This window comes from Salinisphaera sp. C84B14 (assembly GCF_040361435.1).
GTDB lineage: Bacteria > Pseudomonadota > Gammaproteobacteria > Nevskiales > Salinisphaeraceae > Salinisphaera.
The window spans coordinates 1-57,671 of the sequence record NZ_APNL01000007.1; the positions used below are offsets into that span (position 1 = coordinate 1).

Genomic DNA, 57,671 nt, shown 5'->3' on the forward strand with positions numbered 1-57,671 from the left:
GGGGGGTGCTGGGCGGAAACGCATCGCCGGCCAGGAAATCGATACGGTCCTTGCTCTTGGCCGCCCAGACCGCGTCTTCGTAGCCACAGCCGAAGTGGTTCAAATAGCCGCGTACGTAGCCGGGGTCGATACCGTCGTTGAGGGCGGCAAAGGACAGGTCCTCGTAGGCTGCTTCATAGCTTTCGCCCTGCTGGATCTGGGCCATGGCGAGCGCGGCCGCGAGCCCCGGGTTGTCGCTTACCGCATCGGGGTCGTCGCGATAGGCGCGCAGAATGGCTTTCTGCGCGGCCGGGGTCTGGTGCAGTGCCAGGGCCGGCGCCATGCGCGCGGGCCCACTGTACAGCAACGCCACATAGCGTTCGGTCTGTTCGTCGTCCAACGTCGCAAAGCTGGCACAGCCGGTACGCTCTTGATCGGGGCGGGTGTCGTTTGCGTCGCCGCCGGCGCGTACATCGTCCAGCCAGCGACGTATTTCGGCGTCGGAACCATCCGCCTGCAGGGCACGCACCCGGGCGATCAACGCATCGCCGGCCGGGCAACGTGCCTGCTCGGCAGCCGCCACCGTGGATTGCGCTTTGCTTTCGGCGTCGACTTGTGCCGCGCTTTCATCGTCGGCACCGCAGGCGGCCAGGCCCACCAGGCAGGCCAGCACGAGCCAGGCACGGCCAGCGGTTGAATACAGTCTGGAGCGCGGCTTGAAATCCGGCATGGCAGTAGGCTCGAGCGGGTGATGCAACGAATGGACGTTTATCATCGCATGCCTGCCCAGCCCGTCACGCCGTCGTTGGCGGCGCGGTGTGCCAGCGTAAGGCGTTTCATGCGCTTACGTCACGAGCCCGGCGACCGAACCGGCCGGAACTGCCGGATTCGCGCAGCACGGGGCGACATCGGCGTTGCGTCAGCCGGCCGCCTGCCATGCGCTGATCGCCTCGATGGGGGCCACCAACTGAATGATATTGAGGCTGAGATTGTCGCGGATCGCGACTAACAGAACGCACTCGATAAGCAGCGCTAGCGCGATGGAAACCCGCACCGGCGCCCAACGCGCAATGGCCAGGCCGAGGGCCATGGAAAGCGTATCGCCCAGCGAATTCACGACGCTGTCGCCGAAGTACCCGGCCGCAAGCGCGGTCTGGCGATAACGGTCCATGATCAACGGCGTGTTTTCGAGCACTTCCCAGACCGCCTCGATACCGAAGGCCACCAGCACCACCGTACGAAACGGCGCGCCGGCCAGCAGCCACGTGATCAACGCATAGAACAGCAGCCCGTGTTCGACATGGGTAAAGCTGTACACGTCGGTCAGATGCTGCGATGTCTGCGGCCCCGACGCCGCCCCGTGCCACAGTGCGACATGCCCGCATGCACAGATCAGCGGGTGGCCCATGGCCAGCAGCACGAGGGCCTGGGTAACAATCATGGCCAGTACCGCAGCCATGCAAAGCCGTGTGCCGGGCGCTGGCATACGCCGTCCGTCGAAAATCATGGGTCGCGTCGTGCCCCTTGTCGCAAGTCGCACCATTATGCGCGCGGACGCGCCGTTTCGGCCGGACACTGTTTACGATGCGTCATGGTGCGGGCTGTCGTTGCTGGCCCGGAGAGCGCACTGCGCAGAACTACGGACTGACCGGGGCGGCTAAGTCTGTTTCGCTAGCGTCAACTTCATTAACGCGAGCTTGTATGAGCAACGATCCGATCAATCTGGCCACCTATCTTGAGGGCGCCGATTTCCCGGCCACCGGCGGCGAACTGGCCGGCGTGGCCGCCAGCAACGGCGCGCCCGACGACCTGCTCAAGCAGCTGCGCAGCTTCGAAGGCGATCATTTCGACAACGCCAACGCCGTGGTCGAAGCGCTGGGCGACAAGCGTTCCTGAGCGCCATGGCCCGCGGGCGACCGGGGCGTGCCAGCCTGAACGATAGGCGCCTACGTTACTGGAACAGCTTGCCCATGCCGCTTTCGTGGAACAGGTGAGAAACGATCATCTCGCGAGCGATGGAATCGTCGGTCAAGGCCCAACCCTCTTCGCGGCGCACCAGAGGCAGCTGGCCTTTGAAGCGCGTATCCGGCAGCCCCGTGGCATCGCTGAGCGGGTCGCGATTCATGCGCATGGTGATCGACACCGGGCAATCGTAGATCGCACCCGGGGGCGGCGCATCACCCGGTTCCGCCGGTTCGCTTCGCGGCCGACATTGTTCGTCGTCGATGAAGCGGACCCGATGCAGGCGATCGGCAAAATCGCTTCGGGTCATCCGCGCGAGCTGCGGCGCCATTCGGCTTTGCACCGGTTCGTCGAAACGCTGTAGCGATGCTTTCACGGCGGCCTGCACCTCGTCCTCGCTCGGTCCGTGATAAGACGCCCCGCAGGCGCTCAGGCCCACCGTCGCCAGTACGGCCACCCATGCCCAGGCACGGGCCGGCATCGAGGCACGGGGGTCAGGCCATCGCCGGGTCTGTCGCATGTTTCGACTCACGGTTCCAAGGTGTTGCGAGGCGCACTTTAAACGGTTCCCGCGCGCTGTCACCGGTATGCAACCCACAATGAAATCGCGTGCCGGTTTCTGGCGCGCCGCCTGCTCGGACCAGGACAGGCGTCGCGACCAGACCATCATTCATCACACTCGGTACTCGCCATGACGCTTCATCTCTACGCACACCGTCTGTCGCAGCCCAGCCGGGCCGCCGAAATCCTGCTGCGCGAGCTGGATATGCCCTATCGCTGGCACGAAGTGGATTTCGCCAACGGCGAAACCCGCGAGTCGTGGTTTGCGCGCGACATCAACGCACTGCAGACGATCCCGGCCCTCGTGGTCGAAAACGAATCGACCGGCAGAACCGATACCTCGATCGGTGAAAGCCATGCCGTCATGCGGTATCTGTGCCGCGTGGCGCGCAATCGCGAACTCGCCTCGCGCTGGTATCCGGCCGAGCCGCTAGCGGCCGCACCGGTGGATACCTGGATGGCCTGGCACCACAACAACGTACGCGCCTACGACATGTACCACGACATCATGAACCTGCATCTGACTCTGCCCATGCTCAAGTACGAGCTGCAGGCGACCGCGCTCAAACCCTTGCAGGACGGCCTGCATGGCAGTCTGGCCACGCTCGATCATAAGCTCGCACAGCAGGCGGCCAGCCAGCCGACCCTGTGCGGGGGCGCACACCCGACCCTGGCCGATCTCACCCTGGCCTGTGAGCTGTATCAGATCGTGGCCGTGGGCTATCGCTTCTCGGGCTGTCCACACGTCGCAGGCTGGCTCGAGGGCATGGCACAGCGCCCGCATTTCACCGATGTCTCGCAAGAAATTGTTGAACAGGGACGGGAAATTCGCGAACAAAGCGGCGCGTATCTCGATCTCGAACAGGCATTCGCATAACCGTACGCATCCGCGTCGAGCAACGCCCCGGCTATCGACCGATCAGTCGATAGCGCACGCACCCGCTGTAAGCCAGGTATGGTTGCGTGAGCGATTCCTGACCCAAGCAGGCGCCTCACGCGTACTCGCGCGACCAAAGCCCGGGCGCGGCATCAAGAGCTATCGCAGGCGAAAGGAAATAGGCACGGTCAACACGATCCCGTCGCCGGTGCCCGGCGGCTCAAGAGAGCCGGTATCGCGCACCGCGCTAAGCGCCGCTTGGTCGAGCACCGAGTGTCCACTGCTCTCGATCACCAATGCGTCGGTGATTGCGCCGCTGCGCTCGACGGTGAACTGGATACGCGCCGTGCCCTGCAAGCGATCGCGTAGCGCTTCGGGCGGGTATGTCTGCCGAGCGGACAATACTGCATGCGCACGCCGCTTGTACGCCGCAAAGCGTGCGTCGCCGTCTACGGGTTCAGGCGTGCCCTCGGCCGCTGCCTGACTATCGGTCCGACCCGTCTCGTTATTAGCAGCCTGGGTAAAGCCCTGGATCAAGCCGTCGCGAAAGGCACGCTCCATCGCCGGCGGCGCGACATTGTCGTTGAAAGACAGGGTCTCATGATCGTAGGCAAATCGTACCCGCACACGCTCGCCGTCCAACTCCACCAAACCGTTGTCCGCGAGCGACTGGAGCCCGGTTTGCGCATCGGCCGACGGTACATTTTGTGCAAGCCAACGGTGCATCAGTGCGTCGTTCATCGATGCCCGGCCGGTCGCCGATAGACGCTGCATAATATGGGTGGCGGTCAATGGCGTAGCCGCCGTGTTTTCGGCCGGCCTCAACGACGCTTCGATACGTCCCTGGAAGTCACCGTGATGGGTGACCAGGGCCGGCACTTCCATGACGAATGTGGGTTGCCCGGCCATCACCCTGGGCGCATAGGCGTCGACGATCTTCTTGATATAGGCCCGATCCGGCATGCGCGCGGCACCACCGTCCCCGGGCCCGTGGACGGCCTCCTGCAAGGTAGCCAACATCTGCTCCAGGGCGCCGCGATCGAGCCCGCTCCATGTGGCGGTGGCATGCAGGCGGGGCACATTCACGGGGTCGGCCTGCGGCCGCATGGCCTGAAGGTCCTCGACTTCTAGCGCAACGGAAAACGCCACGTCATTCGCTGTGGGCGTCGAAGACTCGGTATGCAAACGCCCGGCAAATGTCGTCATGCGTGTGTCGGACGGCTTGAACGTGAATCTGTCGACGCCGATCGTCTGCGAGGTCTGCCAGTCTTCCGCCCGGCGCGGCGGGCCAGCCACCGCGGGCCCTTGCCAATCGATGGTCAGCCCGCGCACATCCAAGCGTCCGGTGTCTTTTTGCACGAGCACACGGGGCATATCCATCGACAACGCGAATCGGCTCGTATCGGGCACGTAATGAAGTCTTGCGGTTAACCCGCCCCAGGCGATATGGCGAATATCGCCCGCTGCAGGGGACATGCTGCGCTCGGCCGCCGGCGACACGACTTCAATATCCACATCGCCGAACCAGCCGATGGCTGCGCTGCCCGTGGCCGGCATTTCATCGAAAACCCCAAATCTCGGGGATCGCCGCAGTTCGAGATCCATGGTGACCCACTGCAGATTCGGCAGGGGTCCATGATCGATATCCATGCCGAACTGAAGCACGCCGGGCCCGGGGCCGACCGCGACCCGTGCCCGGGCGTCGAACCAGCCACGGTCATAATCGAGCAGCCGGATCGGCAGTTGCGACTGCGCCGAAACGCCCGCGAGCCAGTCGCGAAACGAGGCCTCGAAATGCCGGCCGACAAAATACGGTACGACAAGCGCGCCGACGCCCGCGAGTACGATCAACAAGCCGAAAAAACGCGCAACAACCCGCATTCGTCCCCCATACGGCGCCAAACCCGACGCCTGTTTCCCCGGCGGCAAACTTAGCTGTTTGCGCGACCTTGCTCAAGCCCGCGGCAATCCCCACGGCGGCTGCCGAGCACCATGGCGCACCACACATCGTGGCGCTGCCTGCAGGTTCGCAGCATGCGATGATGTCGCATGCACGACTTTTCTTCCCTGGCGCTGCGGCGCGAACTGATCGAAAGCGCGGCCGCACGCGGCTTCACCCATATGACGCCGATTCAGGCCCAGAGCCTGCCGGCCATTCTGGCCGGCGCCGACGTACTCGGCCAGGCCGATACCGGCAGCGGCAAGACCGCCGCCTTCGGTTTCGGCCTGCTCAACAAGCTTGTGGTCGCGCGTGCCGAGACCCAGGCGCTGGTGCTCTGCCCGACGCGCGAGCTGGCCGACCAGGTCGGCCAGGCGCTGCGCCAGTTCGCGGCCCCGATCGCGAACGTGAAGCTCATGACCCTGTGCGGCGGCACACCCATGCGCGCCCAGGTCAATTCGCTGGCCCAGCCGCCGCATGTGGTGGTGGGCACGCCCGGCCGCGTGCTCGCCCATCTGCGCCGCGAGAGCCTGCAGGCCCACGCGCTGCAAACGCTGGTGCTCGATGAAGCCGATCGCATGCTCGACATGGGCTTCATCGACGATATCGAAGCGATCGTGGCCAGCCTGCCGGACGACCGGCAAACGCTGCTTTTTTCTGCGACCTGGCCGGACGCCATCCGCGATATATCGACCCGGTTGCAGCGCGACCCCGAGCAAATCACTGCCACCCAGGACAACCAGCCGCTACGCATCAGCCAGGTCTTCCACCAGGTCGACGACGCCGACAAGCTCGGCGCCCTGGAACGGGTGCTGGCCGACACCCAGCAACGTCGCAAGGCCTTTACCCAGGCGCTGGTGTTTTGCAATCGGCGCGATGAAGTCGATCGCGTATGCGCCTATCTCAACCAGCGCGGGGTATCCGCGCTGGCGCTGCACGGCGATCGGGAGCAGCGCGAACGCGACGAAGTACTGCTGCGTTTCGCCAATCAGAGCTGTGCGGTACTGGTCGCCACCGACGTGGCCGCCCGCGGGCTGGATATCGCAGCCCTGCCGCTGGTGGTCAGCCTGGACCTGGCCCGCGATATCGACACGCATACCCATCGTATCGGGCGTACCGGCCGGGCCGGCGAAGCCGGGCGCGCGGTGTCGTTGTGTACGCCGCGCGAGCGAGAGCGCGCCGAACGTATTGCGGCCGCCGGGGGCTTTCGCCTGAACTGGTCGCGATGGCCGCAGACACAGGCGGCGGCCCGCGCCCAGCCGCCCATGGCCACCCTGGTCATTCAGGGCGGCCGGCGCGACAAGCTGCGCCCGGGCGATATTCTGGGTGCCTTGACCGGCGACGGCGGCCTCGCTGGCGACGAGGTGGGCAAGATCGAGATCAGCCCGGTGCGCAGCTATGTGGCCGTCGCCCGCGGCCGCGCGGTTGCGGCACGGGATCGGCTACGCCAGGCCGGCATCAAGAAGCGGCGGTTTCGGGTCGCCGTGCTGGGCGACTGAATGCCCTCCCGTGCGCCCAGGAACTTGACCGCTTATTCTTTGTACCGGCATCGAATTGCTCATTCACTTACGCCAACGCCTTGTCGCGTCGGCCCGCGTTGGCTGCCCGGCTGGCCCTGCAGCGGTTTATCAACGCCGCGGCCTGCCGATACAGCTCAATACATGGCGTGACTCAAGTGATCGTTCATGCCGCCGTTGACCCTTCAGGCGTCGCTGCGTGTCCACTCGGGGCGCGGCCATGTCTGCCTTTCGACCGACCTGTTCAGCTGGAAACCGGATTATGACCACGACCGCCGATCACCCTTACCGTCTCGTCACCCGTAGCGACTTCGACGGCCTAGTATGCGCCATGCTGCTCAAGGAGCTGCAGTTGATCGACGACATCAAGTTCGTCCATCCGAAGGACATGCAGGACGGCAAGATCGAGATCAACGATCGCGACATCACCACCAACCTGCCCTATGTGGAAGGCGTGCATCTGGCCTTCGATCATCACTCCTCGGAAACGCTGCGCGTAGGCCAGCGCGATAACCACATCATCGATCCGAAGGCCCCCTCGGCTGCCCGTGTGGTGTACGACTATTACGGCGGCAAGCAACGCTTTCCGCGTATTTCCGAAGACATGATGGAAGCCGTGGACCGCGGCGATTCGGCCGACTTCAACAAGGATCAGGTCCTCGACCCGCAGGGCTGGGACCTGATGAACTTCATCATGGACGCGCGTACCGGCCTGGGCCGTTTTCGCGAATTCCGTATCAGCAACTATCAGCTGATGATGGAACTGATCGACTACTGCCTGCATCACGACGTTGACGAAGTGCTGGCGCTGCCCGACGTCAAGGAACGCACCGATCTATACTTCGAACAGCAGGCGAAGTTCGAGGAACAGGTCAAACGCTGTGCCAGCGTTCACGACAATCTGGTGGTGCTCGATCTGCGCGATGAAGACACCATCTGGGCGGGCAACCGCTTCATCATCTATGCGCTGTTCCCGCAAACCAACATCTCCATGCACGTGATGTGGGGCTTTCGCCAGCAGAACACGGTGTTCGCCGTCGGCAAGAGCATCTTCGACAAATCCTCGAATACCGACGTCGGCAAGCTGATGCTGGAATACGGGGGTGGGGGCCATGCCGCGGCTGGCACCTGTCAGGTCGATAGCGCCCGCGCCGAGACGGTTCGCGACGAACTCATCGCGCGTATTACCGCAGACGGCTGACGCCGCCCGACCGTGCTTTTGGCGAGGCGGCCGCTCTCGGGAGCGGCCGTTTTCTCTGCGCTGTGCCAGCCCCGGGGCCAACACGCACGGTCGCCCCTGCCTTCTGTTTCCACACGCTAAAGGCCCCGTCCGGCCTGTTAAAGCGCGAGGATCACGCGCCGTTATCCGGTCAACAATCCCCGCACACGATAGCCCGGGCCGGTGCGATGTCATTCCACTTTCGACAAGAACGCGCCCCCGGCCGGCGATACCGCCCGCTTGAAGCAATTGGCTGGGGCGGCGAAGAGTTTCTGATGATCTTGCCGCGCACCGAGCCCGACGAAGCCGAAGCGCTCGCCCAACGTCTGCGCGAACAGACCGAAGGGCAGCCTTTCGCAGTCGGCGATCAGAGCCTGCAGGTCACGATCAGTATCGGTGTGGCCACAACCCAGACAGATGACGTGGATTAGAAACGGCCATCAATCGTGCCGATCAGGCGCTCTATCGAGCCAAACGTGGAACAACCCGGCCACGAACCGACACCAAGGGGCAGTGAGATACAGGGCCGGTCATAGGCTGATCGAGTCGGCCTGCCTGTGGCACACCAAATAAAAGAAATATTTATTTTCAAACATTTCCGGCGCGATTTAGCGAAACGTTAATATCCGGGTAACACCCTCTTGTCTCATTTTCATACAAGGGGACTGTGAAGCCATGGAACATTGGCACGAACGATATCGACGATCACGCAGCCTGTTTGCGATGCTGCTGATCCTGCTTGTCGCGCTGGCGCTGACCGGATGCAGCGACGACGACAACGACCGCGTGACCGACACGCCCGCAACCGGTGGCGAACAGAGCGACGACGACACCACGAACGACACCGAGGCGGCCAACGCATTCACGCTTGCGGTATTACCGGATACCCAGAAGTACTCGCGTTATTCGCCCGAGCGTTTCGACGCCCAGACCCGCTGGATCGCCAACAACTACCAGGCCGAGAAGATCGCCTTCACGATGCATCTGGGCGACGTGGTCGACCTGGCCGATTCGCCCCAGGAATGGACGGCGGCCATGCAGTCGCTGTCGGTGCTCAACGACAACCCACAAACGCCCTACAGCGTGCTGGCCGGCAACCACGACGTGCTGCAATCCTGGCAGTACGACACCGAGCGCGACCTGGCCGCCGAGCCCTATCTCGACTATTTCTCGCCCGATCAGCAGGCGGCACGTTTCTCGACGTTCCAGGGCGCCGACCCGACCGGCTTCGGTAGCTACCACATCTTTCAGGGTGCCGAGCGCCAGTATCTGGTTCTCGCGCTGGACTGGCGTACCGCCTTCGCCACCATCGACTGGGCCCAGTCGGTGCTGGACGCGCATCCGAACATGCCGACCATTCTGACCACGCATCAGCTGCTCAATATCGGCGCCGGCGATGAAGGCGACACCAACGCCATTTTCACCGACCACGGGCTGCGGCTTTGGCAGGGCCTGATCTACGACAACGACCAGATCTTTCTGACCATCAACGGCCATCACCATGGCGAAGCGTCGATGATCGCCAAGAACCGCTATGGTCGCGATGTGTTCATGGAAGTCGTGGACTACCAGTCCGGCTTCTGGGGCGGCAACGGCATGCTGCAGCTCATTACGTTCGACACCGACAACGACATGCTGCGGTTCCGTTCTTTCTCGCCGTGGGCGGCAGCCATCCCGCAAGCCGAACGCGGGCCCGAAGATGAAGTCGAGCGCTGGAACTTCAGCGTACCGATGGATTTCGATGAACGCTTCGCCGGCCTGAACCAGAACGCGCTTCCCGCCTCTGCCGGCAATATCGACGGCACCGAAGCCTACTGGATTCTGGACGAAGACCATCAGGTCACGGGCGCCAACGGCAATCCCGCGTTCATCGATGCCTCGGGCAACGGCAACACCATGCAACTCACCGGACTGGCACCGGGCAGCGGCGATGAATCGGAGTATTTCCGCGTCGTCGACGATGCGCCTGCCTTCGGCCATGCCAGGGGCTCGGCACGGTTCACGCCGAACGGCGGCTATTCCGGCTACTATCTGCGCAGCGACGCGCCGGGCCTGACGTTTGACGAGGCCGCCAGCGGCAACGGCGGCTATCTGCCGCAGTACACCATCGAAGCGGTCGTACGCCTGCCCCGCGACTGGTCCGCCGACGCCTACGACTGGGCAGGCGTGCTCAACCATCTGCGCAACGTCAGCGATATCTGCAACTTCCATAACCTGGATTGCAGCGGCGGCGACACCGCGCCGGGACTCAATATTTCTTCGCTCGCGGAAATGCAGTGGGTGACGGTGTCCCAGAACGGCAAGATGGAAGACGCCTGGTCCTGGGAGCTCGATCGCGAGCGCTGGTACCACGTCGCACTGGTCAACGACGGCGAATACCTGCGTATGTACGTCAATGGCCAGCAGACCATGCGCTCGGCCCAGGCAGTCAAGCAGGGGCTGCTCGCCGCCCCCGGCCGTCCGTGGTCGATCGGCATGAACGGCACCGAGAACGATCCCGGCAACCTGTTCTTTGGCGACATCGCCGAAGTACGCATCAACAGCCGCGTACTCGAACCCGCCGAATGGCTTTATAGCCAGTAGAAAGCACGCCGGCCCGCCGCCGCACGATCGGCGCGCGGGCCGGTCTTCTATCAATACACTCGAGACGCTCGAGCGCCTCACCCCCTCCTCGCCCGTCATCCCTCATTTGGCGGGCGCTTTTTCCATCCCCCCGCAACGATCGACCAGTCGACGACAGCCGCACAGGGTGCGGCCCCGGTGGGCACTCATCTGCGTTGAACGTAGCCGAAGTCCTGCCTCGCGAAGCAACGCCGCGTCCCCAGGCTCGGGCTTGATCGCAGCGCGCGTTTCGGTCAGCGTTGCCTGCTATCCTTCTCGTGTCGGCCCGGCCGCATGTTCGATGATCTTTCCCTGCGCTGGCTTGCGGGTCAGGCGTTCGGCCTGATTGCGCTGACGCTTTGCGTAGCCGGTTTTGCCAGCAAGCGCGACGATCGCCTGTTCTTTCTACTGTTGTTCGCCAACGTCGCCTTCGCCCTGCAGTTCGCGATGTTTCGCAGCTGGGCCGCCGCCGCGATCGCGGCCCTGATCGTGCTGCGCATCCATTGGGTTCGGCGCTACAAGGGCAGCGCGGCGGTCATGCTGGTCATGGCAGGCCTGACCGTGATCGCCGCCGTTGTGACCTGGTCCGCGCCCCGCGATGCCTGGGCCCTGGCCGCCGGCCTGATCGGCACCTACGGCATGTTCATGCTCGAGGGCATTGCCATGCGCTGGCTGCTGGCGGTGGCCGCCTTCTGCTGGGTCATCAGCAACCTGCTGGTCGGCTCAATCGGCGGCACCCTGGCCGAGTCCCTCATTCTGGTGACCAACCTGGTCACCATCGTCAGGCTCTATCGCGCCCGCAGACAAGACTGATCGCGGCATCTTTCCCATTACTCCGACGAGGCCCTGTTTGACGGCGTACTGGCGCCTGCATAGGTTAGTCAAGGGAACGAAACACGTAGCGAATAGAATCCGCGTGTTCTCGAACACGACTGCTCAAAAAACAATACCTGCAGGCGGATCACAATTTGAATAGGGGGACGGGGATGCGATACGGGATATCAGGCATGGCTGCGCTTGGCCGCGGCCTATCTTTTTCGGCGCTGTTGCTCGGTGCCACACTGGCCGGCGCCAATACGGATATGGCGGATAGTCCGCTCCAAGACGCGCAGACAGTTACCGATAATAATTCGGCACAGGGTATAGCCATACTCAGCGACGCTCTCGGCAACGTCGTCACCCTTTACGAGGCAAATCAGAGCGACGATAACGATGCGATCCTCGCTCGACGGTTTCCAAACAACGGCGATGGTTTGGGCGAACCCGTCATAATCGATACGCTCACTGCAGCAGAGAGTCGTCTGGATAGCGAAGCTGCTATGGAATCGGACGGCGATATCGTGCTGGTCTGGAATCAGCTGCCGGAAGCCAATAGCGGCGAGCGACCGCTGGTACTGCAACGCTTCGATCGGGACTTTCAGGCGACAGGCGGCCGTTCGATACTTACCGCCGACGCAAACGGGCTGGCCGATATGGACGTCAACGACAATGGCGATATGGTCGCGGCCTGGCCCATCGATAACGATACCGTGTTCGGCGCCCAGGTCATCCAGCGTTTCAACGCCCAGGGCGACGCGACAAGCGACATGTTTACGCTTGTCGACGACGACAACGAGTTGATTACCGACGTCGCGATCGCGCCGTCGGGTGCATTCGTGGCCAGCTATATCGACGGCCGGAGCGATTCGACGAGGAATGCGTCGGTCTACGTCCAGCTGTTCGATGCGCAGGGCCAACGGCTAGGCGACCCCATTCAGGTAAATAGCGACGCGACCGATTCATTCAGGACTGCAGTCGACATGGACACCGAGGGCCGGTTCGTCGTGGCGTGGAGCGACGACGACGCCGAAATCGTGACCGCCCGCCGTTTCGATAGCACAGGCCAGCCACTGGGAGAGCAGTTCCAGGTGAGCGGTAATGAAGGCAATCGTGACCCCCGTCTCGCCTACGACGCCAAGGGACGGTTCGTTGTCCTCTGGCGTGGCAACGATGAAGTCTTTGCCCGACGTTATAACGCACAGGGCGAACCCGCCGAAGTCGTCACGCTCTACAGCGGCCAGACGCCGGCATACCTTGATGTCGCCAGCGATGCCGACGGCGACTACGCTGCAATCTGGACTGAAATCTCTGACAATTCGCCCGACCGGGCATTTATGCGCGGCGCTATGTCGGCGCGGAAAACGTGGATCTGGCGGTCAGTCTGGTACCCGCGAACAATTCGGTCGCGCCCGGCGCAACGGTCGGCTATCGACTGGCGGTCGATAACAACCACGAAATTGTGGCACCCGTGCGCACCGAACTCCCCGGCGCGAACACGATCAACCAGGCCATCGGTGCGGCCACCGGCGTAGTCACGACGGTCACGCTGCCGGCTGGCCTGTCAGAGATCACGATATCCGATCAGAGCGCGCTCGTGGGACGCAGCTTCGACTGCAACACAACAGCCGCCACTACGCGAACCTGCCGGCTCGCCGGGGCGTTGTACGCCGGCGAAAGCCTGTCCGCGCGCATTACCGCTACGGCCGGCGATAAGCTACAAACCCTGGAAAGCACGGTTGCGGTCACGGCCCGCCAGTTCGATAGCGACGAATCCTCGGATACCGGTAATAATCGCGATAGCGCCAGCGTTTCGGTTACCGCCGACAGCGCAGGCGATGCCAGCGACGCCGGGGCGAACGAGGACGACGATAGTGGCAGCGGGGGCGGCTGCACGATGACCGGCAACGCAGCTTTCGATCCGACGTTCTTCATTCTGCTCGCCTGTGCGGGGTTGCTGCTGGCCAGTCGTCATCGCAAACGTGTAGACGTTCGCCGGGCGGCCCAGTAAAAGGCTGCGCCGCATGCGGCCCCTCGCCTAGGGCGCGGGGCGCGGGGCTGTTGCCCGAGCGTCGCATCGGACCGGTGACGTTGCCTGCTCTGGACTACGGTAGCTTGCTCGCGCGTCGCTACCGAACGTCTGGCGCAGCGCATGACGCTAGTCGACCCGTTGGCACCAGACGCACAGTCGGCGGCTGGTCTGCCGGGCGCTCAGCGCGGGCGGTGCGTAAACCGATGGTCGAGTGAGTCATCGGTCAAAGCGCAGAGCACGCGGCTCCAGCCTGGCTTGGTAACAGGCCTTGCCAACCCGGGCGACGCGACCCGCTGCCCTCGAACTCGTGGCTGTGCGAAAAAAACCACCGGGCGTTCGCAAACAAAAAGCCCGCTGCCTGAAACCGTTCAGACAGCGGGCCCGAGTTGGCCGAATTGGCTTATTGCAGGTTCAGTTCGTAGACCCGCTCGTCGTTGTCGTTCACGCGTATGAAACGCGCGTCGAAGGCGTCGCTGGCCATGGACTGCTCCTCGACGAAGTTGCGGGCGCGGTCGGTGTTGGGCACCCGGAAGGTCAGCGTGAGATCCACGCCGCTCTGGATGGGCGCAAACCGCCAGTTGCCGTCGGCCGTGGGCGTGACCGGCGTATTATCGCGAATATAGTCGGCCAGAATCGTGCGATTGGCGTCGGGCGAGTTGAACAAGATGTGATCGGGGCCGGTGCCCGGGAACTGGCCGCCGTTGGCGCGATAGTTGTTGGTGGCCACGATGAATTCCTGATCATCACGCACCGCCTGGCCGTCATAGCTCAGGTTGCGGATACGATTGGCGTCGGCGTTCACCACCTGGCAGCTACGGTCAAAGCGCGGCGGCTGGGTGACGTCGATCTGATAGCTCACGCCGTCGATCACGTCGAAGTTGTAGGTGGGAAAGCCGGTGTAGTTGACCAGGGGCTGCGGCTCACTTGACTCAGGGTCGATCTGGAAGAACTGCGACGCCGAGCATTCCAGCCAGCCCTTGAGTTCGCGGCCGGTGACCTTCACCGCGACCAGCGTATTCGGGTAGAGATACAGATCCGCGGCGTTGCGCAGGGTCAGTTCACCCTCGGGCACGGTGGTGAAGTCGCTTTCGTTGGCACAGACGCCGTTGCGATCGCAGGCCTTGAACGGCGCGGCGGCCGACAGAACCGGCAGATCCTGCAGGTTGACGTCGCCCTTGATCAGATTTTCCACGTAGGCCTTCTGGGAATCGGCCACGATCTGAACCGATGGATCGTCCTTGACCAGCGCCAGGAAGCTGAAAATATCGTCGGTGGATCTGCCCAGCGGCTGGCTCATGTAGTCGCGGGTGGCCTGGTCGTCGCTGGCGATGAGCGCCTTGATGGTGCCGTCGGCTTCCACCAGCGACTTGCCGTCGGCAAAGATCGGACGCGCAGTGGCCTTGGCTTCGGCGACGCGCCAGGTTTCGGTTTCGGGGTCGTAGTTGAGCGTGAAGTCCACGATGCCCAGATGATCACCCCAGAAGCCGGGCATGACCGCGGGTACGCCCTTGATCGCGCCCCGCTCGAGATCGACATCCGGCGTATCGGCAAACGCCGGGCCGGGGAACACCAGATGGGCATGGCCCATGAGGATGGCGTCGATACCGGGCACATCGGCGAGATACCAGCTGCTGTTCTCGGCGCGCTTGGCCGGGTCGTAGTCTTCGGTATTCACGCCGGAATGGGCGATCGCCACCACCAGATCGGCGCCCTTCTCTTTCATCTCGGGCACATAGCGCTCGGCCATGGCCTTGATGTCCTTGGTGACGACAGTGCCTTCCAGATTGGAGCGATCCCACTGCATGATCTGCGGCGGCACGAAGCCGATAAAGCCGACCGTGATCTCGTGCTGGCGACCATCGCGGTCGGTCAGCGACTGGGTGACCAGCTTGTAAGGCTCGAAGTACGGCACGTCGTTGTCGGGATTATCGTCGCCATCGTCCTTGAAGATGTTGGCGCTGATATAGCCGAAGTTGGCGTCATCGACGGCGTTGGCCAGATAGTCCAGCCCGTAGTTGAACTCGTGGTTGCCGTAGTTGGCCACGACATAGTTGAGCGTATTCATGGCCGTATAGACGGGGTGTACCTCACCCTTGGCCAGCCCCTCGGCGGCACGCCAGTCGCCCATCGGGCTGCCCTGGATGAGATCGCCGTTGTCCACCAGCATGGTGTTGCCGGTGACATTCATTTCCTCGCGGGCTTGATGAACGAGCGTGGCGGTACGCACCAGGCCGATGCCCGGGTCCGGCGTGTCGTTGTAGTAGTTGTAGTCGTTGACGTTGGCGTGGATATCGGTGGTTTCCATCACCCGGAAATCCACCGTGGCCGTCTGCGCGGGGCTCGCATCCGAGCCGGCGTTATCGCGCGCCACCGTATCGTCGTCGTTGTCGTCGCTACAGCCGCTGAGGACGACGCCCAGCGCGAGCGCGCCAAAAACGAGCATGCGTTTCGACAGCAAGGGCATACGTTGAATCGAAGTCATGATGTAAACCGCAGAATGATGTGAAAAGGTAAGAACGAAGGGTTTATCAACCGTCGCACTGCACGATCGCGAGCGAATCCACCGACTCGATGCTGGCCTCGCCGGCATATTCGTCGCGCATACCGCCGCGAACGGAGACGGTCTCGTCGACGATGCCGGGGTTGTTGGCCGGGCTGTACATGCCGCGCTGGCCGGATTCGAGCTTGACCACGATGGTGGCGCTGGCTGCCAGGTCGCCCAGGCGTAGCGCGTAGGGGTCGTTCACGCCTTCGATCACCCGGCCCACCACGTCCAGCGAGGTACCGTTGGAGGCCGCACGGGCCGTGGCCACTGATACGCCGTTGTCGTCACCGCAGTCGCCGGCGTCGTTGCCGGCCGAGGCGTCGACGATTTCAAGATCGCGCGTCGATTCCAGGCTCGGCCCGTCGATATAGGTATCGCGGGTGCCGGTTACGCGCAGGGTCTTTCCGACCAGCGACGGGTCGTTCTCCGGGCTGAAACGCTCACGATCGCCGGCTTCGAGCTTGACGTAGATCGTGGCCGAGTCGTCGTTCAGGTCCGCCAGTTCAAGGGCGTACTGGTCATTGACGGCTCTCGTGATGCGCCCGATGGCGGTCAGCGTAGTGCCTTCGTTAGCGGCCAGTGCCTGGCTTACCGATACGTCGTCCCCGGTACCCGCATCGGGCGACGACGTAGCGCCGCCCACCGGCTGCGGGGCCCCGTAGGCGCCGTTGGCAAAGGTGGCCGGATCGAACGGATCGTAGCCACTATCGGGCTGACGCCAGGGCGCGCCGTTGTCGGGGTCGGACTTTTCCACGTCCGCCATCGGCGTGGGCGTCGCTTCGCCGGCCGGATGCGCAGCGCTGGCAAACTGCGTATAGCTTTCCGGCGTGGCCAGCCAGTCGACGATCTGTGTCGACAGCCGCGCGGCATTGCCGCTATCGGTCCAGCCGGGATAGGTGCTCTTGTCGCCGCCGTTCTCTTCGCGACGATAGCGCGGCGTGTCGTCCTCGATCGGGCTGGAGTCGCCGATGAAGGCGGCCTTGCCGGCGCCGGCCTTGGCGATCGCCACATAGGGGCCTTCCGCGCGGCCGCCGAAATACACGCCGCGATCGACTGCCGGCCCCCACTTCTCGGGGCTGTCGCTGGGCGAGAAATACACCAGCCCCTTGGCCCGATTGGGGTCGACGATCGCCAGCGTGGCCCCGCCGGCCATGAGGATCGGCGCCACCCTGTCGGTCAGCCCCTCGACCGAAGCCGGGTCTTCGATGCCGCTCACACCCGATTTCCAGTCGATGCCGTTGAAGCGATAACGCACGCCGAAGGTCTCGGCCAGCCAGCCGGCATCCGCCGTACCCGGGTTGCGCAGATCGCCGTAGGCACCGCCTTTGTTATAGACGGTGCGATCCGAGCGGTTGTAGCCGTTGAACACCTCGGTGGCGTCCCAGGTATTCAGGTTGCGATCGGCGTTGTAATGGTCGGCGATGAAATAGAGCCCGCCGCCTTCGGCCAGGAAGCGTTCGAGCGCATCCTGTTCGGCGCGGGTGAAGGGGCGATTGCTTTCGGCGAGTACCAGCACGCTGGCCTGGCGAATGCCGGCATAGGTAATGACGGCTTCGTTGGCGTCGGTCGCCGACTGGCTCGGGTCGCTGTAGTCATCGACGAAGTCGATGATGCCGTTGTCGTTCTTATCGACGCCGCGGTATTCGCCTACGGTATAGCCGCGTGCGACAAGCGCATCCGCAAAGTCCGAAAAGGCGCCGTCGAGCACCCAGTCGGCGTTGCCTTGCGTGCCCCCGTGGGAGACGTCGAACAGCACGGTCTTGCCGTTGTCGGCTGCCGCACTCGGCGTCTTGATCGGCGCCGGGTAGTTCCAGCCGTAGTCCGCAGCGCCCGCGCCAGGCGCGACCGCAAGCAACAGCGAGAACAGGACAAATCCGGTACGAATCGATCGGCTTTTCATGGCGCCCCCTGCTTTCAGAGCCTGGAACGCTAGCAGCCGAATATGACCCCTATATGTAATGCATCGTACCCGTACGCGTGATCACACCGGGCCAGGCACGAGACGCGCGGTTACCAAGCGATGCCGATCAGATCGCGGCGAATCGATTCGAAGTAATAAAGCGAATCATCGCCTGCCACGGCGCGCCGCTGGTCGGCACGCGCGTAGAGCCTGCGCCTTGGTGCCGAAAGCGAAATGGGCAACCCGGTTCCACCCAGAAAGACGCCAGTCCGGCGCACCGGACTGACGTTGCATACCGGCTAATGCCGGCCTCTCCAAGGCTTACGCCGGGCCGAAGCCGGTTCTACAAGAATTTCTTGTCCTGAGACTTTGCGGCCTTTTCGGCACGCTTTTCCTTCAAGGTTCGCGTAGGCGCTTTCTTGCCCTGCTTCTTGCGATCCATTCCCTTACTCATGATGACTGCTCCTGGCTGTTCATTCGATGGCAATGGCGCTGGACTGTGTTCCCGCCGACCGCCTGGGTGGGGAAACGCAACCCCGCGTGGACGGGCGCGCTCAGCCGCCGCTATGGACGGCGCGCTTGCGCCCGTTGGATCGAGTGTAGTCCTATTTGCGCCGGCGCGAACAAACTTTTCGCGCCGCCGATAAGCGTCCGGGCTGCGGCTCGCCGGCGATCGCGAATCGGCCTCTTTCCGGGGCGGGTTATACAGCTTCCGTGTTCGTTTGCTGGCGTGCGCAAGCTGCAAGCGGCTCGAATACGACCACCCGATTACGGCCCTGCGTCTTGGCCTCGTACAAGGCGCGGTCCGCAATCGTAAACAGCGTTTTCAAACTGCCGTCTTCATCCAGTACGCCGGCGCTGGCGCCCACGCTCACGGTCACCACGTCCGTGGTCACGCTGTAGCCATGGGGCAGCGCCAGGCGTTCAACGGCGGCACGAAACTGTTCCGCGAACAGCGCGATATCCGTCGATTCCCTTGCCACGCGCACGGCCACGAATTCCTCGCCGCCGATACGAGCCAGGCGCGTGCGTCCATCCAGCGCATAATCCAACGCCTTGGCGACGAGCTTGAGCGCCTCGTCGCCTGCCGGATGCCCATAGTTGTCGTTGTACGGTTTGAAGCTGTCGATATCGAGCATGGCCAGCACCACCCATGCCTCGCTGCCAGCCTGTTCGATATCCTTGGCCAGTGCGATATCCAGCCCGCGCCGGTTGGACAGACCGGTCAACGGATCGATCGCTGCCAGCCGGTCGAGAATATCGCGCTGCTCCGAAAGCTGTCTTTGCCGAATTCTTTCGCGCGTCACCAGCAGGAAATGACGCCGGCGCTCGTTCTCGGTCGACCAGTTGGCATACACCGCAGGGATGAGAAGAACCACGCCGGTCGCCAGATAAGGCATCTTGAACGCGGGCGCGATGCCGGGCCCGAGCAGAACGGTGGCCGCCAGCAGCGCGAAGGTGGCCACGGTAAGCCCCAGTGCCATCCGAAATGGCAGCGCCATGAGCGTCAACGCAAAGAAAATGAGCGCGTAGTTACCGAGCAGATAACCCTGTGACTCCGCCCGGTCGGAAAGCAGAATCAGGCCCGACAAAATGGCGATCCCGCCCCAGCACAGCACGCAGGACAGCAGTTGTTGCCATACCAGCGGAATATTCGGGCGGCTGACCAGATACAGCCCAAGGCAGCCGATCGGCAGGCAGACACACAGCCGCATGAACCACACCAGCCCGATGATATCGGTCAGGACCCACCAGTCGAGCAGCGCGAAAGCGGTGTAGTTGAAAATACCCAACATAACCGCAGCGACCAGAATCTGGCGCTTCTGCGGTTCGACGTAACGTTCGTATTCGGCGACCAGGCCCGGCGCGATCGCAACTGCCTTGAGCAAACCATCCGCCGCCAAGGCACGCTCCAGCCTCGTTGCCTCTTCTGTCATCTGTGTTCCTCTAGCCCTATCTCCCCAACTGCGCATTAAGCAGTATCGACCCCTGCCAAACAGCCTTTAAGCCGCAAATAGCACCGATACACGACCTTTAAATACCACGGTTGTATGCACCGCAGCTAAAACAGGCGCTTGGGCAAGTATCTGGGTCTATTGGCAAGGCCGCGACCGTTCGCGGCCACGGCCTGAGAAGCGGCGCCGAGTTCTATTACTTCGGTTTCGCCACGCCTTCGAGCCCACACCGAAATTACGCCGAATAATCCCGTACGTTCTCCAGCACCCAGGCGCTGTCGGCAAGCGCTTCGGAATGACCATGCAGTACGTTCACGCTGCCGGTGCCTTCCATGACCACCGCCTGGATCGTGGTGTAGTCCACGATGTTGGCGCTGCGCACGATCCGGCGCAGGTCGTCTTCGGTGACCCGCGCCACGCGCATATTCTCGGCCAGCATGCGACCGCCCTCGCCCATGAGCCGTATCGGCCGGTTGTCCACCGCTCTTTCGACCGACGCCTTGCGCGAGCGCCAGCGCGACACCACGAGCTGACAGCCGTAAAGCAGCAACAAGGCGAACCCACCCGCCATCAGCGAGGGCGACTCGGCGACGATGGTGGTCGCAATCGTCGAGCCGATCGCGACCACGATCGCCACATCGAACGCCGACATCTCGGCAAAACTGCGCACGCCGGCCGCGCGGACAAACACCAGCACGGCGGCATACATCGCCAGGGTAGTGACAAGCACACCCAGCAGCGCCTGCGGTGAGGCCAAAAACCATTCATACGCCATATCGTTCACCGAACTATCGGTTGTAAGGGCGGCGCAGCGTACGCGACCCGCCCACCCACCGAAAGCACGGTCCGAACGGCCGTACGCCCTATCGGGCGCGCGCCGGGCCGACCCGCTGCAGCCCGGCCGAACAACACGCCGCGCCGCGTCCGGCGTAGAGAACCGATGCTCAGACGACCATGCCGGCGGTTTTGGTTTCCAGATATTCGGCGATGCCTTCCTGGGCGCCCTCGCGCCCCATGCCGCTGGCCTTCATGCCGCCGAAGGGCGCGGCCGCGCTCGTCGGGTTGATATCGTTGATGCCGATGATGCCGAAATCCAGGCCCTCGAAGGCGCGCATGCAGGTGTCGAGCCGATCGCTGTACACATAGGCGGCCAGGCCGTACTCGGTATCGTTGGCCAGCGCGATCAGGTCGTCCTCGTCACGATAGGTGATTACCGGCGCCACCGGGCCGAAGGTTTCTTCGCGATAGATACGCATCTTCGGCGTCACGCCGGAGACGATCGTCGGCGCATAGAAATGCCCCTGCGCGAGCGCGCCTTCGCGCATGCGCACGCCGCCGTGCGCCACCTGGGCGCCCTGAGCGACGGCGTCCTGTACCTGGGCGTCTACCTTGTCGACGGCGGCTTCGTTGATCAGCGGGCCTATACCAATGCCCTCCTCCATGCCGTTGCCCACCCGCAGACGGGCCACGCGGCGGGTCAGCTCACCCAGAAACGCCTCGCAGTGATCTTCATGCACATAGATACGGTTGGGGCTGATACAGGTCTGGCCCATATTGAGAAACTTCACCAGCGACAGCCCCTTGGCCGCATGTACCGGGTCGGCATCGGGGAAGACCAGCGCCGGCGCGTGGCCACCCAGCTCCATGGACACACGTTTGAGATGCAGCGCGGCCTCGGCGTTGAGCTTGCGCCCCACCGCGGTGGAGCCGGTGAAGGTGAGCTTGCGCACGCGCGCGTCGCTGCAAAACGCCTGCCCGGTGGCGGTCGGGTCGAACACGGTCAGCAGATTGACCACGCCTTTGGGAAAGCCTGCCGCCTCGAAAATTTCGAACATGGCCTTCGCACACAGCGGCGTGCTCTCGGCCGGCTTGAGTACCACGGTACAACCCGCGGCGAGCGCGGGGCCGAGCTTGCGCGTGATCATGGAGATGGGATAGTTCCAGGGCGTAATCGCGCCGACCACGCCCACCGGATCGCGACGCACCATGAAGCGCTGGTTTTCGCGCGCCGAGGGCACCAGCTGGCCATAGACCCGCTTGGCCTCTTCCGCGAACCAGAGCAGAAAATCCGCACCGTAGCCGACTTCCGCCAGCGAGGCCTTGAGCGGCTTGCCCTGCTCGCGGGTCATCAGTTCCGCCAGCTCGCGCTTGCGCTCGGTCATCAGCTCCCAGGCGCGATACAACAGCTGCGCGCGGTGATAGGCGGTGGTGCCCCGCCAGTCGGCGAATGCCGTATGGGCTGCCGCAATCGCGGCGTCGATATCGGCTTCGTTGCAGTCGGGCACCGTATCGATCGTCTCGCCCGTGGCGGGGTTGGTCACTGCAAACGTAGGCCGGCCGTCGAGCCATTCGCCGTTGATGAACATCGTTTCCTCCAAGTTATTGATCGCACCAAGCCGAACATTATGGCGTTCGCAATCCCGTGCTTGCACTCCGGCCAGCGCCCACCCCGGCTGAAGCCAGCCAACAATTGGTCGATACAACATTTCTGACGACACACCGCGATCGGCGAGCGCCGAGACTTACGCCGGGGGCGATGGGTGGCAAGACGTAGAAGAAAATCCGATTTCGAACGCTGGGTCGAACTATTCGCGAAACTGCCCTGGGCCCTCTGTCTGGCGCTGGCGCCCATCGCCTACGTCGGCTTTGCGGCCCTCGTGGATTGGCCCATTCCGCAGGCAACCAGTGCGGCCGAAATCAGCGATGTATTCATCGCCCAGCTGATACGCACCGCCGGCCTGTTCGGCCAGTACATCGCGCCCACGATTCTGCTTCTGGCCGCACTCATGTCGCTGCTGGGAAAGCGTCGTCGTCGGCAGCTCCTGGCAAGCGCCCGTGCCGTCGAGGATGCCGCGCCGATTCTGCAAATGCGCTGGCTGCAGTTCGAGCAATGCATTCATGCCTGGTTTGAAGAACAGGGCTATCGCGTCGCCGCGACGCCTGCCGGTCCCGATGGCGGCATCGATCTGATCCTCAAACGCGACGGCGAGCGATTCTTCGTCCAGTGCAAGCACTGGCGGGCCAGCCGTATCGGCGTGGCGGTCGTGCGTGAACTCTATGGCGTGATGGTCGCCGAGGGCGCGACCGGCGGCTTCGTGGTGGGCGTGGGCGAGTTTACGAGCGCGGCCCGAGAGTTCGCGACCGGCCGCAATATCGAGCTGGTGGATGCGAGTCGTGCCATTGCCGAACGCGACGCCATCGCCGCGCGTTCGGGCGCCAACACGTTCACCCTGGCGCCACAGCCAGCGCCCGCATGCCCACGCTGCCAGGCGCCCATGGTCGAACGTATTGCCCGCAAGGGCGCGAACGCCGGTCAGGCCTTTCATGGCTGCAGCAGGTTTCCGGCCTGTCGCGCGACGCTGGCCATCGACCCCGCACCGGGGAAGTTTTCGCAGGCCATATGAAAACGGCCCCGACGCCAGAAGCGTCGGGGCCGTTATTACGCGGACTCTCTAAGCGGCGAAAAGCGCTTAGTAAATACCCTGCGTATCCGGCGTTTCCAGCGTGCCGGCGTCCACCACGAGGTTGATCGTGGCCAGTTCGTCGCCGCTGATCGAATCCATGCCGTTCACCGCCTCGATGAAGCGGGCGCGTTCGCCGTCCGACACCAGATCCTTGGTGTAGTCGGCCAGCTTGGCTTCGTAGTCCGGGCGCTGCCAGGGCGTGTCGCCGCCGGGGTGGGCGTTGGCACGGGTCTTCTCGTCGGCCACTTCGCTGCCGTCGGCCAGGGTGATGATCATGCGTCCGCCGTAGGCCTGCACGTTCGGGTCCTGGTCGTGGTAGAGGTCTTCCCAGCGCTGATCGAACTGCGTTTCGATACGGGCCATGATGGCGCGCAGTTCGTCTTTTTCGCCCCGCGTCATCTGGTAGGCGCGATCCTTGTGAAACTCGCCAGCCTGAATGCAGCGCGCGATGGCGAACATGATGCTGTGGTCCAGCGTGCCACGCGGCGAATCCGGGTCGATCTTCTGCGGGTCCTGGGCGTCGGTGCCGATCACGTGGTGGGTGTGATGGCTGGTTTCCAGCACAATCTTTTCGATCTTGTCGAGATCGACATCGTCGCCCTTCCTGGGCAGCTGTTCGCGCAGTTGCAGCGCCAGATCGATAATCGCCTGGCCCTGATATTCGAAGGCGTACTGCTTCGGATAGGTCTTCATGATGTTGCGCAGCGCATCGACGCCCGGCTCGGCCAGCTCGACCTTGTAGACCGCGTTTTCGTCATCGCGGCCGTTCAGGAAGCGACGGATGATCGAATCCACGCCTTCATAGACCGGGTTCGGGCCCTTGAGTCCGTGCATGGCGTGGTTGACGGCCTTGATAGAAATCTCGGCCGAAAAGCCCGGCACGAATTCCTTCTGGGCACCGATATCGCCCTTGCGCGACTGGCGCGAGGAAATGGCGTTATGCACGGCGAAGTTGATCGCGTGATAGGTCTGCTCGGTGGTGAGCCCCAGCATGGACGAAATACCGGCCGCGGTGCCGGCCGCGATATGGGTCATATGGTCGACCTTGTGCTTGTGCAGGCAGATGCCGGTGCCGTCGCCCGTGCCCACCAGCGCCACGTGCACTTCATAGGCCACCACGATGCCACGCAGAATGTCCGCACCGCTCACGCCCAGATGCTGGCCCACGGCAATAATCGGCGAGATGTTGTCGTCCGGATGCGAATACTCGGCCGCCAGATAGCAGTCGTCGTTATCGAGAAACCGTACGGCCACGGCGTTGGCAAAGGCCGCCGGCACGGGGCCGAACGTATCCGTCAGACCCCAGACGGTCGCCTTGCCGGCGCCCTTGGCACTCATCGCGTCGGAGCGTGCCACCTTGACCGCGCGCTCGTTGGCGGCACCGAGTGCGATCGCGGCGTTGTCGATGATGCGGTTCTTGGCCATCGCCACGGCTTCGTCGTCCTGCGGGGCGTCCTTCGCCCGCGTGGCCAGCTCGGCCAGCTTCCAGGCCAGCTGCTGCTCGCGGGCCAGATCGCCGCTGGTTTTCTCGACGGCAACGGTGTGGATCGTAGCGCTCATACAACACATTCCTTCTGATTGATCGGGCTAGCCGGCATAGCGCGGCATTGGCGTGGGGCCGATGTTAAACGATTTGACGATTGGCCACGCCCGCAAACGCACCGAAACCGACCTGTCGACCAGGGCAATACGTCGATCTATCGTGGTTTGGGCAGGCGCGAATATGGCGTGATTCGGCGGCCGCTCGGAGAAACCACCGCCCGGATGAGGCAATAAAAAACGGCCCCAGCACCGATGTGCTGCGACCGTTCCACCCCTAACGAATCGGGGCCCGATATCCGTCAGACAAACGTATTGATCTGCGTGCCCACGGTACCGGTGGTGGCCAAAGCCTGTTGCGGCGACACAGAAGACATCAACTGCTGCATCTGTGCGGCCTGGCTGTCGAGCGTGTCTTTTAACAGACTCGCCTGAGCATCCTGGCTTTGGTTGTGTTGCTGTAACGCCATCGCGGTTGCGACGGTCGAACTCACACTTGACGCGTCCATAGTTCTCCTTATTTAAGACATGGAACCGCAAGGGCCTATCGGCGGGCAGCTACGACGCTTGAATCCACCCCTCGCCGTCAGCAACCCGGCCGTTCAGGAATTGAGCGAGCCTTGCTGCAGGACGCATGCTGAATTTTGCGCCCCAACCGACTGAAAACACGGGTGCCATGAGCCGCGAAACCAACACCAAACGCCCCGGCCCCGTGGCTGTTCTGGTCTATTTCCTGCTCGCCTTCCCCGCAGCGGGCATACCGGCCCTGCTATTCGGCATCGCCGAGTCCGCCGGGCCACAGCAACAGTTCGAAGGCTCGGGCGGCACGGGTACGGTCGTTGCCATGTTGATGGCCTATGGCGTGGCGCTTCTGGTTATTCTGGGCACGTATATATCGCTCCATGGCAAGGCCCGACCGTTGTACATGGCCAACGCAATCCTCGGCGCGATGGCGCTTGCGTTGATGATGACCCTCTCCTGGCAAGGGATTATCTGAGGACAGCCAGCCGTGGACGTTTTGGCCCAGTCGCTGGCCAGGCGCGCGCCTTCTGGCATCTCCGCCCTCGCGAATCCGATCCTCGCTCGTCGTGCCCGCAAGAGGATTTGTCGCGTAGACGCCTACGCCCCGCACGCGCAACAAGCGCTTCTTAGTATCGACTAATCATCCGCCACGCTCAGCAGCAGCGCCCGGGCCATGAGGCTCAAATCCTCGATATGTGCTTGGGCCGTTACCGGATCGCGGTCGAGAACATGGGCATATCGCATGCTGCCCCACACCGTTTGCACGAGGGTGTCGATCGTGCGCTTTGGCACCGGGCCGGGCAAATCCGGCCAGGCGTTGACGAGGGGATAGACGCAGCCGCTGCATCGTTCGAAGGCGTGTTGCTGGCGTCCGGCATTGGCGACCAGCGATTCCCGCGCCAGCATTTCCCGATCGAAGTACGGACTATTCGGACTGTGTCCGTAAAGCTGTTGCACGAGCAGCGTCAGCCGGGCCCGCCACGGCCGGTGGGCATTGGCCGTATCAGTCGCGACAAGCTGATCGCAGAGCCGGTCGATACAGTGCTCGTAGTAGCCGGCGAGCAGCGCGGTGCGGTTGGGGAAGTAATCGTAAATGGTGCCGACGCTGTACCCCGTTTCTGCAGCGATGGCGCGGGTTGTGGTCGCCGCTGGCCCGTCGCGCCGCCAAATCCGAACAAAACCGTCGTAAATGGCCTGCACGGTGAATACGGCCCGAGGCTGAGTGGGCTTTTTTCGCGGCCTGGGCAGGCCTGAGCCTTGTCGAGACGACTGCATGGTAAAACCGAACCCCCGTGCAACAAGCCGCTGCTAGCATGATCGCCAGTTTATTTCAGTCGCCGGACGCGCCGGCAAGCAGGGGCCATGACGGACACGATCACACAGTTGATGACCGACAAGACGGATCTTGGACGAACTGTAAAACAGGACGTTCCTCGCCATCGTCCGTTGGCCGAAGGCGAGGCCGCTCTCGCGATCGAAACCTTCGCTCTGACCGCCAACAACATCACCTATGCGGCCTATGGCGATGCCATGCGCTATTGGAATTTCTTCCCCTGCGAAGACGACGGCTACGGCATGATGCCGGTCTGGGGCTTTGCCACGGTCAGCGAAAGTCGTGTTGAAGGGCTCACCGAAGGCACGCGCCTGTACGGCTATTTCCCGATGGCCGACGAGCTGATCGTACAGCCGGTTCACGTGACCCAGCGCGGCTTCGTAGACGGCTCGCCCCATCGCCAGTCGCTGCCCACACCGTACAACCAGTACAGCCGCGCCACCGAAGCGTTGGGGTATGCGCCGGACCTGGCCGACCACCAGATGCTGATGCGGCCGCTGTTCTTTACCTCCTGGATGTTGGCCGATTTTCTCATCGACAACGCCCATTTCGGCGCCGCCCAGCTCATCCTGTCCAGCGCATCGAGCAAGACCGCCTACGGCTGCGCCTTCGCGTTGCAGCAGGCCGGCGTGCGCCTGATCGGGCTGACCTCGCCATCCAATCACGCCACCGTGGAAAGCCTTGGCCTCTACGACCAGGTTTTGACGTACGACGAGGTCGACAAGATCGACTCGACAACGCCTGGCGTGTATATCGATTTTTCCGGTCGCGGCGCGCTGGCCGAAGCAGTCCATAGCCATCTCGGCAACCAACTCGTACACCACGCGTCGGTAGGCTCGGCGTCCACCACGGATACCGACGCGGTCAGCGATCAGCTCGAGCCCCGTCCAACGCTATTCTTTGCGCCGAACCAGATCCGCAAGCGTATTGGCGACTGGGGCTCGGAGACACTCTATGCCCGCTATGCCCAGGCCGAGCGTTCGTTTCTCGAACGGGTGAGCGATGCCCAAGATCCATGGATGCAGGTGGAAGTGCATCACGGGCTCGACGGCGCCGCCGGCGTGATACGCGAGCTGGTGGATCACGGCGGTTCCGCCCGTGCCGGGCATGTGGTGCGGATGGGCTAGCAGTAGCGTCATCCAGGCCAGCCTGCAGTACCGGGCGCGACCGGGCCATGCGTTCCGGTAGCGCGTTTCGGTGGCCGGATACCTAACCATTTGACTCGTCCGAGCGAATCAATAGGTTTCAGAGCAACGACTCAGGTCGAATAAGGCGGCCTGCTGCATCAATCAGCAAGCGCGTTGCAAGCGTCGCCAGCGTGAAAAGACGCGGCCTTATCCGCGGGTTATCCGGTCGGCCGATGGTTGGCCTACAAGCATGCCTTGGTCGACCAGCAAGCGCGGTGCCGGCTGATCGTAGCTGTCAGTTACGATCAGCCGGCAGGCGAGCCGGCATGGGTTGCGTCAATCGCCGGAGGCCGACAGAGCCCAACCCTGGCGAAAAATAGCGGCGCCGCCACCAACCTGCTGCCACGCGCCCGCTGCGCCCCAACCTTGCCTCCCCGAACACCGCCTGGCCTCACCGCTCTACAATGGTGCAGCCTCTACGCATGCGACTGGGGGCGCTGATAAAAACAAAGGAGCGAGAGATGCAGACCACGGTGGGAGAGTTTCTGTTTACACGGCTACGCCAGGCCGGAGTGAGCGACGTAATCGGCGTGCCGGGTGACTTCAACCTGAACCTGCTGGAACAGATCGAGGCCATGGACGGCATTCGATTTGTCGGCGCCTGCAATGAACTCAATGCGGCCTATGCGGCAGACGGCTATGCCCGGCGACGCGGCATCGGCGCGCTGCTGACCACCTACGGCGTGGGCGAGCTCAGCGCGCTATGCGGTATCGCGGGGGCGAACTCCGAACATCTGCCGATCTTTTCGATTGGCGGCGCCCCGCCGCTATTTGCAACCCAGAACCGATTCCGCCTTCACCATTCGCTGGCCGACGGCGACTTCGACAACATGCTGCTGAGCATGGCGCCGTTCACGGCAACCGCGGTGCATATCGACTCCACCAACGCCGTCGAGGAGATCGATCGCGCCCTACACCTGTGCCTGCGCAAGCAACGCCCGGTTCATGTTCAGGTACCCTCCGACGTGTCGCATCTGCGCATCGAAGCGCCGGATACGCCGTTCGACGTTCGCATGCCGCCCAGCGACGCCGAACGCCTCCAGGCCGCGCTCGCCCACGTGCAGGACAAACTCGCATCGGCCACCCGGCCGGCGATCCTCCTCGATATGGACGCCGACCGCCACGGTTTGGTCGACGGCCTGCGTGCACTCGCCCATGGCGCCGGCATCCCCTATGCCCAGCTGCCCACCGCCAAAGCGCTGCTCGACGAGAACGATCCGCTGTTTCTGGGCACTTATGCCGGCGCGGCCTCAAGCGCCGACGTACGTGAGCGCGTCGAATCGGCAGACTTTCTCGTCATCACGTCGCCGCGCTTCATCGAAAGCAATTCGGGCAACTTCACCGCCCAGCTGCCCTTCGAATCGGTCGTGGACGTGCGCAACCACCGCGTCACGGTCGGCCCGGACTACTACGAGGGCGTGGTCGGCGCCGAACTGCTCGACCGCCTGGTGGAGGCACTGCCGCAGCGTAACGCCGCAGCGACCGTTGCCAACACGACAAAGCCCGCGCCGGCCGAGCAAGACCCGGGCGCGTCCGGCGACGCGCTGACCCACGCACGACTCTGGCCCCGCATGGCCCGGTTCCTGCGCGCCGACGATGTCGTGATCGCCGAAGCCGGCACGTCGAATATCGGCCTGTCCGCCCAGCGTCTGCCGGCAGACACCGCCTACGTGGCATCCAACATCTGGGGCGCGATCGGCTACACGCTGCCCGCCCTGTTCGGCAGCCTGCTCGCCGCGCCCGAGCGCCGGCACCTGCTGTTCATCGGCGACGGCTCGTTCCAGCTCACCGCACAGGAGCTGTCGTCGATCCTGCGCTACGACCAGCGCCCGATCATCGTGCTGATCGACAACGACGGCTACACCATCGAACGCTACATCCTCGGCATGGATCGCGCCTATAACGACATCGCCGCCTGGGACTACGCCCGCCTGCCGCAGGCGTTCAACGCCAACGCGAACATGGTTTCGTACCACGCCGCCACCCACGGCGAACTCGAAGACGCGCTCACGAAAATCGAATCCTCCGACCAAGGCGCGTTTCTAATCCTCAAGCTCGACCCGAAGGACGCACCGGCCGGCTTGAAGACCTTCGGCCCGGCCGTCGCGGACTTCGACTACGGGCCAACCGGACCGCGTAACCCGTAACGGAACAGGCGGGCTAAGCAAGTCGGCTTAGCCCGCGGCGCCCCGTCTTTTGCCCAACAGCCACCCGTGACTTGTCGGTCACGTCGTGAAAGCGCCGGGCACCGACGCGCACGACAATCTGCGCGGCAAGCAGGGGCAGCTCATGGATCGATATACGCCGCAAGCTCATCCGGCGTACCGTTCGGGAACGCCTCTTTCAGATGCGCCACGAACGCGGACACGCGCGCGCTCAGAAAACGGCGCGACGGATACAACGTCCAGAGCGCGATCTCCGGCGCGTCCAGCGTGCCCCACTGCAGCAATCGCCCGTCGGCCACGTCCCGGCTGGCCAGCGACAGCGGCAGACACGCCACCCCGGCACCCGCGCGCACCGCATCCCGAACCATCAGCATCGACGACAGACGAATAACCGGCTGAACCGCGATAGATGCTGGGCCGGTCGTGGTCGTCACGTCCCAGCTATCGCGCATGTCTTCCTGACCGCGTACCACCGCCGGCACCGCGTCGTCGCCGGCAGGCCGGGGCACCGACGGGCTTGCCACCACCACCAGCCGGTCGCGCATGAACACGCGGCCGACCAGGCTTTCCTGCGGCGCCGGATTCACCCGAATCACCAGGTCGTAGGTTTCTTCGACCATATGAACCGGCCGATCCTCGGTGGTGACCTCTACCCGTACCTCGGGGTACTTGAGCGCGAACTCGGCAGCGAGTCTGCCGAGCGCGACATGCGAGAAAAGCAGCGGCGCGCTGATGCGTAGCCGCCCGCGCGGGCGCTGCCCGCCAGCGCTGATCTCGGCCGTGCTTTCTTCCAGATCGGCCAGCAGCGCGCCCGTTCTTTCATAGAGCGCCTGGCCTTCCTCGGTCAGCTTCAGGCGGTGGCCGCCGCGTTCGAACAGACGCAGATCGAGGCTGGCTTCCAGCTCCGCGACCCGCCGCGACAGCGTGGCTTTCGGCCGCGACGCAGCGCGTGCCGCCTTGCCGAACCCGCCGTGTCGGGCCACCAGATTGAAGTCGGCAAGCGCGAGCAGATTCATGTGTTCCACCAGTGAGACAGACCGTCCAAATATAGCGTCTATCGCTACGAAATTGAGCCAGTAGACTTCAAATCGTTCCTCAACACACCTCGGAGAGATTCAAATGACCATCCTTGTTACAGGCGCTACCGGCCGAGTCGGCCGTCAGGTTGTCGACCAACTCGTTGCACGTCAGGCCGATGTCCGCGTTCTCGTGCGCGACCCGTCGAAAGCCACATTCCCGGCCGGCGTCGACGTCGTGCAGGGCGAGATGCTCGATCTCGACGCACTACGCCAGGCCTTCACCGGCGTAACCACCTTGTTCCTGCTGAACGCGGTGGCCGGCGACGAATTCACCCAGGCGCTGATCGCGCTCAATATCGCCCACGAGGCCGGCGTCCAGCGGGTTGTGTATCTGTCGGTGATTCACGCCGAGCGTTTCGCGAACGTGCCCCACTTCGCGGTCAAATCCGGCGCCGAACGCATGATCGAGCAGATGGGCTTCAGCGCCACGATTCTGCGCCCTGCCTATTTCATCGATAACGAAATCATGGTCATGGATGTCATCCGCGAGCACGGCGTCTACCCGATGCCGATCGGCAGCAAGGGCGTTGCCATGATCGACGTGCGCGATATCGCCGAAGTCGCCGCCCTCAAGCTGATCCGTCGCGACCAGGCCCCGGCCACACTGACGAGCGATGCCATCAACCTGGTCGGCCCCGATACGCTCACCGGCACGGACATCGCCGCGATCTGGTCCGACGTGCTCGGCCGTTCCATCGCCTACGGCGGCGACGACCCGACCGCCTTCGAGCAAAACATGGCCCACGTCATGCCGAAATGGATGGCCTACGAAATGCGCCTCATGGCCGAGCGCTATGTCAGCGACGGCATGGCCCCGGATGCCGGCGACGTCGAGCGACTCACCACCCTGCTGGGCCGGCCGCTGCATTCCTACCGCGACTTCGCCGATCAACAGGCGGTCGCGAATTGACCCGCCGCCTCGGCCGCCCCGGCTAATCGAACACGTACCGGTCTCCAACCAACCGCCCGCCCCTGGCCAAGCCAATTCGCTTGTACAAAAGATGAGGCGCCGCACCCGCGGCGCCTTGCACATTACAAGGCCCGACTTAGCGTGTTGCTCCAAGCGACGCAGGGCTTTTCAAACGCTGTCGCCTACGCCATCGTCATTGCACTGACGTGAGCCGAGTTGGCGTCTGGCGAATGGTCGCCGGCTATATCGCTTCGGAATTAAATATACTGTTCCCTGACGCCCCGCGCGGCTATAAAACGCATAACGCATCAGATCGAGCAGAAGTGCCGACAAGATTTCGTCGAGAATGCGGGCGGCGAGTAGGGCATCTTCATAGCCGGTAGATCGACGGCAAACATCACGACTAAATAGTGGCCTCCCCGCTATTGTTCTTGTTTATACCTGCGCCGGGGCGGCATCCTTAGCGTGCTTTTCCACTGCCGCGAACGGCACATGCGCCAGGCGGCCAAACAGGGCGTGACCGGTGAGTTTCGCCTTGGATAGCGAAGGCGATGAAACGCCACACAAAAAACGTGCGACGACACGTGCCGGACCCAATACTTTCGGGTTTTGTTGACGCAGCGTCATCGCCTCGGCCCAAACGGCCGGATCGATCTCGATGTTGCGACGGGCCGGAATGCGCACCGGTTTGCCGTCATTCAAGCACCAGGCGCAGTGGCCGCAGGGTTCGCGCTGTTCGCCGAAGTGCGCACTCAGGGCCGCGACTTGGCAGCCGTCCGCTTCGATCAGCGCAAGCACCTGCTGCAGCCGTGCCAACTCGCTCTCCTCGCGGCGCAGCGCGTGCTCGTAGAGTGTGGCGGCCAATGTCTTCACGCTGTCGGGGCGCTGCAGAATCCGGTAGCGATGACGCACGCCGGCCGCGTTGACTTCCAGCATGTCCTGCTCGCCCAGATAATCCAGCGCCGCGACGATGCGCTCGCGCGGCTGCCGCATCTCGGCGACCGCACTATCCACATCCAGATCGAACCAGGTGCGGGCCTTGTGCGCCCGGCCTAGCAACTCGGCCAGGAACTGTCGGCGTTGTCCCTGGAACCGGGCCAGTATGTCCTGCGACGCCATCTTCGGACGGAATCGGTAACTGGCATAAAAAGGCGTGCCGCCCTTCAGGTATTCCTGCAATTCCAGATAGGTCAGCAGCGTGCGTGCGACCAACTCGCGCAGGTCATGCGCGCGGGCCAGCGCCGATAGGCTGATGTCGAATTCGTCTTCCTGCGCGAATAGGTCGTGCAGGAACGAATCGATCGCCGCCGCCGTGGGCGTATCGCCGTAAACGAAATTTTCCAGCGTGTTCTGGTCGTCGGCGCAAGCCAGCATCTCGCACACGGCATTCTTGCCGTCGCGCCCGGCTCGGCCGATCTCCTGGGCGTAGTTTTCCAGGCTCTTGGGCAAGTTGTAGTGATAGACGTAGCGGATGTCGGCCTTGTCGATACCCATGCCGAACGCGATCGTCGCCACCACAATGCCGTCGCTCGAACGCACGAACCATTCCTGCACCACGCTGCGCTTATCGCTGTCCATGCCGGCGTGGTAGGCCCGTGCCGGATGGCCCGCATCGGCCAGCTGTTGCGCCACCTGCTCGGCCGTACGTTGAAGAGTCACATAAACGATCGTCGGCCCCGCCGGCCGCTCGTTCAGACGTGCAAGCAGATCATGGTCACGCTGGTCCACCGTGGTCGGCGCGAACAGCAGCGTCAGGTTGGGACGATAGAAAGCCGTACGCACGGCACAGTCGGCGCCGATATCGAGTACCCGGCAAATGTCGTCCAGCACGGCCGGGGTGGCGGTCGCGGTCAGCGCCAACAGGCGCTCGGCCTTGGCCGCCTCGGCGAAACCGACCAGCTTGAGATAGTCGGGGCGAAAATTGTGCCCCCATTCCGAGATGCAATGCGCCTCGTCCACCGCAAATAGCGATACCCGCAATTGACTCAGCGTTTGCCGAAAACGTTCGTTGTTGAAACGCTCCGGCGCCACATACAAAAGACGCAGTTCGCCTGAACGCAGACGATCCATCACGGTACGGTAACCCTCGGCGTCGAGGCTCGAATCCAGCCGCTGCGCGGCGATGCCACGGGCGGTCAACGCATCGATCTGATCCTTCATCAACGCGATCAACGGCGATACCACCAACGTGATACCCGGCAACGCCAACGCGGGCAGTTGATAGCACAGCGATTTACCGCCACCCGTGGGGAATACCGCCGCCGCGGAACGGCCAGCCAACAAGTGCTCTATCACTTCACGCTGGCCGGGTTGAAAGCGGTCGTAACCGAAATACGCCTTAAGCAAGCGATCAGGCTGATCGTCCATGGGGCCCCCAACAATTCGAATCAAACCCTTGGCCTCGGGTTCACGATACTACGGACGAATCAGACTGTTCATTGGGCCAGGGCGCCGCATGTCGATGATCTCGACAACGCCAACTTGACCAAACGCTTTGCGATATCTCATCTTTCGACGAGTGCTGCGTTTGGGATCTGAATCCACTGGGCCTACGCGCGAATTAAATATACTCTCCCCAGATCGCCGGATTACAAAAATTTCTCAAACCTGGCCCCATTTGGAACCGAAATGCTACTAAAACCGGGGATGGTCGCGGACCCCAAACTTTAACCGCTTTCACTTCCCTTAAGGTGTTTTCGCTCAAACCGCTCAAAATAGCCCACACAGCTTAATATAAGCAGAATTCCACCAAGCATCATCGCGCACTTAGTGAATTCGACAAGTGCACCCAATAACGATTGGGTAGCAGACCTTTTATAGTTTGCAAGTCTGCAGCGTTTAACTAACTCAGGTTTCGCCAGATTATAGCTGTCTTTAACTTCAGCTTTATCGCAGTCTTCTATGTCGCTGATTCTTTTCTGGCTATATTGGTCAAACTCATATTGTAACCGCCGGTCTTGGAACTCACTCTCTAAAAGCACCGGCGCTAGCTGAGAATACGCAAGCAGACTTAACCCGAATAGCACCATACTTGCGCGCCACAACAGCCCAGCGTGAGCGCACAATTCTTCAGCCGCACCCCGACCGACCTTTTTAATATAATCTAGCTTATTCTTAACCTTAGAGTTACTCATAAGTAGGCCAAAACCTGCGAATATATAAAAACGGGTAGCCGTTTTGAGGTATCGAACCGATTTACGGGAAGTAGCTCACACTTTGGCCGACTTCTGCACCGTGATACCCGCGCATCTATTCCACCTCATAACGAGCGGACATACGACATAATAGCGTGGAAACGGGGTCTGCCCCCTATTATTCGTAGATCGGTGCCAACACCGCACGCGATCCGCAGATCACTCGTTCCATCAAAGTCTCAACGCGATTGGCCATAACAACTTTTAAGTACTTCGGTTACACCCGCTTAGTATATTGATGGCGCTCGACCGACCCCCGCTGTTGGGTAGCATTTCGATCCAGAATGCTGGGGTTCGATAATCCTCTCACCAATTTCTAGCTTCCAACTTTCTCAAGTTCTAGTAGCCCTCTGCGCAACAGCGAACTACCATTGGCATCGCCTATGGCTTTCGGCGCGAAACGGAAGGTTCGACTTGCCTCCTCAATACGGCTCCTTGCGGCCCTAGCAGGTGAGCTATCACTAGAAAGATCTTCACCCGAGACTAGTTTTCTGACGGCATCTAATACTCTAGTAACAGTTGCTTTACGTATGTCCCCTGAATTAATAGCGCCCGTAGCGACATCGAATGCCAAAACACGACCGGGCAGATCGTCCACTTTGCTCGAAATTGTCCAAGATATATCGTGCACAGCCTCCAAATCTTGGACATAGGACTCTTTCTGCTTTTCATCAATAGTATTATTTAATGCCGCTCTCAGGTCATCGCGTGAGCGCGAGAGAAAAGAAACCGCAGCTCCGGTGTTCCCTTCGTTATTACGTTGAACACTAATCTGAGCATTTGTTCGAGCTCTAAGGCCATACCAAACTGCCGGATTTCTCGAATGATCTAATGCCAGATCGCATACATCAATTGCGTTCGCAAACAGGCCTTTTTCTGTCAGAGCCTGAAACCATAAGTCGAAAAGCAAAGGTTTTTTCTGACCGTATTTATAAGCGTTCGAAAACGCTGTAACAGCCATGTCTGTGTCAACTGGAAGACAGCATCGTCCGCGCAGTAAAAGCAAATCCGGATTATTTTTCGCGTTTTTCAAAGCCGAGTCCGCAGTTTCGATCGCTCTAGCATGGTCCCCAATACGCGACAAAGATATTGCTTGATTTATAGCGAGCCCTATCTTTCTTTTTGCGCCACTGCCATTAACCGCAGCTGCTTTTTTCGCATACCCCCGTGCTACCGAAAACAGCCTGCTATGGTCAGGCACCAGATCATTGCCAGCAGATACAACCGCCGCCGCAGTTGCTTCGGAAATCGAAAATCGAGGCTCTTTGTCGATAATTTTAGGGGCATCGACCAGAAATAATGCTTGTAACTCGGCTAGCGCGTCATCCAGTTGCTGCTTACCAACCTTAGTGACCTCAAGAAGCTCGGTTCGAGAAGATTCTCTAAGCACTGCTGCCACGTACAACACTCTTCTAGCCAAATGCGAGAGTGCCTCCAACTCCTTTTGAAGCGCGGCCGACCTTGCATCCTCGCCCGGCTTACCCTTCCACTCGTCTATCGCTTCACCGCAGTTGTATCCCTGCTTAACCAAGCGGAGCAGTGATTCAGTCCAGAGCGGCGAACCATCACTAGCTTTCTCCAAGCGAGTTATATCACCCGCTTTTAATGGCTGTAGCCCGAAACGCTCCAGTCGATCATGAACGAGCGCTTTGTATGCGTCACCGCCAAGCCCGAGCACTTGAACGCACTGTTCATTTGAGAACGCGTAGTTCGCCCTAGTAGTCAACAAAAACTTAGAGGGTGCTGCGGCTGCAATTTTTTGGACAACCTCAAAAACTTTGCGCTGATCGTTTTGATCCAAAGAATCAATATCATCCACAATCACTAACGATGGGATGATCCTCAAGCTGTCCCTGAGCATTTTTAGCAATTGGTATTCGCCAGACTGTTCCTGCGCCAGCTCTGTCTCAGTCGCAGCACCGGTCGCAAGCGCTAAACTTTCTAGCAACTCGAATGGTGACGAATACCAGCACTCCGGAAGTTCCATGTATTCGTTTCTCTCAGCACGAAACTGGAACTTTTTAGCTGAAAGCCACAATACTTGCTCGAATGGCTGAGGAGCGTTTTTATAAAAACTGGAGGCAAACTCATAGGCTATAGATGTTTTACCTTTCCCACCGAGCCCCGCCAATAACCTTATCGGCGCGAGATCATCAGCCATCCATGCCCAAAGAAAACCGATAATTTCTTGGCGACCAAATAACTGAGTGCAAATCAGGTTTCGATCCGGCAGATTATTGGGAATCACTCTCGAAACCGCGTTCGCTGGACTGACTTTGACCGGCGATGCAAGCAACCGTCTTGCATCACGATCCGAGTTCAAAAATTCCCAGTGCTCAGGTATTACAGCCTTCAAGCACTCATCTTTCCGCCTAAAAAATACGGTTTTTTCGAGAAAAATAGGGCGACCAGGCTTATTTTCCGGTCCATTTTTAACTGTAAATACAGGTTGGTCGAGATGAGACCGCTTCGGAACATAAATCACGACAACCCGCTTGCCACTAATAGTTATAGGACTAGTGTGGAAAGCTATGCGCTCCGACGCGTAACTATCCAGTGCGCTTTTGAGATGTGATGCAAGCTTAGCTTCTTGATCGAAACCACTTAAAATAAATTCTTGATCTTTTTTTCTCTCGCTAACGCCGATTAGGAGATAGCCACCGTATGAATTAAAAAATGCTATAACGTCTTTGGCTAACTCGGCGTATGCCTCTTTTTCGTCGGCTACAGTTTCTTTACAGTCATATAAGTCGAACTCAAAGGACAAAGGATTGCCACCGGGAGCTAGCACCTCCGCCAAATCGGCACCAACCAATCCGTTTTCCACAGCATCCAACAGAGATTCTTTTTGTTTTAATATCTCCATATCGCCTCATTAAGCACAATAAAGAAAACGGACCAAAGGCCCGTTTTTAAATTACCAACTCAATCCCAGCTCAAAGCACCACCACTCTGATACTCAATCACCCGAGTCTCGAAGAAATTCTTCTCCTTCTTGAGATCCATCATCTCGCTCATCCAGGGGAACGGGTTTTCCGCGCCGGGGTATAGCTCGGCCAGGCCGATCTGTGAACAACGACGGTTGGCGATGAACTTCATGTACTCATCGAACATGCTGGCGTTGAGGCCGAGCACGCCGCGGGGCATGGTGTCGTGGGCGTATTCGATTTCCAGGTGCATGGCTTCGTCGATCATGCGACGGGCTTCGTCCTGGAATTCCTGCGTCCAGAGGTTCGGGTTTTCGATCTTGATCTGGTTGATCACGTCGATGCCGAAGTTCAGGTGCATGGACTCGTCACGCATGATGTATTGCATCTGCTCGGCGGTGCCGGTCATCTTGTTGCGGCGGCCGAAGCTCAGATACTGCACGAAGCCGGCATAGAACCAGATGCCTTCGAAGATCACGTAGAAGGCGATCAGGTCACGCAAAAAGATCTGGTCGTTTTCGTGGGTGCCGGTCTGGAAGTTGGGGTCGTTCAGGCTCTGGGTGTACTGCATGGCCCAGGCTGCCTTGTTGTGCACGCTGGGCAGCTCGCGGTACATGTTGAAGATCTCGCCCTCGTCGAGGTTGAGGCTTTCCACGATGTACTGGAAGGTATGCCCGTGCACGGCTTCCTCGAAGGCCTGGCGCAGCAGGTACTGACGGCATTCGGGGTTGGTGAGGTGCTTGTACACGCCCAGCACGATGTTGTTGGCCACCAGCGATTCGCTGGAGGCGAAGAAGCCGAAGCCGCGCTTGAGGATAAGGCGCTCGTCTTCGGTGAGGGCGTCCGGGTCCTGCCACATGGCGATGTCGGCGGACATGCTCACTTCCTGCGGCATCCAGTGGTTGGCGCAGGCGTTGAGGTACTTTTCCCAGGCCCAGGTGTACTTGAAGGGTACGAGCTGGTTGACGTCGGCGCGGCAGTTGATGATGCGCTTTTCGTCGACCGAGACACGGCCGGCGCCGAGTTCGACCTGTTCCAGGCCGGTGACGGCTTCTTCCGCGCCGGACTGGTTGGTTTTTTCGGGCTGCTTGTCGAGCGCGTACGGATCGGGCGCGTTGCCGGCCGGGTTCGGGTTGGCCGTGCTGCCCGGCTTGTGCTCGGGGGTGCCCTGGCGGGGTGTGTCTTCGAAGTCGAGCATGGTGGCTTTCCTTTTGCTGTGCTTCGTTAAAAAGCGGTGTTCTGTTGCGTCGTTACGCGCGTTATTTGGACGTTCTTTCCGCCGCCTGCACGATCTCGATGTCTTTCTTGAGCATTTGATTGGCTAGCTCGCGCGGCTCAATGCCTTGATCGCGCGAGCGTTTCGCCAAAAACTCCATGACATCGCTGTCGAGATACAACGGAATATTGTGCGAGGCGTTGGGCCGATAGAATTTGCCGCGTTCGCCTTTTGAAAAATCGTATTCGTCTTTCATATGTCGCCACCTTCGTAGTCGCGTTGTTCCCGTCTGCTGGCACGCCGCGCCGAGATAATGCGTATATCGATCTCGTTTTCGCTCCACTCGGCCAAGGTGTGAACCACGACCAGCAAGCCTGTTTCCGGTACTACACCGAGTGTAATCCAACGCTCTTCGGTTTCGCTGTGCGCCGGATCGGCAATTGTCAGAGCCAGCGGGTCACGAAAAACGCCTACGGCGACATCGAAGCTCACGCCGTGTTTTCGTCGATTGGCAAGCGCTTTGGCGGCATCCCATTGGTAACGAAAACACGGCGTGCTCATGGCTAACGCCTACTGGCAGGCCTCGCAGTCCGGGTCGTCGATGGCACAGGCCATGGGCGCAGTCGGCTTGCCTTCCGGCGCGGGTGCCGTGGCCGAGGCCGTGGGCCGGGCCTTGGGCGCTTCGGCCACGCTCGCGCCGTTGGACGCTGCGTTGACCGTCTGACCGCCGCCGTTGGCCGAACCGCCGGTGACCGAGCCGCCCGCGCCGGTACCGCCGCCGGAGCCCTTGCCGCCGTTGCCGACCGCGTTCAGGCGATGATCGGTGATCGTCGACTTCTCTGTATGCGTGGCACTGGTGGAGCGCAGGTAGTAGGTGGTCTTCAGGCCTTTCTTCCAGGCGAACTTGTAGAGTTCGTCCAGCTTGCGGCCCGAGGGTTCGGCCATGTACAGGTTCAGGCTCTGGGCCTGATCCAGCCATTTCTGGCGGCGTGAACCGGCTTCCACCAACCAGCGCGGGTCGATCTCGAAGGCGCATTTGTAGAGCACTTTCAGGTCGTCCGGAATTCGGTCGATGCCCTGCACGCTGCCGTCGTAGTACTTGAGATCGTTGGCCATGACCTCGTCCCACAGGCCCAGGGCCTTGAGGTCTTCCACGAGGTAGGGGTTGGCCACGGTGAACTCGCCCGACAGGTTCGATTTGACGTACAGGTTCTGGTACGTCGGCTCGATGGACTGGCTCACGCCGGTGATGTTGGCGATGGTCGCGGTGGGCGCGATGGCCATGCAGTTGGAGTTACGCATGCCCACGTTCATGACGCGCTCGCGCAGGGTTTCCCAATCCAGCGTCTGGGATTCGTCCTGATCGAGATACTCTTCGCCGCGGTTTTCACGCAGGATCTTGATCGAGTCGATCGGCAGGATGCCCTGATCCCATAGGCTGCCCTTGAAGGTGCTGTAGGCGCCGCGTTCTTCGGCCAGGTTGGTCGAGGCCTTGATGGCGAGATAGCTGATCTGCTCCATCGAGCGATCGGCGAATTCGACCGCCTCGCTGGATTCGTAGGGCAGCTTGAGCTTGTAGAGCGCGTCCTGGAAGCCCATCAGACCCATGCCGACCGGGCGGTGACGCAGGTTGGAGTCACGCGCGGTCTTCACGCTGTAGTAGTTGTACTCGATGACGTTATCGAGCATGCGCATGGCGGTGTTGATGGTGGCTTCCAGCTTGGCCACGTTCAGCTCGCCGTTCTCGATATGCTGCGGCAGGTTCACGGAGCCCAGGTTGCAGACCGCGATTTCCTTGCCCGGCGAGGTGTTGAGCGTGATCTCGGTGCACAGGTTGGACGAATGCACCACGCCCTTGTGCTGCTGCGGGCTGCGCAGGTTGCACGGGTCCTTGAAGGTGAACCACGGGTGGCCCGTTTCGAACAGCAGGCTGAGCATCTTGCGCCACAGGTTGACCGCCGAGATGGTCTTGACGTTCTTGATCTCGCCACGCGCGGCCTTGGCCTCGTAGCCGGCATAGGCTTCTTCGAAGGCCTTGCCGGTGAGGTCGTGCAGGTCCGGCACGTCGTTGGGCGAGAACAGCGTCCACTGTTCGTCGTTGAGCACACGCTTGACGAACAGATCCGGGATCCAGTTCGCGGTGTTCATGTCGTGGCAGCGACGACGGTCGTCGCCGGTGTTCTTGCGCAGGTCGAGGAATTCCTCGATGTCCTTGTGCCAGGTTTCCAGATAGGCACAGACCGCGCCCTTGCGCTTGCCGCCCTGGTTCACGGCCACGGCCGTATCGTTGACCACTTTCAGGAACGGGACCACGCCCTGCGACTTGCCGTTGGTGCCCTTGATATGGGCGCCCATGGCACGCACCGGCGTCCAGTCGTTGCCCAGGCCGCCGGCGAATTTCGACAGCAGCGCGTTGTCCTGTACCGCTTCGTAGATGCCGTGCAGGTCGTCGGCCACGGTGGTCAGATAGCAGCTCGACAGCTGCGGACGCAGCGTGCCGGAGTTGAACAGCGTCGGCGTGGACGACATGAAGTCGAAGCTCGACAGCAGCTTGTAGAACTCGATCGCTTTTTCTTCGCGCTCGATTTCGTTGATCGCCAGGCCCATCGCCACGCGCATGTAGAACGCCTGCGGCAGTTCGAAGCGCTTGGACTCGTGATGGATGAAGTAGCGGTCGTAGAGCGTCTGCAAGCCCAGATAGGTGAACTGCAGGTCGCGATCGGCGATCAGCGCTTCGCCGAGGCGATCCAGGTCGTATTCCATCAGCTCGGGGGCGAGCAGCTCGTGGTGTACGCCGCGGGCGATGAAGTCCTTGAAGTAGGAGGGATACGCCGTGCGCATTTCGGCGTGGGTCGCATACTCGACCTGGCCGTCGGCAAGGAAGGTCAGCGCTTCGTGGCGCAGCTTGTCCATGAGCAGACGCGCGGCGACCATGCCGTAGTTGGGCTCGGCTTCCAGGCGCTGGCGGGCCGAAAGTACGAGCGCGGTGGACAGCTCGTCTTCGGAGATGCCATCGAAGGCGTTCTTGAGCGTGTCCTTGAGCACCTGCTCGGCGGCCACGCCGTCGATGCCGGCACAGGCCTCGTCGATCACGCGACCCAGACGGTCGCGATCCAGCGGGCGGGTGGTGCCATCCTTGAAGGCGACATTGATATCCGCGGCCTGGGCCGGCTCGCCGGCTTCCACGCCCTTTTCGGCCAGCTTGGCGGCACGCTCGTGGGCGCGCTCTTCGCGATACAGCACGTAGGAACGCGCGACCTTGTGCTCGCCGCTGCGCATGAGCGCGAGCTCGACGTAGTCCTGGATATCCTCGATATGTACCGCGCCGCCGCCGGGCAGGCTGCGGGTGACGCCCTGCACGACCTGTTCGGTGATGTGCTTGACGGTTTCACGGATACGCGAGGAGGCCGCGCCCTGTTGGCCTTCGACATCGATGAAGGCCTTGGTTACGGCCAGCTCGATCTTGGAGGCATCGAACGGGGTGACCTTGCCATTACGGCGGATGACCTTGTAGCTGCCCGGCGCCGTCGCCTCGATGCTGGCGCCGTACGAATCGGCCGCTGCCGGCTGTTCGCTGCGCGCATTCGCGCGATCGGAAACCTGTGTGTGCTCCATGGCTATGCCTCTTGAAATCTGCCGCGCCGGGAGAACGACGCTGCGATAAAACGAAACCGATAAACGCCGTGCCGCGCTGGGGACAACGTTCTGGCAGCGAACTCTACCCCACTAGATACTGTGGTCAAGCACCCTTTTTCGCCGCCACTAGAACTATATGTTGTGGTCGGCCGGTGTACAAGAGGTGGACAACACTGTGGATAAACCCGGGCACAAACCGCCCAAACGCGCGTGGCGCAAGGCATTGGGGCAGTGGTTACTGGCTGGCCAGCCAACGGCTCACTTGGGTGGCAGGGGTACGTTGTTGCCTTGCCCGCCACGCTGCGCCAAATTTGCACAGATCTTGTGACCGTTCTGTAAAAGACTTGGCGTACAAGCGTTTTCAGCGGCGAGCGGCCCCGAGGCGACCCACGAAAACCGACACGATAAAAATTTTTTGCCACATCGCGTTTTTCGATAGTCAAAACCGTCCGGTAATGCCTGCCCGCAGTGGCAGCACCGGCATTCACAGGTGACAATAGGCCCATGGATATCATCGTCATACGTCACGGCATCGCGCTCGATGCGGACAAGGCACACGGCATGGGCCTGTCCGACGAAGAGCGCCCGCTCACGCCGGAAGGCATGCGCCGTACCCGCGCGGCCGCGGCCGGCCTGCGCGCTGCGCTCAAGGACCTGGCCGTGGACGACATCGTCACCAGCCCGCTCGTGCGCGCGGTGCAGACCGCCGAGATTCTGTCCGGCTATCTGGACGATGCCACCATCGAGGAAGCCAACGTCCTGGCCCCACCCGTGGATATGGCCGCGCTGGACGAATACCTGCATACCCATTTCGGCGATCGCCGGCTGGTACTGGTGGGCCACGAGCCAGACCTGGCCACCTGGGTGTCCTGGAGCCTGACCCGCCGGCGCGACCGGCTGATGGCCTTCAAGAAAGCCGGCGCCGCGCTGCTGGAATTCCCCGGCCCGCCGGACGGCGGCACCGGCACGCTGCGCTGGCTGCTCACCGCCCGCCAGCTGCGCAAGCTCGGTTAGCCCGCTCGCCCGCGCGGTGGGGCACAGCCGAGGATTTATGGAAATCGTGAAGACGTTTGGCGTTTTCGTATTGACGGCGCTCGCCGAGATAATCGGTTGCTACCTGCCGTATCTCTGGCTCAAGCAGGGGCATACCGCCTGGCTGCTCGTGCCTGCTGCGTTCAGCCTTGCTGCTTTCGCCTGGCTGTTGACGTTGCATCCTCAAGCAGCCGGGCGCGTTTACGCGGCATATGGCGGCGTATACATCAGCGTCGCGTTGGCGTGGCTATGGGCGGTAGATTCAGTACGACCCACGGTCACCGATTTCGTCGGGGTCGTTGTGTGCCTGTTGGGTATGGCAATCATTATGTTCGGCCCGCGTTATGCCTGACGGTTCGCTGCCTTTGTCCGCCTTCGCGGGCTGCGCATGCTTCGGGCGCAACTGAGACCGGGCGATGTACGACTGGCTGATCATCGGCGGCGGCATGCACGGCGCGTTCGCGGCGCAAGCGATCACCGCGGCCGGACCCGCGGCACGGCTCGCGGTGCTCGACGACCGCCCCGCCCTGGCGGACTGGCAACGCCGGGCCGATGCCTGCGGCATGACCTATCTGCGCTCTTCCAACGCCCATCACCTGGGCCGGCGCGCCGATGCCCTGCGTGCGTTCGCAGCGGCAAACGGCTTCGACAGCGGCCACGAACTCGGCTACTACCGCCGGCCTTCGCGCGCGCTGTTCGAAGCCCATGCCCGTCACGCCCTGGCCGGGCCCGCGCGTATCGCCACGCGCGGCCAGCGCATCGAACGTATGCCCCAAGGCTGGCGTGTGCACGCCACGAACGGCCAAATCTACGATACGCGGCGGCTGGTATTGGCGCTGGGGCCCAACGCGCCCTACCGGCCCGTGGGGGCGGCGGACTGCGAGCACGTCTACGACGCCGGTTTCGCGATCGACCGATACGCGTCGGCACGGCTCGCCGTGGTCGGCGGCGGCATCACCGGCGCCCAGCTCGCACTACGGCTGCAGCAACTCGGGCACACGGTGTGCTGGGTCACGCGTACGCCGCCGCGGCGGGCCGATTTCGATAGCGAGCCCTGCTATGCCGGCCCGCGTTGCCTGGCCCCGTTTGCCCGCACGCCAATCGAGGCGCGTACCGCCGTGCTTGCCGAGGCCCGCCAGCCCGGCACCCTGCCGCCCGATATCTTCGCGCGTATCACGGCCGCGCTGGCAGCCGGCGATATCGCCTGGCGACGTGGCGACCTCGAATCGACGGATACGAACGGCCTGCTCTTGGCGGACGGCCGGCGTATCGATGCCGATCGCGTGATTCTTGCCACCGGCTTCGAAAACCACGCCCGCCCTGACAGCCTGCTTGGCCATACCCTCGACGCGCTCGAGCTGCGCTGCGACAGCGACGGCCACGTGTTCATCAACGACGATCTGGAAGCCGCACCGGGCCTGCACGTGCTCGGCCGCCCGGCCAGCCTTCAGCTCGGGCCGATGGCGGGCAATATCAAGGGGGCTCGGCTGGCAGGTACGCGGCTGGCCGGGCTGGCAAAGCGAGGCACCCGCAACGCAGCGTAGCCGAGCGCCGGGAAATTATCGCCGCGCCGCTGGCTGCTCGCGTTCGCTCATGTAGTCGTCACTGACGACATCCTGCTCAAACCAGGTGTCCCAGCGTTCGCCGCTGGGTTTGATCGGCCGGCTACGGCCGAGCACGACGATATCGGCTCGTTTTGTATCGTCGGGCAGCGCGGCGGCCTGGGGCAGACGCACCGGCTGTCTGCGATTACTCTTGAAAACAGCGCCGTGCCACATCCGCACCCCGTATTGGAATATGCAGGACGTATATCCCAATACGGTGCGTTTCAGGATTGCGGACCAGGCCAAGCGCGGCCCATCGCCTATTCCATCAGCGGCGGCGCTTCCTTGATGTAGTCGCGACGCTTGTTGGTAGCCTCGCCGGTGAGCGCGAAGCCGATGAGCTTGCCGTCTTCGTTCACGCAGCGGGCTTCGAAGTCGGGCATATCGCCGTCGATTTCCCATTGGCCGCCGCTTTCCACCGGCGGCATGACCACCACCGGGCAGACGTGGGTCTTCACGATGATGGGCAGCGTCGGGTACTTGACCCGACCGGCGGTTTCGCCGTCGCCGCCGGCCAGCGTCTTGCCGAGCGTACGCGCACACTGCATGAGCGGGCCGACATAGGGCCGCCACTGGCCGTCGACCTCGGCACAGTCGCCGAGCGCATAGATGTTGGGATCGCTGGTCACCAGGGTGCGGTCCACGACGATGCCCTTGTCAATCTTGAGCCCGGCCTTTTCGGCCAGGTCGATACCGGCACGCAGGCCGACCGCCGACAACACCGCATCAGCATGGATGCTTTCGTCGTTGTCGAGCATGATCTGCAGCTGTTTGTTGCTGTGATGCACGCCGGTGGCGGCATGACCCAGATGCCAGTGCACGCCGGCTTTTGCCAGGCCGCGCTCGACGGCCTGACCACAGGCCTTGGGCAGCAGCTGCGACAACGGCCAGTCGGCCGGGTCGGCAATCGATACCTCGTAGCCGGCTTCGACCAGATCGTTGGCGAACTCGCAGCCGATCAGGCCGGCACCAAGAATCGCCACATGCTTGGCTTCGCCCAGGTTCGAGCGAAAGCCGCGGTAGTCGAACAAATTGTTGACCTTGTGAATGGCCTGGGTGGCATCACCCGCGAGCTTGAGCACGATGGGCTCGGCGCCGAAGGCCAGCACCAGCTTGTGGTAGGTCAGCGTATCGCCGTTGAGCACGATCTGGCGGTTTTCGCGGTCGATGGATTCGACCTGGCGATGGGTATGGATGGTCGCGTCAAGCTCTTCGGCCATGGCGTCGACGTCTTTCTTGACCAGATCGTCGGGCGTGGCGTTCTTGGCGTGGGCTTCCGACAGATCGGGCTTGTAGTAGCTGGCGCCGTCGTCGCGGGTGATCAGCACCAGCGGACGCTCCTTGTCGTGCTTGCGAAATTCCCGGGCCGTGCCGTAGCCGGCCAGGCCGGTGCCGACGATGATGATCGGATCCATGCGAGCTCTCGTTTGCGATCAAATAGCGGGCCGCGCTGCGGCCCATGCGTGCCGAACCAGGGCTGTGATCAGTCGACTTCCATCATTTCGAAATCGTCCTTGGGCGCACCACAGTCGGGGCAGGTCCAGTCGTCGGGGATGTCATCCCACTTGGTGCCCGGCTCGATGCCCTCGTCCGGCATGCCTTCGGCTTCGTCGTACTCGAAACCACAGACGATGCATTGCCATTTCTTCATCTAACGTCCTTTATGAACTGTTTCGCTGGAGCAAATTCGGGCGCCGTGACAACGGCGCCCGTTCGGTGGAATTCAAGGCTACCAAAACCGCCGTACGACGGCGATTCCTTGATTACGCAGCGATCGCCCTAGGCAGACGCATCGGCCGACGTGGCCGGCGGCGGGTACTTGGCCAGCAAACGCTCGCGTTTGCCCGGCTGCAGGTTGGCGCGGCGCAGGTCGCCGTCATAGTGGGCCACGACACGCTTGTCCATGACGCGATACCAGAGCGGCGGGAAATAGGCGAGCACGATCATGCCGGCATAGCCGGTGGGCAGCTGGGGCGCTTCGTCGAAATGACGCAGCGACTGGTAGCGCCGGGTCGGATGCGCATGGTGATCGGAATGGCGCTGCAGGTGGAACAGGAAGATGTTGGTCACGATGTGATCGTTGTTCCAGGAATGCTCCGGCTGACAACGCTCGTAGCGACCGCTGTCCAGTTTCTTGCGCAGCAGGCCGTAGTGCTCGGCGTAGTTGACCGCTTCCAGCAGCGAGGCACCCAGAATGGCCTGCACGATCAGAAACGGCAGCAGCTCGATACCGAAGGCGGCCATAAGCGCGCCCCAGAGCACGACCGTCATGCCCCAGGACTGCAGCACTTCATTGTGCACACTCCAGAAGCTGCGGTTCTTGCGTGCCATGCGCGTCTTCTCGATGTCGAGCGCCGAGCGCGCACTGCCGCCGGCGGTACGCACGAGAAAACGCCAGAACGGCTCGCCCATGCGGGCACTGGCCGGGTCGTGCGGTGTGGCCACGTTCTTGTGATGGCCGCGATTGTGCTCGGTATAGAAATGCCCGTAGGCCACCGGCGCAAGCGCGATCTTGGCCAGCCAGCTTTCGATGGCCGTGTTCTTGTGGCCCAGTTCGTGGGCGGTGTTGATGGACACGCCGGAGAGCATGCCGATGGTGCTGACAAAACCCAGCCACTGCCAGAAGGTCAGATCCTGAGTGCCGACGATGGCACAGACGGCCACGAACAGAATGAGCTGGACGACCACATAGATATAGGTCGAGTAGCGGTAGAACGGGTCGTCCTCGAGGATATCGAGCACCCGCTCGGGCGGATTGGTGCTGTCCTTGCCGATCAGCAGGTCGAGTACCGGCACCACGCCGTAGACCACGATTGGCCCGGCAAAGATCAGCCAGGTCTGGCCCGTCAGCCAGCCGGTGAGCGCCAGAGCGGCCACGATGATGATGATGCCGAAGCCCATGGGCCACAGCCAGCGCTTGCGGTCATGGGCCCGCGCTTCGGCCATTGTCATTGTATTCATGCGATCTCCTCGCGTTAGCGGCATGGACACGACCGGCGACGCGCTTGCACCCTACCGATCGGTTTATTACATTGCTCGCTGTAACTCTATTAGTTAATCGACCGGTTAGTCAATAGCCTATGCTAACGTCGTGTTTTGGTTCGTCAGCGACGAAAAACATGGCACGACCGGTAGACACGGACCCGGGGCAAACGCGCAAGCGCATCTGCGATGCGGCCTTTCGCGCGTTCGGCCGCTTTGGCTACGACGGCGTGTCGATGACGCGTATGGCGCATGAAGCCGGGGTGACCAAAGCTGCCCTGTACTGGCACTTCGACAGCAAGCAGACACTCTATGCCGACGCCATGCAGCGCCTGATCGGCATCTTCGAGGCGCACGTATTCGACGCGGTGGCCGACGAAACCGATCCGGTGGAACAGATATTCGCGATGTTCGCGGGCCTGGAACACCTGGTAGAAGACCCGCGCCTGGCCGAGGGCATCGCTGGCTACTGGCTCAAGCCCAGCACCGCCGACGTCGAGGCCGCGATCGCCGTGCAGCAGGCGTTCGAGGCCCAGGCCTCCGAGGCAATCGAACAGCTGCTCGACGAAGCGCGTGCGACCCAGGCCCTGAGCGTGGAAGGCTCGACCCGCGACATGGCACGGGCCTTCATTTCACTTATCGAGGCGATCGTGCTGCCGCTGGGCCATCGCAGCACCCGCGATCATCGACGCGTGGTCCGCGTACTCGCGCACATCTTCTTCCAGGCCCATGCGCGGGCGCCCGAGCTGGCCAAGCGCGCGGCCCGACGCCTAGACATGGCGGCGGAATCTTGAGCGCTTGCACTGGCCGCCGTGACAAGAACCTGACATAACATTCGAATAATGCGAGCAACGCGCCGGGTCTCCGGGGCGTCGAGACAGGAGAATTCCCATGAGTACCGCCGTAGAGAATATCGCTGCTGCCGCGCCCGCGGAGGCCGATCACGGCCGCACCGAACGGCTGTTTGCGGCCCAGCAGGTCAAGGCCCTGTCGCTGCGGACATCCACCGCGGCCGAACGCATCGAAAAGATCAAGCGCCTGCGCCAGGCGATGTTCGATCGCAGCGAACAGATCTACAAGGCCTGCCATGCGGACTTCGCAAAGCCCGCGCCGGAAGTCGATATCACCGAGATCCTGCCGGTGGTCATGGAAGCCAACCATGCAATTCGTCATCTCAAGGGCTGGATGAAGCCCGAACGCAAGCGGCCTACGCTGCTGATGTTCGGCACCTCGGCCGAGGTGCGAAACGAACCCAAGGGCGTATGCCTGATCATCTCGCCCTGGAACTACCCCATCAATCTGAGTTTCGGGCCGTTGATCTCGGCGATCGCAGCCGGCAATACGGTCATTCTCAAACCATCGGAGATGACCCCGCACTGCGCCCAGCTCATGGACGACATCGTGTCGGATCTCTTCGACGAGGATGAAGTCACGGTGGTGCAGGGCGCGGTACAAACGTCACAGCACCTGCTGGGGCTGCATTTCGACCATATCTTCTTCACCGGTTCGCCGGCGGTCGGCAAGATCGTGATGCGCGCCGCGGCCGAACACCTCACCTCGGTGACCCTGGAACTGGGCGGCAAGTCGCCGGTGATCGTGGACAAGACCGCGGATATCGACAAGTCGGCGAAGAACCTGGCCTGGGGCAAGTTCGCCAACAACGGCCAGACCTGTATCGCGCCGGACTACATGTATGTCCATACCGATATTCTGGACAGCTTCGTCGAGGCCATGCGCAAGGCCATGACCAAGCTCTACGGCGATCAGGCACAGATGGCATCGAACGCCGATTACTGCCGGATCGTCAACGACAAGCACTACGCGCGCGTGAAAAGCCTCATCGACGACGCCACCGAGCGCGGCGCGCGCGTGTCCATGGGCGGCGTGGAAGCCAACAACGACAACTATATCGCCCCCACCCTGCTGACCGAGGTCGACCGCGAATCGCGCGTGCTTTCAGAGGAGATCTTCGGCCCCATCCTGCCGATCGTCCCCTTCACCGACAGCGACCGCGTGATCGACGAAATCAACGCCCAGCCCAAACCGCTGGCGCTGTACGTCTTTGCACGCGACAACGACTTCATCGACAAGGTGCTGTCCAACACCAGCGCGGGCGGCTCCTGCGTGAACCATTCGATGGTGCAGTTTCTGCACGCCAACCTGCCGTTTGGCGGGGTCAACAATTCGGGGCTGGGCAACTCGCACGGCCACTACGGCTTCAAGGCCTTCAGCCACGAGCGGGCAGTGGTGCGCGAGCGCTTCTCGCTTAGCTTTTTGTTCCTGCCGCCCTACAAGGGCTTCACGCGCTGGTTCATCAAGTTCGCTACGCGCTGGCTGGTCTGACCCGGGGCGTGCATGGCGGCCGGACGGCGTTCGGCCGCCGATTCGATCCCGTTTGTGGCAACGCTCGGGCACCGCGATGGGCCGGGCTTGCGTTAAGCTGACGCCCGTCATTCAATCCGACCGTTAGAGCATCATGTCCGCAGCCCAACGCTTTCTTTCCGCGCTCGAAACCGAACACCCGCTCCAGATCGTGGGGGCCATCAACGCCTATGCCGCGATGCTGGCCGAACACAGCGGCTTCAAAGCGATCTATCTGTCCGGCGGCGGCGTGGCGAACTGGTCCTACGGGCTGCCCGATCTGGGCATGACCACCATGAACGACGTGCTCGAAGACGTGCGCCGGATCACCTATGCCACCGACGTGCCGCTGCTGGTGGATATCGATACCGGTTGGGGCAGCGCCTTCAACATCGGACGCACGGTCAAGCTGTTCGAGAAGGCCGGCGCAGCCTGCGTGCATATCGAGGATCAGGTGGCGGCCAAACGCTGTGGCCATCGCCCGGGCAAGGCGATCGTGTCCAAGGAGGAAATGGCCGAGCGCGTGACCGCGGCCGCCGACGCCCGCGACGAAATGCTGATCATGGCGCGTACCGATGCGCTGGCCGTCGAGGGCCTGGACTCGGCCGTCGAACGCGCCGCGGCCTGCGTGGAAGCCGGCGCCGACTTCATCTTCGCCGAGGCCATGACCGACCTGGAAATGTACAAGCGCTTCACCGAGCTGGGCGTGCCGGTATTGGCCAATATCACCGAATTCGGCCAGACCGAGCTCTATACCACCACCGAGCTGGCCGATCAGGGCGTGGGCATGGTGCTGTATCCGTTGTCCGCCTCACGGGCCATGGCCAACGCCGCGCTCGACGTCTACGGCGCAATTCGCGCCGACGGCACCCAGAAGCATGTGGTCGATCGCATGCAGACCCGCAGCGAACTCTACGAGCATCTGGGCTATCACGAATATGAAGACAAGCTCGACGCCCTGTTCGGCGACAACAAGGATCGATAAGCACCACCGGCCCGCCCCTGCAACCGCCCATTCGCCCACCAGGAACCGCCCATGAAACCTATCTTCTTCATTACGGTTATCGTTGCGATCTTTCTCGGCCTGGTGATCTTCTGGCTGGCCGGCGGGCCGGGCTATATCACGCCCGATGCCGATCGAACCGAGGTCCAGCGCGACCAGCCCGCGCTGGCCGTGAACGACGCCGCCCCGGCCGAAGCCACGGACGACGCAACGACACAGATCCCCGCCGAGCCGCCCGGTTTCTGTGAGCGCGATTTCGACCAGGTCGCCGAACGCGAGGCCGATGTGCCCGACCTGCGCGAGGCCGGGGGCCTGGTCTATATCTTCGAACGCGAGGCCCGCCTCGAAGACCCCTACGGCTGTGCCGATTTCTACCTGGCCCACGGCCTGGATATCGACGCGGCCGACCCGCGTGAAGGCGGCGAGAAGCTCACCGGGCTGTTCTATGCCATCCAGCGCAACGACCCGAAGATGCTGCGCTTCATGATCGATCACGGCGCCGACCTGGAACAGCGCGCGGGCAAGAACGACACCCGCGCGATGGGCTATGCCTATTTTCTGGCCCTCAAGGACCAGCGCATCGATCGCAACGGCATCATCGGCATTCTAGACAGCGAACTCACCCGTCAGGCCAGCGCCAACGATTCCTCCAGCGCCAACGCCACGCAAGACAACGACGCGGCCTGATCACGCGCCGCGCGCTTCGAGCTCCGTGACCGGCTGCATGCACAGCACGTCGTCGTTCCAGACCATGTCCTCGATCGCCACATGCTGCAGCGGCACGCGCTTGAGCAGCGCCCGACGCATGAAGTGCTGGTAAATATAGAACTGGTAGAAGAAGGGCCGCGGGTCGGAGGTGTCGAGCACCACGTCGCGGGCACTCGCGAATTGCCAGGCGAACTTGGCGAGTTTCCGTGGCTTGCGCAGATTGGGCAGGATGCCGAAGGTCACCATCGCCAGACGCACCTGGGCCGCCTTGAGCCGGTCAAACGACAGATCCACCGGCGTCTTGTGCACATAGGCGTCGTAGACCTCGGGGATTTCGGCCAGCAGATGCACGCCGGAGGTCACCCGCGGGTTGCACTCGATCGGCCGTACCTGCCCGGTTCGCGCTTCCTGGATGAAGTCGAAGGAGATCTGGCCGCTGAAGTTCGTCTTGGCCACGAAGGTCTCGATCCATTCGCGACAGCCGGCATGGTCGACCGGCGCGAAATGAATTGATGCGCCTTTACCGGCCGTCCAGTCGCCGTGATAGGCGACGTTAAACAACAGCTTGCCTTCGTGCGCCAGCGCAAACGTGTTGATCTGGCGCCCTGGCAGGAACTGCTGATAGACCAGATCGCGACCGCCGGCGAAGGCCTTGATATCGAACGGCTCGTAGCGGCCGTTGGAGCTGATGATCACTTCGTTGGCAAAGCGGGTGAACGCCGGCTTGAGCACGAACGGCTGGCCCGAGTTCAGCTGCGCCTTCACGCTTTCGAACTTATCGGCAATATTCTGTTCCTTGGTGAACACCTGCGTTTTCGGCGTACGCATGCCCAGGCTGTCGGCCCACTGCATGAAGTCGCCCTTGTGGTGAAGCCGACGCAGCGTGTCGATCGGCTCGCACAACAGTTCGCAGTCGCCGATGAACTGGTCGCGCATCTGGGCGAGGTAGAACGTTTCCTCGGTACAGGGCACCACCAGATCGACTTTCTGTTCGCGGATGAAGCCCAGCACCGCGCTGGCATATTTTTCCGGCTCGAAGCGCGGCGAAGGCACCCTCAGCGACGCCGAGATATGGCGCGAATGCGCGCAGATGAACGGGCCGCAGCTGTCCACGGCCACCACGCGGGCCCCGCGGCGCGAGAATATACGGGCAAGTTCCAGCGCGGCCGGGGCGCGTCCACCGGTTAGAAGTATGGTTTGGGTCTGCTGTGTGGTCATGGTATTCCTCCTGTTGCACCAGGTCTTGATAGAGCGCGAAAGCTAGGCCGAGTCGGTTTCGGTTACAGTGGTTTCGGCCGCGTCCTCTGCGGCCGCCGGCGGTTGCCACTGGCTCAGCCGGAGCCGGCCGAGGCCGATGTTTTGCGAGTTGAGCTGCGATACCGACATCCGGCCAACCGGCGTGAAGTAGGCAGCACGCCACTCGATCGGTTTGAAGTGCGCGAGGCGCCCGAACGAGCCGTCCCGCACGGGCGCGCCCGCCTGCGTCACCGCGCGAAGATCGTCGGCCGTGCTGTCGGCCACCGGGCGCGTGGGGCGTGCCTTGTCGACCGGGCTTGATCGCGTGGCCGATGGCATGGCGCCGCCGGCGCTTGCCGCTGCTACCGGTTCGCGCACATCAGCCGCGCCCGCGTATCGCGCGGCATTGTCGGTGGCCTGCCCAACGCCAGCCGGCAGATCGTAGAGACGATCGCCCGCACCCAGTACGCTTTGCAGGGCGACCCAGGCTGACACCCGACGATAGCCGGCCACGTCGTACTCGGCGCGTTTACGGGCCACGTCCGATTCGGCTTCCAGCAGTTCCTGAATGCCCAGTTCGCCGACGTCCCATTGGGCGGCGCGCGTACGGCGGGTCGCCTGGGCGCTGTCCAGTCCCAGCCGCGCGGTGCGATAGCGAGACTGGGCGTTGCGGTAGTCGGCCACCGCTTTTCTCACCTCGAGCGCGATGCCGGTTCGGGCATCGTCGAGTTGGGCCAGCAGCTTGTTGCGCTCGGCTTCGGCCTGGGCCTTGCGCGCGCTTATCGCGCCGCCGGCAAAGGGCGTCCAGCTCACCTGCAGCGACACCCGGTTGTCGTTGTCGGGCAGGGCCGGGTCGCCGTCGGCGTAGGTGGAGCTGGCCACGGCATCGAGGGTGGGCAGGCGGGCTGCGGATACCGCCTGGCTGTTCTGGCGTGCGCTTTCGATGCCGGCCTGCAGGGCGGCCAGGTCCTGGCGCTGCGCGAGCGCGCGATCGACCAGGGCGTCGACGCTACCGGTCAGCGCGGGCGGCTCGAAATTCAGAGGCCGCGCACGCACCGGGCGCTCGGCGCCGATCGTGCGCGCAAGATTGGCCTGCGCCAACGATACCTGGCTGTCGAATTCGCCCAGCCGCTGGCGTGCCTCGCTCAGGGCATAGCGCACGCTCAGGGCTTCGCTTTTAAGGGCGTTGCCGGTATCGCGCAGGGCCTGCACCTGCGCATTGCGGCTTTCGAGATTGTTGACCAGGGATCGGGCCGCCGTAAGCTGAGCCTCGGCCGAGAGCACATCGATATAGGCATTGGCGGCATCGACCATGCTCTCGATACGGCTGCGCTGTGCCACCCATTCCGCGGCCGAGACACGATCCTCGGCTGCCCCGGACAAATAGCGTTGGGTGGCGAGATTGAACAGCGGCTGGCGCAGCGACACGGTCGCCCCGCGCTGTTCGCGTTCGCCGCGCACGGTCACCGAATAGCCGTCGCCGACCACCGACGCCGGGATGTCGCCTGCCGGCGTATTCAGCACCACATCGTTCAGATCGCCGTCTTCGCCGCCGAGCGTGTAACGGGGTTGGTCTTCGCTGCGCGAGTAGTAGCCGTTCACGCTCAGCGTGGGATAACGCGAAATCCGGCGCAGGGCATCTGCGGCATGGCGGGCCGCCTCGGCGTCGTAGCTATCGGCACGCACGCTCGCGCGCGCGGCCGCACGACGCAGGCTGGAGGCGAAATCCACCGTCGCCGTGGCCGCATTCGACTCGGCCGTGTCTTGGGCACTCGCCGGCGGCGCCACGCTCATACTCGCCAGGCCCAGCGTGAGCGCGGCGACCAGCACGGCGTTCGCGGTCGGACGCGGCCGGCGCAGGCGCCAGGCCAGCACCGTCTGGCAGAACGCCGGCAGCGCCATGAGGGTAAGCACCGTCGAGGCGAGCAACCCGGAGATGATCGACCAGGCCAGCGGGGGCCAGAGCGTGGCGCTGGAAAAAGCCAGCGGCAGCAGGCCGACGATGGTCGTGGCCGTGGTCAGCACGATCGGGCGGGTGCGCCTCTCGACCGCGTCGGCCACCGCCTCGGCGAGCGACGCGCCCTCGCCCAGCCGCTGGTCGATGACGTCGATCAGCACGATGGCGTTGTTCACCACGATGCCCACCAGCGCGAACAGGCCCAGCATGGGCATGAAGCCGAAGGGAATATCGAGCAGCAGCAGCCCCGGGATCACGCCGACGATCGCAAACGGCACGGTCAGCAGCACCAGGCCAATGCGTACGAAGGAGTTGAACTGCAGCAGCAGAAACAGCAGCAGCAAGCCGATGCCCAGCGGCGCCATGCCCAGCACCGCTGCATTGGCATCGCCCGAGGTCGCCGCGAAACCGCGCCACACCAGGCGCGTGCTTTCGGGCAGATCCAGCGCGGCGACTTTCTCCTTCCATGGACCAATCACCGAGCTGTAGGCCACGCCCTCTTCCAGCTCGCCATAGACGGCGGCATAGCGGGCGCCGTCCTTGCGCCGGATCGCGCCGGGGGCGACTTCGAGCCGGGGCGTGGCCACCTGCATCAGCGGCACATGCTCGCCGCGCTCGTTGTAGACGTTGACCGTCTCCAGCGCGGCCGGGTCCGACAGCTCGCCCTCCGGCGAGCGCAGGCGGATGAACATGGGGCTGTCATCGCCGCGATATTCGCCCACGATCAAGCCGTCGCTGTGGCTGCGAATCGAATTGGCCACGTCCACGGGCGAGACCTTGAAATCCCGCGCGATCGCGCTGTTGATATCGAAATCCAGGCTTGGCACGCCGCTGCCCAGGGTATGACGCACGTTGCGCGTACCGGGCAGCTCGCGCAGCACGCCGTAGATCTGGTCGGTCGCCGCCAGACGTTCGGCCGCGGTATCGGCATAGATCTCGACTTCCAGCGGCGCGGTCACCAGCGGCCCCTGGCTGAGCTTGCGCGCGATGATCTGGGCGCTGGGCAGGTGGGTCTTCTTGTAGTCGTCGAGAAACTCGATGAGTTCCTGATTACGGGCGAGACCGTCAGTGCGCACCACCAGCCGCGCCAGGTTCGGCGCCCGCGGCGTCTTCTGCAGGTTGTAGTAGAACGGCGGGCCACCCGTGCCCACGAAGCTGTAGAGCGCCTCGACGCCTTCGTGGCTTATCAACACATCGTTGACCTGGCGCGCCGCGGCCGCGGTGCTGGACTGGTGCACCCCGTCGGGAAGCACGACATCGACCACCACGATGTTCTGATCGGCCTCGGGAAAGAAGGTCTCGCCCAGAAACGGCTCCAGCGCCATCGCCAGCGCGAAAGCCCCGACGCTGGCCAGCATCAGCGTGCGCGGCCGAGCCAGGGTGATCCGGGCCAGCCACGCCCCCAGCTCGTTGAGCCGATCGCGGCCCTCACGGGTCTCCGGCCTGAGAAAGCGATGCGCAATCAGCGGCGTGACCGTGACCGCGAACAGGTAGCTCGCCGACAACGACACGATGATGGTGATCGGCAGGGCCCGCACGAAGTCGGTGGTATTGCCCTCGGCAAGCAGCACCGGCACGAAGGCCGCGACCGTGGTACCGGTGGCCGCGAACAACGGCCCGGCAAGCGAGCGAATCGCAGCGGCTGCAGCCTGCTGCGGACCCTGACCGGCATTGAGCCCGTACTGGACCTCCTCGGTCATCACGATGGCGTTA

General features: G+C 62.6%; 47 protein-coding genes (1 of these 47 running past the window's edge). 21 read left to right on the forward strand and 26 right to left on the reverse strand.

Annotated elements, in window-relative coordinates; all coding sequences use genetic code 11:
• On the reverse strand, positions 1-709 hold a 709-nt coding region (locus C84B14_RS07460; RefSeq protein ID WP_353223021.1), incomplete at its 3' end, for a hypothetical protein.
• Between the two features lie 189 nt (positions 710-898).
• Entirely contained in the window at positions 899-1,438 is a 540-nt protein-coding gene (locus C84B14_RS07465) for a DUF2585 family protein (RefSeq protein WP_353223023.1), read from the reverse strand.
• 242 nt (positions 1,439-1,680) lie between these two features.
• Between C84B14_RS07465 and C84B14_RS07470 the strand changes: the two genes are divergently transcribed.
• Positions 1,681-1,875, forward strand: coding sequence for a DUF2795 domain-containing protein (locus C84B14_RS07470; RefSeq protein ID WP_353223025.1), 195 nt, complete (start codon positions 1,681-1,683; stop codon positions 1,873-1,875).
• 55 nt (positions 1,876-1,930) lie between these two features.
• On the opposite strand, the gene C84B14_RS07475 is transcribed toward C84B14_RS07470, so the two are convergent.
• Positions 1,931-2,473 (reverse strand): hypothetical protein, encoded by a 543-nt coding sequence (locus tag C84B14_RS07475; RefSeq protein WP_353223026.1) that lies wholly within the window; start codon positions 2,471-2,473, stop codon positions 1,931-1,933.
• A gap of 159 nt (positions 2,474-2,632) precedes the next feature.
• Between C84B14_RS07475 and C84B14_RS07480 the strand changes: the two genes are divergently transcribed.
• Entirely contained in the window at positions 2,633-3,379 is a 747-nt protein-coding gene (locus C84B14_RS07480; protein WP_353223028.1) for a glutathione S-transferase family protein, read from the forward strand.
• A 159-nt stretch (positions 3,380-3,538) separates the two neighbouring features.
• On the opposite strand, the gene C84B14_RS07485 is transcribed toward C84B14_RS07480, so the two are convergent.
• Complete coding sequence (locus tag C84B14_RS07485; RefSeq protein WP_353223030.1) at positions 3,539-5,260, reverse strand: DUF945 family protein; 1,722 nt, start codon at positions 5,258-5,260, stop codon at positions 3,539-3,541.
• 168 nt (positions 5,261-5,428) lie between these two features.
• Between C84B14_RS07485 and dbpA the strand changes: the two genes are divergently transcribed.
• The 7 genes from dbpA to C84B14_RS07520 all read left to right on the forward strand — a co-directional run bounded on the left by dbpA (position 5,429) and on the right by C84B14_RS07520 (position 13,482).
• Positions 5,429-6,817, forward strand: a complete 1,389-nt coding sequence (dbpA, locus tag C84B14_RS07490; RefSeq protein ID WP_353223032.1) for an ATP-dependent RNA helicase DbpA — start codon at positions 5,429-5,431, stop codon at positions 6,815-6,817.
• Between the two features lie 280 nt (positions 6,818-7,097).
• Entirely contained in the window at positions 7,098-8,036 is a 939-nt protein-coding gene (locus C84B14_RS07495; RefSeq protein WP_353223034.1) for an exopolyphosphatase, read from the forward strand.
• Positions 8,037-8,242: 206 nt separating this feature from the next.
• Positions 8,243-8,485, forward strand: a complete 243-nt coding sequence (locus C84B14_RS07500) for a GGDEF domain-containing protein (protein WP_353223036.1) — start codon at positions 8,243-8,245, stop codon at positions 8,483-8,485.
• A 244-nt stretch (positions 8,486-8,729) separates the two neighbouring features.
• Entirely contained in the window at positions 8,730-10,637 is a 1,908-nt protein-coding gene (locus C84B14_RS07505) for a LamG-like jellyroll fold domain-containing protein (protein ID WP_353223038.1), read from the forward strand.
• A gap of 312 nt (positions 10,638-10,949) precedes the next feature.
• A complete protein-coding gene (locus C84B14_RS07510; RefSeq protein WP_353223039.1) occupies positions 10,950-11,468 on the forward strand; it encodes a YgjV family protein in 519 nt (172 codons plus the stop codon).
• A 194-nt stretch (positions 11,469-11,662) separates the two neighbouring features.
• A complete protein-coding gene (locus C84B14_RS07515; protein ID WP_353223041.1) occupies positions 11,663-13,006 on the forward strand; it encodes a hypothetical protein in 1,344 nt (447 codons plus the stop codon).
• Positions 12,943-13,482, forward strand: coding sequence for a JDVT-CTERM domain-containing protein (locus C84B14_RS07520; RefSeq protein ID WP_353223043.1), 540 nt, complete (start codon positions 12,943-12,945; stop codon positions 13,480-13,482). Before C84B14_RS07515 ends, C84B14_RS07520 begins: the two co-directional genes overlap by 64 nt.
• 421 nt (positions 13,483-13,903) lie before the next feature.
• On the opposite strand, the gene C84B14_RS07525 is transcribed toward C84B14_RS07520, so the two are convergent.
• The 5 genes from C84B14_RS07525 to C84B14_RS07545 form a co-directional block, all read right to left on the reverse strand.
• Entirely contained in the window at positions 13,904-15,985 is a 2,082-nt protein-coding gene (locus C84B14_RS07525) for a bifunctional 2',3'-cyclic-nucleotide 2'-phosphodiesterase/3'-nucleotidase (protein WP_353223044.1), read from the reverse strand.
• Positions 15,986-16,031: 46 nt separating this feature from the next.
• Positions 16,032-17,948, reverse strand: coding sequence for a hypothetical protein (locus C84B14_RS07530; RefSeq protein WP_353223046.1), 1,917 nt, complete (start codon positions 17,946-17,948; stop codon positions 16,032-16,034).
• Positions 17,949-18,649: 701 nt separating this feature from the next.
• Positions 18,650-19,885: a GGDEF domain-containing protein gene (locus C84B14_RS07535; protein WP_353223048.1), complete on the reverse strand. Its 1,236-nt coding sequence runs from the start codon at positions 19,883-19,885 to the stop codon at positions 18,650-18,652.
• 253 nt (positions 19,886-20,138) lie between these two features.
• On the reverse strand, positions 20,139-20,678 hold the full coding sequence (locus C84B14_RS07540; protein ID WP_353223282.1) for a DUF421 domain-containing protein: 540 nt from the start codon (positions 20,676-20,678) through the stop codon (positions 20,139-20,141).
• A gap of 169 nt (positions 20,679-20,847) precedes the next feature.
• Complete coding sequence (locus C84B14_RS07545; RefSeq protein ID WP_353223050.1) at positions 20,848-22,269, reverse strand: NAD-dependent succinate-semialdehyde dehydrogenase; 1,422 nt, start codon at positions 22,267-22,269, stop codon at positions 20,848-20,850.
• Positions 22,270-22,443: 174 nt separating this feature from the next.
• Here C84B14_RS07545 and C84B14_RS07550 point away from each other — a divergent pair, with 174 nt between their 5' ends.
• The gene (locus C84B14_RS07550; protein ID WP_353223052.1) at positions 22,444-23,307 is read left to right on the forward strand and encodes a restriction endonuclease; all 864 of its coding nucleotides are present in this window, start codon (positions 22,444-22,446) and stop codon (positions 23,305-23,307) included.
• 66 nt (positions 23,308-23,373) lie between these two features.
• Here the strand turns inward: C84B14_RS07550 and C84B14_RS07555 are convergent, their stop codons facing one another.
• Positions 23,374-24,927: an MmgE/PrpD family protein gene (locus C84B14_RS07555; protein ID WP_353223054.1), complete on the reverse strand. Its 1,554-nt coding sequence runs from the start codon at positions 24,925-24,927 to the stop codon at positions 23,374-23,376.
• A 281-nt stretch (positions 24,928-25,208) separates the two neighbouring features.
• The gene (locus C84B14_RS07560; RefSeq protein ID WP_353223056.1) at positions 25,209-25,400 is read right to left on the reverse strand and encodes a putative motility protein; all 192 of its coding nucleotides are present in this window, start codon (positions 25,398-25,400) and stop codon (positions 25,209-25,211) included.
• A 182-nt stretch (positions 25,401-25,582) separates the two neighbouring features.
• On the opposite strand from C84B14_RS07560, the gene C84B14_RS07565 reads away from it, so the two are divergent.
• A complete protein-coding gene (locus C84B14_RS07565; RefSeq protein WP_353223058.1) occupies positions 25,583-25,903 on the forward strand; it encodes a hypothetical protein in 321 nt (106 codons plus the stop codon).
• Between the two features lie 161 nt (positions 25,904-26,064).
• Here C84B14_RS07565 and C84B14_RS07570 read toward each other — a convergent pair whose 3' ends face one another.
• Positions 26,065-26,628, reverse strand: coding sequence for a TetR/AcrR family transcriptional regulator (locus C84B14_RS07570; protein WP_353223059.1), 564 nt, complete (start codon positions 26,626-26,628; stop codon positions 26,065-26,067).
• A gap of 162 nt (positions 26,629-26,790) precedes the next feature.
• Here C84B14_RS07570 and C84B14_RS07575 point away from each other — a divergent pair, with 162 nt between their 5' ends.
• On the forward strand, positions 26,791-27,888 hold the full coding sequence (locus C84B14_RS07575) for a DUF2855 family protein (protein ID WP_353223061.1): 1,098 nt from the start codon (positions 26,791-26,793) through the stop codon (positions 27,886-27,888).
• A gap of 521 nt (positions 27,889-28,409) precedes the next feature.
• The gene (locus C84B14_RS07580) at positions 28,410-30,095 is read left to right on the forward strand and encodes an alpha-keto acid decarboxylase family protein (protein WP_353223063.1); all 1,686 of its coding nucleotides are present in this window, start codon (positions 28,410-28,412) and stop codon (positions 30,093-30,095) included.
• 140 nt (positions 30,096-30,235) lie between these two features.
• Here C84B14_RS07580 and C84B14_RS07585 read toward each other — a convergent pair whose 3' ends face one another.
• Positions 30,236-31,129, reverse strand: a complete 894-nt coding sequence (locus C84B14_RS07585) for a LysR family transcriptional regulator (protein WP_353223065.1) — start codon at positions 31,127-31,129, stop codon at positions 30,236-30,238.
• A gap of 103 nt (positions 31,130-31,232) precedes the next feature.
• Here C84B14_RS07585 and C84B14_RS07590 point away from each other — a divergent pair, with 103 nt between their 5' ends.
• Positions 31,233-32,102: an SDR family oxidoreductase gene (locus C84B14_RS07590; protein ID WP_353223067.1), complete on the forward strand. Its 870-nt coding sequence runs from the start codon at positions 31,233-31,235 to the stop codon at positions 32,100-32,102.
• A 435-nt stretch (positions 32,103-32,537) separates the two neighbouring features.
• Here the strand turns inward: C84B14_RS07590 and C84B14_RS07595 are convergent, their stop codons facing one another.
• The 7 genes from C84B14_RS07595 to C84B14_RS07625 all read right to left on the reverse strand — a co-directional run bounded on the left by C84B14_RS07595 (position 32,538) and on the right by C84B14_RS07625 (position 43,054).
• Complete coding sequence (locus tag C84B14_RS07595) at positions 32,538-34,469, reverse strand: RecQ family ATP-dependent DNA helicase (protein ID WP_353223068.1); 1,932 nt, start codon at positions 34,467-34,469, stop codon at positions 32,538-32,540.
• 299 nt (positions 34,470-34,768) lie between these two features.
• The gene (locus C84B14_RS07600; protein ID WP_353223069.1) at positions 34,769-35,236 is read right to left on the reverse strand and encodes a hypothetical protein; all 468 of its coding nucleotides are present in this window, start codon (positions 35,234-35,236) and stop codon (positions 34,769-34,771) included.
• 376 nt (positions 35,237-35,612) lie between these two features.
• Positions 35,613-38,162 carry an AlbA family DNA-binding domain-containing protein gene (locus tag C84B14_RS07605; RefSeq protein ID WP_353223070.1) on the reverse strand — a complete coding sequence of 850 codons (2,550 nt, stop codon included), beginning with the start codon at positions 38,160-38,162 and terminating at the stop codon, positions 35,613-35,615.
• 59 nt (positions 38,163-38,221) lie between these two features.
• A complete protein-coding gene (locus tag C84B14_RS07610; RefSeq protein ID WP_006914851.1) occupies positions 38,222-39,421 on the reverse strand; it encodes a ribonucleotide-diphosphate reductase subunit beta in 1,200 nt (399 codons plus the stop codon).
• 61 nt (positions 39,422-39,482) lie between these two features.
• Positions 39,483-39,695 (reverse strand): ubiquitin family protein, encoded by a 213-nt coding sequence (locus C84B14_RS07615; RefSeq protein ID WP_348766595.1) that lies wholly within the window; start codon positions 39,693-39,695, stop codon positions 39,483-39,485.
• Positions 39,692-40,000 (reverse strand): BrnT family toxin, encoded by a 309-nt coding sequence (locus tag C84B14_RS07620; RefSeq protein ID WP_353223071.1) that lies wholly within the window; start codon positions 39,998-40,000, stop codon positions 39,692-39,694. The genes C84B14_RS07615 and C84B14_RS07620 overlap by 4 nt, the downstream gene beginning before the upstream one ends.
• Positions 40,001-40,009: 9 nt before the next feature.
• Positions 40,010-43,054 carry a ribonucleoside-diphosphate reductase subunit alpha gene (locus tag C84B14_RS07625; RefSeq protein WP_353223073.1) on the reverse strand — a complete coding sequence of 1,015 codons (3,045 nt, stop codon included), beginning with the start codon at positions 43,052-43,054 and terminating at the stop codon, positions 40,010-40,012.
• A gap of 525 nt (positions 43,055-43,579) precedes the next feature.
• On the opposite strand from C84B14_RS07625, the gene sixA reads away from it, so the two are divergent.
• From sixA to C84B14_RS07640, 3 genes are all read left to right on the forward strand, one after another.
• On the forward strand, positions 43,580-44,089 hold the full coding sequence (gene sixA / locus C84B14_RS07630; RefSeq protein ID WP_293624526.1) for a phosphohistidine phosphatase SixA: 510 nt from the start codon (positions 43,580-43,582) through the stop codon (positions 44,087-44,089).
• 37 nt (positions 44,090-44,126) lie between these two features.
• A complete protein-coding gene (locus C84B14_RS07635) occupies positions 44,127-44,459 on the forward strand; it encodes a YnfA family protein (protein ID WP_353223075.1) in 333 nt (110 codons plus the stop codon).
• Positions 44,460-44,523: 64 nt separating this feature from the next.
• Entirely contained in the window at positions 44,524-45,651 is a 1,128-nt protein-coding gene (locus C84B14_RS07640; protein ID WP_353223077.1) for an FAD-dependent oxidoreductase, read from the forward strand.
• A gap of 15 nt (positions 45,652-45,666) precedes the next feature.
• Here C84B14_RS07640 and vapB read toward each other — a convergent pair whose 3' ends face one another.
• The 4 genes from vapB to C84B14_RS07660 form a co-directional block, all read right to left on the reverse strand.
• Positions 45,667-45,957 (reverse strand): type II toxin-antitoxin system VapB family antitoxin, encoded by a 291-nt coding sequence (gene vapB, locus C84B14_RS07645; RefSeq protein ID WP_502949898.1) that lies wholly within the window; start codon positions 45,955-45,957, stop codon positions 45,667-45,669.
• 14 nt (positions 45,958-45,971) lie between these two features.
• Positions 45,972-47,126 carry an NAD(P)/FAD-dependent oxidoreductase gene (locus C84B14_RS07650; protein ID WP_353223079.1) on the reverse strand — a complete coding sequence of 385 codons (1,155 nt, stop codon included), beginning with the start codon at positions 47,124-47,126 and terminating at the stop codon, positions 45,972-45,974.
• 68 nt (positions 47,127-47,194) lie between these two features.
• Entirely contained in the window at positions 47,195-47,362 is a 168-nt protein-coding gene (locus C84B14_RS07655; protein ID WP_348766602.1) for a rubredoxin, read from the reverse strand.
• Positions 47,363-47,490: 128 nt separating this feature from the next.
• Entirely contained in the window at positions 47,491-48,672 is a 1,182-nt protein-coding gene (locus C84B14_RS07660; protein WP_353223081.1) for an alkane 1-monooxygenase, read from the reverse strand.
• Between the two features lie 158 nt (positions 48,673-48,830).
• Here C84B14_RS07660 and C84B14_RS07665 point away from each other — a divergent pair, with 158 nt between their 5' ends.
• The 4 genes from C84B14_RS07665 (at position 48,831) to C84B14_RS07680 (ending at position 52,744) form a co-directional block, all read left to right on the forward strand.
• Positions 48,831-49,487 (forward strand): TetR/AcrR family transcriptional regulator, encoded by a 657-nt coding sequence (locus tag C84B14_RS07665; protein ID WP_353223083.1) that lies wholly within the window; start codon positions 48,831-48,833, stop codon positions 49,485-49,487.
• 97 nt (positions 49,488-49,584) lie between these two features.
• Entirely contained in the window at positions 49,585-51,036 is a 1,452-nt protein-coding gene (locus C84B14_RS07670; RefSeq protein ID WP_348766605.1) for an aldehyde dehydrogenase family protein, read from the forward strand.
• 133 nt (positions 51,037-51,169) lie between these two features.
• Positions 51,170-52,039, forward strand: coding sequence for a methylisocitrate lyase (gene prpB / locus C84B14_RS07675; protein WP_353223085.1), 870 nt, complete (start codon positions 51,170-51,172; stop codon positions 52,037-52,039).
• 51 nt (positions 52,040-52,090) lie between these two features.
• Positions 52,091-52,744 (forward strand): ankyrin repeat domain-containing protein, encoded by a 654-nt coding sequence (locus C84B14_RS07680; RefSeq protein ID WP_353223087.1) that lies wholly within the window; start codon positions 52,091-52,093, stop codon positions 52,742-52,744.
• On the opposite strand, the gene C84B14_RS07685 is transcribed toward C84B14_RS07680, so the two are convergent.
• Both C84B14_RS07685 and C84B14_RS07690 read right to left on the reverse strand, forming a co-directional pair.
• The gene (locus C84B14_RS07685; protein WP_353223089.1) at positions 52,745-53,983 is read right to left on the reverse strand and encodes an ATP-grasp domain-containing protein; all 1,239 of its coding nucleotides are present in this window, start codon (positions 53,981-53,983) and stop codon (positions 52,745-52,747) included. It lies immediately after the preceding gene.
• Positions 53,984-54,025: 42 nt separating this feature from the next.
• Positions 54,026-57,671, reverse strand: the 3' portion of a protein-coding gene (locus tag C84B14_RS07690; RefSeq protein WP_353223091.1) for an efflux RND transporter permease subunit. The gene runs 1,193 nt beyond the window's last position; only the last 3,646 of its 4,839 coding nucleotides appear in the window; its start codon lies beyond the right edge, outside the window; it ends in the stop codon at positions 54,026-54,028.

Bases quoted from the DNA above. Each gene is read 5' to 3' on its own strand.
- C84B14_RS07465 (WP_353223023.1), bottom strand. From the start codon at position 1,438: ATGGCTGCGGTACTGGCCATGATTGTTACCCAGGCCCTCGTGCTGCTG.
- C84B14_RS07470 (WP_353223025.1), top strand. From the start codon at position 1,681: ATGAGCAACGATCCGATCAATCTGGCCACCTATCTTGAGGGCGCCGAT.
- C84B14_RS07480 (WP_353223028.1), top strand. From the start codon at position 2,633: ATGACGCTTCATCTCTACGCACACCGTCTGTCGCAGCCCAGCCGGGCC.
- C84B14_RS07485 (WP_353223030.1), bottom strand. From the start codon at position 5,260: ATGCGGGTTGTTGCGCGTTTTTTCGGCTTGTTGATCGTACTCGCGGGC.
- dbpA (WP_353223032.1), top strand. From the start codon at position 5,429: ATGCACGACTTTTCTTCCCTGGCGCTGCGGCGCGAACTGATCGAAAGC.
- C84B14_RS07495 (WP_353223034.1), top strand. From the start codon at position 7,098: ATGACCACGACCGCCGATCACCCTTACCGTCTCGTCACCCGTAGCGAC.
- C84B14_RS07500 (WP_353223036.1), top strand. From the start codon at position 8,243: ATGTCATTCCACTTTCGACAAGAACGCGCCCCCGGCCGGCGATACCGC.
- C84B14_RS07505 (WP_353223038.1), top strand. From the start codon at position 8,730: ATGGAACATTGGCACGAACGATATCGACGATCACGCAGCCTGTTTGCG.
- C84B14_RS07510 (WP_353223039.1), top strand. From the start codon at position 10,950: ATGTTCGATGATCTTTCCCTGCGCTGGCTTGCGGGTCAGGCGTTCGGC.
- C84B14_RS07515 (WP_353223041.1), top strand. From the start codon at position 11,663: ATGGCTGCGCTTGGCCGCGGCCTATCTTTTTCGGCGCTGTTGCTCGGT.
- C84B14_RS07525 (WP_353223044.1), bottom strand. From the start codon at position 15,985: ATGACTTCGATTCAACGTATGCCCTTGCTGTCGAAACGCATGCTCGTT.
- C84B14_RS07530 (WP_353223046.1), bottom strand. From the start codon at position 17,948: ATGAAAAGCCGATCGATTCGTACCGGATTTGTCCTGTTCTCGCTGTTG.
- C84B14_RS07535 (WP_353223048.1), bottom strand. From the start codon at position 19,885: ATGACAGAAGAGGCAACGAGGCTGGAGCGTGCCTTGGCGGCGGATGGT.
- C84B14_RS07540 (WP_353223282.1), bottom strand. From the start codon at position 20,678: ATGGCGTATGAATGGTTTTTGGCCTCACCGCAGGCGCTGCTGGGTGTG.
- C84B14_RS07545 (WP_353223050.1), bottom strand. From the start codon at position 22,269: ATGTTCATCAACGGCGAATGGCTCGACGGCCGGCCTACGTTTGCAGTG.
- C84B14_RS07555 (WP_353223054.1), bottom strand. From the start codon at position 24,927: ATGAGCGCTACGATCCACACCGTTGCCGTCGAGAAAACCAGCGGCGAT.
- C84B14_RS07565 (WP_353223058.1), top strand. From the start codon at position 25,583: ATGAGCCGCGAAACCAACACCAAACGCCCCGGCCCCGTGGCTGTTCTG.
- C84B14_RS07575 (WP_353223061.1), top strand. From the start codon at position 26,791: ATGACGGACACGATCACACAGTTGATGACCGACAAGACGGATCTTGGA.
- C84B14_RS07580 (WP_353223063.1), top strand. From the start codon at position 28,410: ATGCAGACCACGGTGGGAGAGTTTCTGTTTACACGGCTACGCCAGGCC.
- C84B14_RS07585 (WP_353223065.1), bottom strand. From the start codon at position 31,129: ATGAATCTGCTCGCGCTTGCCGACTTCAATCTGGTGGCCCGACACGGC.
- C84B14_RS07590 (WP_353223067.1), top strand. From the start codon at position 31,233: ATGACCATCCTTGTTACAGGCGCTACCGGCCGAGTCGGCCGTCAGGTT.
- C84B14_RS07595 (WP_353223068.1), bottom strand. From the start codon at position 34,469: ATGGACGATCAGCCTGATCGCTTGCTTAAGGCGTATTTCGGTTACGAC.
- C84B14_RS07600 (WP_353223069.1), bottom strand. From the start codon at position 35,236: ATGAGTAACTCTAAGGTTAAGAATAAGCTAGATTATATTAAAAAGGTC.
- C84B14_RS07605 (WP_353223070.1), bottom strand. From the start codon at position 38,162: ATGGAGATATTAAAACAAAAAGAATCTCTGTTGGATGCTGTGGAAAAC.
- C84B14_RS07610 (WP_006914851.1), bottom strand. From the start codon at position 39,421: ATGCTCGACTTCGAAGACACACCCCGCCAGGGCACCCCCGAGCACAAG.
- C84B14_RS07615 (WP_348766595.1), bottom strand. From the start codon at position 39,695: ATGAAAGACGAATACGATTTTTCAAAAGGCGAACGCGGCAAATTCTAT.
- C84B14_RS07620 (WP_353223071.1), bottom strand. From the start codon at position 40,000: ATGAGCACGCCGTGTTTTCGTTACCAATGGGATGCCGCCAAAGCGCTT.
- C84B14_RS07625 (WP_353223073.1), bottom strand. From the start codon at position 43,054: ATGGAGCACACACAGGTTTCCGATCGCGCGAATGCGCGCAGCGAACAG.
- sixA (WP_293624526.1), top strand. From the start codon at position 43,580: ATGGATATCATCGTCATACGTCACGGCATCGCGCTCGATGCGGACAAG.
- C84B14_RS07635 (WP_353223075.1), top strand. From the start codon at position 44,127: ATGGAAATCGTGAAGACGTTTGGCGTTTTCGTATTGACGGCGCTCGCC.
- C84B14_RS07640 (WP_353223077.1), top strand. From the start codon at position 44,524: ATGTACGACTGGCTGATCATCGGCGGCGGCATGCACGGCGCGTTCGCG.
- C84B14_RS07650 (WP_353223079.1), bottom strand. From the start codon at position 47,126: ATGGATCCGATCATCATCGTCGGCACCGGCCTGGCCGGCTACGGCACG.
- C84B14_RS07655 (WP_348766602.1), bottom strand. From the start codon at position 47,362: ATGAAGAAATGGCAATGCATCGTCTGTGGTTTCGAGTACGACGAAGCC.
- C84B14_RS07660 (WP_353223081.1), bottom strand. From the start codon at position 48,672: ATGAATACAATGACAATGGCCGAAGCGCGGGCCCATGACCGCAAGCGC.
- C84B14_RS07665 (WP_353223083.1), top strand. From the start codon at position 48,831: ATGGCACGACCGGTAGACACGGACCCGGGGCAAACGCGCAAGCGCATC.
- C84B14_RS07670 (WP_348766605.1), top strand. From the start codon at position 49,585: ATGAGTACCGCCGTAGAGAATATCGCTGCTGCCGCGCCCGCGGAGGCC.
- prpB (WP_353223085.1), top strand. From the start codon at position 51,170: ATGTCCGCAGCCCAACGCTTTCTTTCCGCGCTCGAAACCGAACACCCG.
- C84B14_RS07680 (WP_353223087.1), top strand. From the start codon at position 52,091: ATGAAACCTATCTTCTTCATTACGGTTATCGTTGCGATCTTTCTCGGC.
- C84B14_RS07685 (WP_353223089.1), bottom strand. From the start codon at position 53,983: ATGACCACACAGCAGACCCAAACCATACTTCTAACCGGTGGACGCGCC.